The following is a 41,675-nucleotide window of genomic DNA, read 5'->3' as shown; positions in this document are numbered from 1 at the left end:
GTTCACCGTGAAGGCGGACGTGACCGACCAGGCGGGCAACCCGGCGAGCGACAAGGAAGAGGCGATCCTGGACAGCGTAGCTTCCTCAGCACCGACCGTGACCATCGTTGATGACACCAATAATGACCAAATGCTGACCAAGGCCGAGATTGGCAATGATCAGATCCAGGTTCGGGCAGAGGTCAATCATGCTGACTTGGTTGCGGGCGGCAAGGTGACGCTGACCATCAACAATGGTGGGGTGAACAGTACTGTCCAATTGACGCTCAAGGCCGATGGCACCCTGCTGGCAAGCAATGGCAAGAGCTACGGCTATCAGAACGGCACCATCAGCTGGACGGAAACGACCCCGGCCAACGGCAAGTCGCTGACGGTGACGGCGACCCAGACCGACAAGGCGGGCAACGTCTCACTGCCGGGCAGCGACAACGCGCAGATCCTGAATGAAGCGCCGGAGACGGCGAACAAGCAGGCAAACGGCCAGGAAGATGCAGCCAGCATCGCCATTCCGACCCTCAGTGGCAGCGACATTGATGGCAACGTGGTGAGTTTCACTATCAAGAGCCTGCCTGCCAACGGCATCCTCTATCTGAACGGGGTGGCGGTGACCGTGGATCAGAGCATTGCGGTGGCGGACGCCGGCAACCTCACCTTCACTCCGAATGCGAACTGGAACGGCAACACCAGCTTCAACTATGCGGCGGTAGACAACGACGGCGCCGTGGATGCGAGTCCCGCAACCGTGACCATCAAGGTGGATGCGGTCAACGATCTGCCGACGCTGACCATCTCCAACGGGGTTATCGTCTCTGAAGAGGGGTTGGCAAACGGCATTGCCGACACGGTCGGCAATCCGGATACCACCAATGCCATCAAGGCGTCCGGTACCCTCTCGGTGGGCGACATCGACAGCAGCACACTCAACATTTCCCTGAATGGACCGGCCGGGCTGACGTCCGGTGGGGCAAAGGTCCAGTGGAGCTGGGATGCGGGCAGCAAGACGCTGGTTGGCTACACAGGGGTGATTGGCGGCGCCGATTACAAGGCTGTGGTCGAGGTCAAGCTGACGGCACCCAATGCCAGTGGAAAGGGTGAGTGGACCTATGACGTGACCCTCAAAGGTCCCCTCGACCACGGGGATACGACCTCGGAAGACAAGTTGTCGTTCCAGCTGGATGTGGAGGTCTCCGATGGCAGCGGCGTCACCAAGGACAAGCTGGATGTCAGCGTTGAGGACGACTCCCCCATTGCCGACAACAGCGATGCCGTTTCCGTGGTGAAGACCGATATTCCGAACGTGCTGACCGGGCTCTTTGACCTGACCAAGTACAGTGGCAACCAGAGCACTCTGAACATGGCGGGCTTTACTATCAGCGCCCTGGGCTTCAAGTCGGCAACAGACTCCTCACTGGTAACGGCGGTGGTCAACGGTTCCAGCTCGGGGCTGGGGGTGGCCAGCGGAGCTGCGCCTTACCACAACCTCGCCAACGAGATTGACTTCCGTCACTTTGCCGACGGATCGTCCGCCTCCGAGCAGCTGATCGTCAGGCTGGATGCGGGCAAGGTTGCCTACGGCGCCAACATCAAGTTCAGCAAAATGTTTGGCGGCGAGCTGGAGAGCGGGGTCGTGGAGTTCTATCGCGGTGGTGTACTGATCAGTACCCTGGTATTCAACTCCAACGCATCGGGTGGGGAGTTCAACCAGAACTTCCAGGTGCAGCAGGGTGGCTTTGATACCATGGTGATCAAGGCGACCAACAACGGCAGCACCAATACCTCCGACAACAGCGACTTCACCGTACAGAGCATCGAGTTCCTCGGTTCCAACACGGCGCAGGCAATCGCCTATGGTTCTGGCACCGTGACCCCGCAGTGGGGGGCGGATGGCAAGGGCTCCATCGGGCTGCTAATGGACCCGGCAACCTTCGAAAATGGTCTGCGAACGGCTTCCGGTTCTGCCATCGCCATCACCGCCAGCGGCGCCAATACCCTGGTCGGGAAGGATGAGGACGGCAACCTCATCTTCAAGCTGGAGTTTACGCCGGCCACAGGCAAGTGGGAGTTCTTCCAGTATCAGCGCATGTCCAAACCTCTGGGTGATGGCGACATCGACTTCCAGGTCCGGGTGGTGGATGGTGACGGCGACGCCAGCATTGGCTCCTTTGCAACCAAGCCTCTCTTCACGCCGCTGGTTCAGGGAGTCTCCAGCGAGAGCGTAACCGAAGGGGGCAATCTGCTGCACAAAGTCACCCTGTCAGATGCGACCCAGGAAGCGACTGAATACGATTTCGCCATTCGTGGTTCGGGCAACAACCCCGCCTCCAACCAGGATTGGGGCAATGCCCAGTTCAGCAATGGTGTGACCTATAACAGCACTACCGGCAAGATCACGGTACCAGCCGGTGTGTCGGACTTCACTGTGACCATCCCGACGGTGAACGATCGCTTGGTCGAAACGAACGAGACCCTCTCGGTGACCATCGGTGGGCAGAGCGGGACCGGCACCATAGTGGACAACGATCGGGCGCCGGTGACCACGGGTGGCTACAGTGCCGGCAAGGAGGACACGCCACTGGTGCTGAAGTGGGCCCAGTTTGGTGCCAGCGATGATCAGGCCGCTTCTGACCTGAGCGTGCAGATCAACACCCTGCCGCTGAGCGGCAAGCTGGAATACCTGAACGCTGCTGGCCAGTGGATTGCAGTGAAGGTGGGGGATCTTGTCTCCTACGCCGATATCGACAGCGGCCATCTGCGCTTTGTGCCTAGTCTCAATGAATCCAGCAGCAATGCCCTCAATGGTGGCGGTACGACGACGGGCAACCAGCAAGGGGACTACGCCACTCTGGGTTACCAGATCAGCGATGGTGCCAACCTGAGTAACTCAGGCAAGCTGGTGATCGATATCACGGCGGTCGCGGACAAGCCGGTGGTCGACATCAGCCTGACCGGCAACGGCGTCCCGCTTTATACCCAGTACCCGTCGTCCGGCATCTCCACCGGGGCGTTCCAGAGCAGCAACTTCAACAAGGGCAACTTTGGCATCACCAATAGTCTGACCGACAGCACCACCAGTCAGGATCAAGTGGTGGGCGGCAACGGCAATGACTATATCGTCAGCGTGAAGGGCGGCGGCGATTACTTCGTCGGCGGTGCTGGCAATGACGTGCTGGTCGGTGGCAACTCCACCTCAGGTGACACCCTCGACGGCGGTACCGGCAACGATATCCTGGTGGCCGGATTGGGTGGCGACACCCTGTTTGGCGGCGCCGGTACCGACCTGGCCGTACTGATGGGCTCGCGTGCCAACTATGTCATCGAGCGCAGAAGTGACGGCGGTTTCAACTTCCTGGTGAAGGAGAACGGCGTCACCATCAGCAAGTCGCTCTACGACATCGAGTTGGTGCAGTTTGATGACGGCATTTACCAGTTCAACCAGACCGACGGCACCCTGACGGCGGTACAGCCGAGTGTGGTGGATTACCCGCTCGAGATCACTGCTTCCCTGACCGACCGTGATGGTAGCGAGCAGTTCGACAGCCTGGTGCTGACCGGCATGCCGACGGGGTCGACCCTCTATCAGGGCTCCACCGTGCTAGGTACCGTGGGGGCCGATGGCACGCTGACGCTGACCGGTCTGTGGAACCAGAGCGCGTTGGACGTCAAACTGACCGGTCTGACCCTGCGGGTGCCGGGCAGCAGTGCCGGCCAGTTCGACCTCAAGGTAGAAGCCATTGCCAAGGAAGTGGCGACCTATCAGACCAGCAGTGCATCGGATCAGGATTCGATCCGCATGAGCTACTTCCTTTCCACCGAAGGGGAGCCGGGAGATCAGAACCGCACCTATGGCAACGAGCACAATATCGTGGTCGGGGATCTGGATGGCAGCGTGGTACTGCCGGGCCAGAACTACAACATCGCCTTTATGGTCGACAGCTCGGGCAGTATCGGCACCAGCGCCATGAACACCATCAAGAGCCAGTTGGCACAGGTGTTTGCAACCCTCAAGACCAGTGCCGGTACTGAGGGGGCAGGCAAGGTCAATATCTTCCTGGTGGACTTCGACAGTCAGGCCAACAAGTCCATCAGCGTGGACTTGAAGGACCCCAATGTACTGACCAAGTTGCAGGCCGTGCTCGACAGCATGGACGGCAGTAACTGGAACGGTGGGGCGACCAACTACGAGGATGCGCTCAAGACTACCTCCAACTGGTTCAACAGCGACACCGCCAAGAACAACACCAACGCGAAGAACTTGGCGTACTTCATTACCGATGGGGCACCAAACACCTATTACGACTATGAACAGACCAACCCTATCGTGAATACGAAGACCAACGAACGTCTCGATTCGTTTGTCAACGTCAACAACTATGTGGCAGGGGAGGCCTTCTACGCCAACATAGGTGGTACCAACAGGGTGCTGATCGATGCTAGTGGCAGGGTTCAACAGTGGTCGCAAAACAGCAATAACAAGTGGAGCTCGACCACCATCGGGACCTTGAAGGCACAGGGGGATGGTACCTTCGAGATCTCCACCTCCTATGACAGCAACTACTGGGCATTGCACAACGCTCTGGCTGTTCTGCCACTTCTGTTGGCCAATAACGTGACGCTGGAAGCGATCGGCATCGGCAGCAACGTCTCCATCGATACCCTGAAGCTGTTCGACAGTGATCAGATTGTGCAGTCCAACGTGTCAGCCAACGATCTAGCCAACGCCATCTTGGGCACCTCGGTGAATAACCTGCCGGGCAGTGACCGGATCGACGGCGGTGCTGGCGACGACATCCTGTTCGGGGATGCCATCCACTTCGCCGGTATCAACGGTGAAGGCTACGCGGCCATCAAGCAGTATGTGGCCGGCAAGCTGGGCGCAGGCTCGGTGACCGATGCCCAGGTCCATGACTACATCACGGACCATGCCAGCGAGTTCGATCAGTCCTCCAGCAATGACAAGGCGGACGTGCTGATTGGCGGGGATGGCAACGACATCCTGTTCGGTCAGGGTGGCGATGACTTCCTGTTCGGTGGTGCCGGCAACGACATCCTGTTCGGTGGTGCCGGCAACGACACCCTGTATGGCGAGAGCGGCAACGATACCCTGTACGGTGGCAGCGGCAACGATACCCTGTTTGGTGGTATTGGCGACGATAACCTGATCGGTGGTCTGGGCAATGACATCCTGGTTGGCGGGCTTGGCAATGACATTCTCAAGGGGGATAGCGGTGCCGATACCTTCACCTGGCTGCAGGGCGATACCGCCGCAGGCAGCGTTGCCAAGGATTACGTGGTCGACTTCTCCAAGGCGGAAGGTGACAAGCTGGATCTGAGCGACCTGTTGGATCACGACGGTTCTCGTAACCAGAACGATCTGAAGAGCCTGCTGTCGGTGTTCCAGGACAATGAAGGGGTACATCTACAGGTCAAGGAGAGCAGTACTGCGTCGGTGACTCAGGAAATAGTGCTGATGAACCATACTTTCGATAGTCTGACGGGGGGGGCAGGTACTACTGCCAACCAGGTGATCGATTACATGTTGACCAACAACATGCTCGATATCGACAAGTAAGCCCAACTCGGGACAGTAAAAAAGCGGCAGAGCAATCTGCCGCTTTTTTTATCTTGGCAGGGAGGCGAAATTAGTTGCCGAGTGTGGCAAACAGGCTCTGCTCAAGGGTGCCGCGGGAGACGCAGACCGGCTTGATGGACGGGGCTGATACGCGCTCGCCTGAGGATTCCACAAAGAACAGCTCGGTGTTGCCTTTGACGTTGACGGTGGCCACGCTGCTGTTGCCGCTCTGGGTGATGATCAGGTTGATCTGCAGGTCAGGGTTGCCCAGTGCTACTTTGGAACCCATGGTGCCGCAGTCCAGCCACTCAAGTCCGTCGGCCGACTGGTTGACATTGGCGGTCATCAGGCCGGCACCGCGCTGACTGTTTTCGATGGTGAGGCCGTGGTCGGTGAACCACTTTTCGGCGCGAGCCCACACCAGATCCACCGGGATCGCCATCTCCTGGGTATTGTTGGTCGCCTTGGCGACCGGCGGGTTGTAGCGATACTCCTCACCACCGTTATTGTCGCCAGCACAACCTGCCAGCAGCAGCGCCAATGCGCACCCCATCATCTTTTTCATCTTGCTTCTCTCGTCCATTTATCAGGCCATTGGCCAACCGGTGCCTATTATCACCTGAGCGACAACCTCTGTCAGCATGCGTGCTGCATCGGTGTAAACGGAGGGGTTACCGGGGGTGCTTTACAAAATTGGTTTGCTATCATAGATTTGCTCGAAATTCCTCCATAAGCGCCCCTGTGACCAACATGCTTACCCCGGATCTGCTTCAGCAGATCATCGACCAGTTGCCAATGAGTATCTTCTGTCGTGATAGGCATGGTCGCTACCTGTTTGCCAATCGTGAATTTGCCATTGAGGCCAGGCTGGGTTCACCCGCCGAGGTGGTCGGCAAGAGTGATGCAGAGATGCCATGGGGCGATGTATTTCGTACCGAGGACGCGCAGTTGCTGACGGGGGGCGTTCCCTTGCTTCATCAACAGTTGCACTGTAATCGGGGTGGTGAGACCTGCTGGATGGAGGTGCACAAGATCCCGCTTTACACGGCTCAGGGTGAGCCATATGCCGTATTCGGAATGGTCAACGAGATTGCCCAGCGCAAGCACCTGGAACAGACGGTCAAAAAACAGCAGGTGTTGCAGCGTTTTCTGCTCGATGCCATCCCTGACCTGATCCGTTTCGATGATCACAACGGTGTGTTGCTGGAGTGCAACCAGGCGTTTCTCGACTTTATTGGTCAGGGGGCGGATGAGGTGCTGGGTCAGCAGCTGCCGTTCCGGCTGGCGGCACCCCAAGGGATGGGCCACGGCGAATGTTGTCTGCTGGATGCCAGAGGGCAGGGACGGCATATGGAGATCACCCGGGTCGATGTCCCCGATGGGGATGGTCACTCCCTCGGGATCCTGACGCTGGGGCGCGATATCACTGGCTTGCGCACCACTCAGGCACAGTTGCAGCAGGAGCAGCACTACGACAGCCTCACCGGGCTGCTCAAACTCTCCCGTTTCTTGCAGACCAGCCGCCATTTGGGGTGCCGCAGCGCCACACTGGTGCTGGTCGATCTGCACCACTTTCGTGAGGTTAACGATCGCTTCGGGATCCGGATTGCCGATCGCCTGCTGAGCCAGGTGGCCAAGCGACTACAGCAATTGGTTCCGCCGCGAACCTTGCTCTGCCGGGTGGCTGCCGATGACTTCTGTCTGTTACTCCCCGATTTCAACGAGCCGTTGCAGGAATGGAACCAGCATCTGCAGCAGCAGTTGATGGAGTACTATCAGGTGGAAGAGCATCGTATCCAGATCCCGGTGTTTCTGGGGCTGGCTCAGGGGCGGGCAAGCGATGCCGAGCGGTTGCTCAGCCATGCTGAAGCGGCGCTGGCGCAGGGCAAGCGGCAGCAGCAGTACTGCACTCTGTTTGATCCGGCGCTGCACGCCCGGCTCAAGCGGCGTCAACTGATCGCCGCCCAGTTACCGCTCGCCATCAAGTCATCCCAGCTGGTTGCCGTCTACCAACCCATTATCAGCAGCACAACCCATCTGCTTTGTGGTGCAGAATTGCTTTGCCGCTGGCCGCATCCTGAACTTGGCATGATCTCGCCGGAAGAATTTATTCCACTGGCCGAAGAGATGGGGATCATCGGCCAACTTGGTCAGCTGATGCTGGAGTTGGGGTGTGCTCAGTTGGCCCAGTGGCAAACCGATCAGCCGGATATGGTACTCTCCATCAACCTTTCGCCGTTGCAGTTTCGTGATCCGGCGCTCTGCAAGCTGGTGCAGGGCTGCATTGCACGTCATGGTCTGAATGCAGGCCAGCTGGAGCTGGAGATCACTGAAGGAGTCTTGATGGAGAATGCCGATGAGATCGAGACCAACCTGGATAACCTGATCGCCGCCGGTTTTCAACTGGCCATCGATGATTTCGGTACTGGGTATTGCTCGCTGGCCTATCTGCCAAGGCTCAAGGTCGCCACGCTCAAGCTGGATCGCAGCTTCACCCAGGGGTTGGTCAGCAACAGTGCCACCACCGCCATCGTGAGATCGGTCATCGGACTTGGTCATGAGCTGGGGATCTGCATTACTGCAGAAGGGGTGGAAACCGTCGAGCAACAGTTGTGGCTGACCCAGGCGGGGTGTGATCGGCTACAGGGTTATCTGTTCAGCCCCCCGTTGTCGCCCGAGCAGTTTGCCGCCAGTTATTTGTGACAGTCTGCAATAACAGAGAGGCCACCCGCAGGTGGCCTCTCTGTTTGTGGCAGGGATCAATCCTGGAAGTAGGTGCCCCAGCCATCGTAATCCACCCCATATTTTTCCAGGATGGGCAGCATCTTGGCGATATCGGCGACGATCGCTTCGACATTCAGCTTGCACTCGACGGTGGCATCGAAGCAGAAGATGGTGGCGCCGTCATCCAGCTCCATCTCTTCGGCATCGGTCACTTCAAAACCGGCCTTGAACAGGTCAACCGCTGCTTTTTCCAGACGGTCGAAATCCTGGCAGGCGAAGTGGTGCTCGATGTCGTAATCCGCATCGGGATTGCTGCCATCGGCCAGCAGTTCGTTGACGATCTCGGTGGTCTCATCACGCCACTCTTGCATATTCAGACTCATGTTGCCTCCAGGCGGTATCATTGCGGCAAAGCATACTCGCAGAGTGGATTCGGCTCAATGCGGCTGACCCACTGAGCCTCGAATTTCCATCATATTGGCACAGCCTGCAGGGCGTGCAGAGGCCAGCAAGTACGGCAAACAGGACTGAAATGGATAATAAATGGCCGCTTCGTTCGGTTGTTGAGCGAACGCGCTTTTTATCGTGCCATCATGGTTGACACTCTGCGCTGGAAAGGGTTTAATGCGCGCCGTTGCCCAGATAGCTCAGTCGGTAGAGCAGGGGATTGAAAATCCCCGTGTCGGCGGTTCGATTCCGTCTCTGGGCACCACAATTCCTCCTTAGTTCAGTCGGTAGAACGGCGGACTGTTAATCCGTATGTCACTGGTTCAAGTCCAGTAGGAGGAGCCAAATTCGAAAAGCCCGCTCAATCGAGCGGGCTTTTTCATTTCTAGTTGCTGTTGCATGCTGCCAAAAAGAGCGTTGCGCCACAGGTGGCACTGAACAGCAGCATTCCGGTCTGCAGCATGCTGCCAGGGCATGGCTTCTTCTCTCTTTTTCTGGCCCTGATCCACTTCGGTTTCATCACATTCCCTTATCCATTTTGTCGGCCTGAATGGCTGCACTCCTGTGCAGGCGAGCCATCTTTGTTGAATGGCGCCATGGCGTCAATCTCCCCTGCAAAACAATTAATTCAGCACCGTTGAAGAGCGGCTTGTCGGGTGATGTTTCGACCTTTAAGCCATTGTTAACATTTTGGAAAACCGGAGTGACCCTGTGGCTGGGCGGGGCTATGATGGGGTCAATGATGTTCCCATCCTGACGGAGAGACCCCAGATGAACAGCCCCTTGAGCTATGTACTGGACGGCATTCATTGCGAGCCGCACTTTTTTACCGTTCCCCTCGATCATGATGAGCCGGATGGTGACAGCATTACCCTGTTTGCCCGCACCCTCTGCCGCAAAGACAAACTCGATGAGAAGTTGCCCTGGCTGCTCTTTTTGCAGGGTGGTCCCGGTTTCGGCGCGCCGCGTCCGACGGCCAACAGTGGCTGGCTCAAGCGGGCGTTGCAGGAGTTCAGAGTGCTGCTGCTGGATCAGCGTGGCACCGGGATGTCGAGCCCCATCCATGGGCATATTCTGGCCAAAATGACACCGACCGAGCAGGCGGAGTATCTCAGCCATTTTCGCGCCGACAGCATAGTGCAAGATGCCGAGTTCATCCGGCAGGAGCTCAGCCCCAAGCATCGCTGGAGCCTGCTGGGGCAAAGCTTTGGCGGCTTTTGCTGCCTGACCTATCTCTCGTTTTTCCCTGACAGTCTGCGGGAGGTCTATATCACCGGCGGTATCGCGCCGATCGGCCGCAGTGCCGAGGAGGTTTACCGCGCCACCTATCAGCGGGTGGCCGACAAGAACCGCGCCTTCTTCGCCCGCTTCCCCCACGCTCAGGGGATTGCCAACCGGCTGGCCAACCATCTGCACCAGCACGATGTGCGACTGCCCAACGGCCAGCGCCTGACGGTGGAGCAGTTCCAGCAGCAAGGGCTGGATCTCGGCACTACGGGTGCCTTTGAGGAGCTTTATTACCTGCTGGAGGAGGCCTTTATCGGTGACAAGCTGAGCCCGGCCTTTCTCTATCAGGTGCAGAGCATGCAGCCATTCAATACCAACCCGCTGTTTGCCATCTTGCACGAAGCTATCTATGCCGAAGGGGAGGCGACTCGCTGGGCCGCCGCCCGGGTCAGGGGGGAATTCCCGGCGGTGAACTGGGCACCCGGCAAGGATTTCGCCTTCACCGGCGAGATGGTTTACCCCTGGATGTTCGAGCAGTTCCGCGAGTTGCTGCCCCTGAAAGAGGCGGCTCATCTGCTGGCCAACAAGGCTGACTGGGGGGCGCTCTATGACTCGGCACAGCTTGCCCGCAACAAGGTGCCGGTAGCCTGCGCCGTCTATCCCGAGGATATGTATGTGGAGTTTGACTACAGTCGCGAAACTCTGCGTGGCCTTGGCAACAGTCGTGCCTGGATCACCAATGAATATGAGCACAACGGTTTGCGCGCCGATGGTGAAGAGATTCTTGATCGTCTGATCGCGTTGAATCGCGACCGTTAATTGTCGTTATCGGCAATCATCGCGGGAGTCCGGACTCCCGCGATGATTGTTATGGATGGTTGTTATGAAAGCGTGACGCCCTGAACCTTGCCCCGCGCCTGCCAGACGATGAGTGGATAGCCGGCTGATTAATTTCCCCCTCTTTCACTGTTTCTGCCGATCCCTCACCATATACTTGCCAAACGACTCTGTATTGAGCCGCGGTCAAACCGATTGACCAACTCGTGCTCGTTACCATTAGAAAGTCGCTCTACCGCTCTGTATCCCGCGTATCAGATATGCCATCTCTGCATGCCCCGCAATCCGGGGTAGGGGATGGTCGTGCTTTTCAATCAAGATAAGGATGTATGATGAGAAAGTCTCTGTTGGCCTGCTCCCTGTTGCTGTGCCCTGTCGTGTTTGCTGCCACCCCCCATTGGGAATATAGCGGTGAGGCGGGGCCTACCCACTGGGCCAAGCTGACCCCTGAGTTTGGCCAGTGTGCGGGTAGCAATCAGTCGCCGGTTGACCTGAACGGATTGGTCGAGGCCAAACTGGCCCCGCTGGTACTCCACTATCAGGCGGGTGGCAACACAGTGGTCAACAATGGTCATACCGTGCAGGTCGGTTATGCCCCGGGCAGCATTTTGCAACTCGATGGCACCAGGTTTGAGCTCAAGCAGTTCCACTTCCACGCCCCGAGTGAAAACCTCATCGAGGGCAAATCCTATCCGCTGGAAGGGCATCTGGTGCACGTCAGTGACAAGGAAGAGATCGCCGTGGTGGCGGTGATGTTCGAGGCTGGCAAGGCCAATCCTGCGCTGGCGGCAGCTTGGAGTGCATTACCTGCCAAGGTGGGGGAGATCCAGGCCCTCAAGGCGCCGCTTTCTGCTGAGCAACTGCTGCCGGAAAGCCATGACTACTATCGCTTCAGCGGTTCCCTTACAACGCCTCCCTGCTCGGAAGGGGTGCGCTGGCTGGTGATGAAGCAGCCGGTTGAGGTCAGTCAGGCCCAGATCGACGCCTTCAAGGCGGTGATGCACCACCCCAACAACCGACCGGTGCAGCCCCTCAATGGGCGCGTGGTACTGCAATAACACAGCGTTGCAATAGCGCTGCAGATAGCAAAAACAACAAAGAGGGCCGCGAGGCCCTCTTTTACATGGCGAGGTATCGGTGTGCAATTAAAGCGCGGCGGCGATGCGGGCGCCAAGCGCCGCGTTGTTCAGTACCAGCTGAATGTTGGCCGCCAGTGAGTTGCCGCCGGTCAGCTCGCAGACGCGGGCCAGCAGGAAGGGGGTTGACGCCTTGCCCTTGATCCCCTGCTCATCCGCTTCACGCAGCGCTTGGGCAATGGCTGCGTCGATATCAGCTTTCGGCATGGCGTGTGCGGTCGGGATGGGGTTGGCCACCACGGCGCCGCCCGCCAGTCCCAGCTCCCACTTGAGGCGCAGCGCCTCGGCGATGGCCGCCGGGGTATCGAGGCGATAATCGACCTTGAAGCCGCTCTCGCGGGTGTAGAAGGCTGGCAGCTCCTCGGTTTGATAGCCGATCACCGGCACGCCCTGGGTCTCCAGATACTCCAGGGTCAGCCCGATATCGAGTATCGACTTGGCTCCGGCGCAGACTACGGCCACCGGCGTTTGTGCCAGCTCCTGCAGGTCGGCTGAGATATCGAAGGTCTCCTGCGCACCGCGATGTACCCCACCAATGCCACCGGTGGCAAAGACCCGGATCCCCGCCATGGCGGCGATGATCATGGTGGAGGCGACCGTGGTGGCCCCCATCCCCTTGCGCGCCAGTACGAACGGAATGTCGCGGCGGCTGCACTTGGTCACGCTGTGGCCTGCCCGGCCCAGTGCTTCCAGTGCACCAGCATCCAGACCCACCTTGAGGCGGCCGTCGATGATGGCGATGGTGGCCGGCATGGCGCCGTTATCGCGCACCACCTGCTCCACCTGACGGGCCGTCTCCACGTTCTGTGGATAGGGCATGCCGTGGGAGATGATGGTGGATTCGAGGGCAACCACCGGTTTGCCGGCGGCCAGCGCGGCAGCAACTTCCGGTTGGATATCGAGGTAAGTATTCAGCATGGGTACTCCTCCAGTATGCGGTCAACGGCGGTTTTGCAGAGACCGGAAAAAACGGTATCGGAACAATTGACGGTGAGGGCGGCACAGCCCAGGGCAAAACGGGTGGTCTGTGTGATATCGAGATCTTGCAGCCAGGCGTGGGCGAGGCCGGCCATAAAGGCATCCCCGCCACCGGTGACGTTGAGCACCGGGCTGCCCAGTATCGGCAGGTGGCCCTGCTGCTCGCCGTCGCTATAGAAGATCCCCTGCTCACCCAGACTGAGGAACAATCGCTTGACTCCGGCGCGGTGGAACCAGGCGGCTACCATGGGCCAAGAGTCTGGCCCGGCGATGGTCATGCCACACAGCTGCTCAGCCTCGCTGCGATTGGGTTTGAGGGTGTGGATCTTGCCGAGCCAGGGGCGGATCTTCTCCACCTTGGCCACCGAGACGGTATCGACAAAGATGGCGTGATCCCCCTGTCGTTCGAACAGCCAGTCGAGGGTGTGGATGGCCAGATTGGTGTCGAGCACCCAGAGCTTGGCACCCCCGAGAAAGCCGCCAAGGGGGGTCAGGCGGGCAGGGGTGAGCTGCTCTATGATAGCCATGTCGTTAATGGCGCAGCTCATTTCACCGCTCCCATCGTGAATGCTGAGGTAGCAGGAGGTCGCGTGACCATCGAGCACCAGGGTCTGGCGTACATCGACGCCGGCTCGTTGACTCACCTCTAGCAGATGGTGACCATACTGGTCGTTGCCGACGGCAGTCAGCAACCGGGTATCGCTCCCTAATCGCGCCAGATTCTCGGCGATATTGCGGCCGACACCACCGGCTGAAGTGCGCACTTTGCCCGGGTTGGAGTCACCGAGCAGCAGGTTGTCGTGGCTGGTGCCACAAATATCCATATTGGCACCGCCGATCACCACTACGTAGGGGCCTTCTCGCAGTACATAACCTCTGCCTTGCACATATCCCTGCCGGATCAGGCTGGAGATGTGGCTGGCCAGCGCGGAGCGGCTGATGCCGAGGCGATCGGCCAGATCCTGCTGGGCAATCATGGGATCCTGACGCAGCAGGGCTAGGATCTCTTGTTCACGCTCAGTCATAGACAAACATCCATTTACAAACGTTTGTCCATTATTGCTGGGAAACGTTTGCTGGCTATCGGCTTGTACAAAATTTGTCGGCTTGCGCACAAAAAATCGACATTCAAAGCTGGGTTGGCAAGCGGTTTAGCTGGGGAGGGGACTTTTAACGGGTCGGTGGCCCTGCAACGGCTTATAATGGCCGTCGCAAGATGAGGAGAGATGATGGAAAAGAGTGCATTCTGCTGCGTGGGGTTGGTCAATCCCAAGTCCCCGGAAAATGTCGGTTCCGTGATGCGGGCTGCGGGTTGTTACGGGGTGGACGAGGTCTACTACACCGGCAACCGCTTCGAGCTGGCGCGCCGCTTTGCCACTGATACCAAGCAGATGGTGGAGAAGATCCCGCTGCTCGGGGTGGATGATCTGATGGCGTTTATCCCGCAGGGATGCGTGCCCGTGGTGGTCGATCTGATCGACGGCGCTACACCGCTCCCCGACTATGTCCATCCGGAACGCGCTTTTTATATCTTCGGGCCGGAGGATGGTACGCTCGATCCTGCCCTCTATGGCGCGGTGAAAGATGTGGTTTATGTGCCGACCAGTGGCTGTATGAATCTGGCGGCCTCGGTCAATGTGATCCTCTACGACCGCTTGGCCAAGGGAATGAGGGGAGAGTAATTAGCGCAACGTTATCATTCAGTCTGCAGGACTGGCAGCCACTTTCTGTTCCAGTTCTTCGATAAAACCCTGATAGTAGTCATAGAGCTGATAGTGCTTATAGATCTCTGCCAGACCCCCGCTGCGGATCAACTCAACCATTCCCTTATCCCAGAGCTGTAACATCCGGTTGCCTTGCTGGGTATCGGCAAAAATGGGATAGGTCGGGATCCAGCGCAGGAAGACGCGATGCAGCTCGGGAGGGATAGCCTCATCCACATAGAGCACGCCGGCAGTGAGGTAAAAGCGATATCGCTCTTTACCAAGCAGTTGCAGGGCCAGCTCATCGCTGTCAATTTCATGCCACTGCATGGTGACCGCAATGTACTTGTCGAATGCCCAGCCCCGCCGCCATATCACGGTTTGCCCTTCCAGACTTTTCTCCCCTTGCCACTGGGGTTGCCATTTCTTGAGCATGAACACGGTCAGGTCATCCGCTGATGCCGGATAGCGAGATTGCTGGACGCCGGATACTTCATCGCGATATACCCCCATGGCGATATCTCCCCCTTTTTTTGCAATGACAGCGAGAGCGCGCTTATAGGGCACAATATGGGGGGTTACCTGATAGCCGTGAGGCTGGTAGATGGCTCGCACCAGATCTAGATAGAGGCCTTTGCCATCCTTTTGACAAAAACCGGGCCAATCATCGCAATAAACGTCAATAGACTCTGCCCGGCAATTCGCCGCAGTGAACAGACAACAGAGCAACAGACAGATGCGTAGCATGGTCAGAGCTGGCCTCGCTGGGGCAGAGGAAAAAACACTGATACCCTACTTTATACCATGGCATTGATGGCGACGGCGTACAGAAAAAATCCCTGATGTTCATTTTGCGACAGGGTCGAGAGTTATTTTCAATCTGATGGTTATGATGAACTCAAGATTCAATAGTACCCCAATCAGTAGAGGAGACTGCATTATGCCATCGATCAAAACTCTGCTTTGTCCTGTCGATTTTTCCCAAATGTCCCGGGCGGTACTCGACTATGCCGTATTCATGGCGCAGAGCCATGAGGCCCAGCTCAAGCTGATCCATGTCGTAGACCAACTGCACGGCTTTGACAGTTACAAAATTCTTCATATGACAGCCGTTGAGATCACTCACGAAATGGAGCGTCAGGCCAGAGCCCAACTCAAAGAGCTGATTGCCACCCTGCCTATTCCGGCAACGTTTGATATTCGCTTTGGCAGGGCAGCGGATGAAATCATTATCCAGGCCAAGGAAGACGAGGTTGAACTGATCGTTATGGGGAGTCACGGCCGCTCCGGCATCAGCCATCTGCTGGTAGGCAGCGTTGCCGAATCCGTGGTGCGTCATGCTCCGTGCCCGGTCCTGGTGGTGCGCCAATAACTCGTCCCGTTTAGTGTGAGAGCGTGACAAACAAGGCCAGCGATTGCTGGCCTTGTGTTTTATGGTGTTGTGCCCGTTAGCCGTGGGCGTAGATGACACTGCCCCCTTTTATGGTATCTATGATGGCCCTGGCTTGTTCCTTTGGCAGGGCGGGACAGCCCCAGCTGCGGCCCAGTTTGTCATATTTGCGCAGATGGTTTGGGCTGGCATAGGCGGCGCCATGCACCACGATGGCACGTTTGCGGGCATTGCAGTTTTTGCCGGGGCTGAGCCCATCCAGCCGCAGGGAGTAGCCATGCTTGCCCAAGTAGGTTTCTGCGGTACGATAGACGCCGAGGGAGCTTTGTCGGGAGTTGAGCTGGTTGGAAAAGCGCTCTGCGGCTAGTTCACCTGAGTTGCGGCCATGGCTTACCCAGGTGTGATAAAGCAGTTTGTGACGTTTCATGTCGATGACGAACAGCCTGCGCTGAGTCGAAGGCTTGCTGTAATCAATGATGGTCAGGATGGATTTTTGCTTGCTGCGTACGCTTTGATAGCTGACAAGGGCTTTTTGAAAGGTTTGTCTGTCGAGTTTGCCGGCCAGCCCAAGCTGCTGATAGAGGTTGCGCTCACTACTGGCGGCGCTATTCCCGCTCCAGCCGATGCTCACCAGCAACAGTAACACTGGCCACAGTGGCCCCCACCGTTTTCCGAGTAACTCTGTCATCCCTGCTCCCCTCTTTGCGCATCCTTGCTTGTCCAACGGGCTGAAATTACAGCTATCCGCTCGATAGTTATATGCAAGGTGCTGAAAACGCGCAATAAAAAACCGGCCGCAGAGCGGCCGGAAGAAATTCAAACAGTAGACATTGGTTTCACAGGGTATAACCGACAGTCAACCTTTTAGAAGTTGTACTGCAGGGCGACAGCAACAACGTCGTCGGTGTTCTTGCCCAGAGAGTTGGTGGACTTGCCATCAACAGAGTCAAGCAGGTTCAGCTTGTAGTCAACGTAGGCGTTGAAGTTCTCGGTAAAGTTGTACCAGGCACCGATGGATACGTACTCGGTGTAGGTGTCGTCAATGCCGTGGGCAGTATCTTTGACGTCAGTGCGCAGGTAAGCCAGAGAAGGCTTGAACTTGCCGATGGTGTACTGGGCAACGGCTTCGTAACCATCCATCTTCTCGGCGTAGCCGTTGTTGACGAACAGGTGGTTCTCACCGTGGGAATAGGTTGCCGCCAGATAGAGGTCGCCTGCAGCATATTTGGCACCGAAGCCCATCAGCTTGGCATCTTTCTCGCCGCCAAAGGCTGCGTAGCGGGCCTGTTCGGCAGTTTTGCCAGCCTGGTTGTATGCAGCGCCTAGGCTCAGACCCATATCGAAGTCATAGTTGGCAGAGAAGGCAAAGCCCTCTTTGGAACCAGTGCTGTTCCAGCTCTCACCGTTGTAGAGGTTACCGTTGAAGGACTCGGCAATGGCGCTGCGGCCAGCATTTTGCGGGGTATTGTTACCAGTGAACTGGGCACCCAGAGTCAGACCTTCGTAGTTGAAGATGTACTGAGCCAGACCGTTGGTACGGCCGGTACCGAATACTTCGGTATCTTTGCCCAGGCCATCACCACCCCATTCGGGCAGTACGTCGGTATAGTTGTTTACGGCCTTGGTGAACAGACCATCCTGACGGCCATAACTGAAGGCACCGAAGCGATCGTGCTGGATGCCGGCATAGGCGTAACGCAGTTCATCGTTGTCAGAACCGGAGGTCGGCAGGTTGTATTCGGCAAAGCCGAATGCCTTCATCTCGGGAGCGATCTTGGTCTCGCCAGCAACGTGCAGACGGAAGTAGCTCTGATCTCCTTCGGCGCTGTTGTTGTCAGTGCCGTAGTAGGCACCCTGGGCACGGCCACCGATATCCAGCTTGGTGTCGTTCTGGTTGTAAACGGTAGCAGCGTGGGCGCCACTGGCCAGCAGCAAGCTGGAGATGGCCATAGTCAGTGCAGACTTTTTCATATCCTTATTTCCTCTGATGTAAACACTTCCGAACCTGTGGTCGGTTCTATGGAAATCGGAAAGGGTCCGATAGCCACACGGTAGGCGCTTGAACCTTGACTGGGCCTGAATCTGTCGTCGTTTAATTTGGTGCTGAAGGGCGCTGTTGATACTGGATATGACGTTTTTTGACAGGTTAAAAAGAGATTAAATTCAATGAATTATTCTCTATTGGCTGTTTTGACATTAAAGCTGGCCTGACCAATAAGGTCGATGACTCAAGTTGTGAGGCGAATCACGAAGGGGGAGAAGAGTGGCGGGAGGAAAATGGGACAGGAGCACTTGCCGTGCTCCTGTCAGGCGGTCAGCTTGCTTTTTGCCACAGTGTCATCAGCAAATCCTGTTCCAGCTGTGCCGGACCTTGCTGGATAAAGGCATGGCGCTGTTCGCCGTTGGCGCGCCAGCCGAGACGGCTTGTCTCCAGAATAAAGGCGCGCATGGTCTGATCCATAGAGATAGGGAACTGGCAGCGCTCCTGGCTTACCAGCCGGAGACCGGCAAGCGAGGGCCAGCTTAAAGGGTGTTCCATACTCACCGGATTGAGGCTGACCCGCAGTTGCCACTGATGACGCGGGCCCGGCTGCAGATAGAGCAGATAGCCACCGGGGGCCAGCCAGCTGACCAGCTGTTCCGTCTTGACCTTGAGATCGTTGACCAGCAGCACCTGAGCAGAGCCCGGTTGCAACGGCGCGCGAGCGGGATCGGCAATGACAAACTGGCCGTCCGGCTGCGCTTTTTTGGCGGCAAAGATGGTGTTCTTGGCGATATCAACCCCAGCAAACTGCCAGCCGGGCAGGCGCTCTGCCAGCTCGCGGCAGTAGTAGCCTTCACCACATCCCAGATGAACCAGCTCTTGTGGGGCAAGGGGAGCGAGCAGGGAGGCCATGGCCTCGACCAGCGGCAGTTGGTGGCCGGCTTCCAGGAAATGGTGCTTGGCGCGCATCAGGGCACGGCTGTCGCTGTCTTTGGGGTTTTTCTTGCCGGGGATGAGATCCAGATAACCTTCCGGTGCCGGATCGAAGTGATGCTTGTTGTCGCAATAGCGCCCCTGGGAGGCTTCATGAAGATGGAGCGGACTGCGGCAACGGGGACATTGAAGGTGCATAGTAACTCTCTGGGCGAATGCCGGAACAGTGAAGGGCGTTCGGGATTATAGGGGAGAGGATCAAAAAAGGCTGCCGTAGCAGCCTTTTTTATCCCAAGGCCTCAGTCAGCCCTGCGGACGGGTCATCAGCGAGTGCCAAATACCACAATGGTCTTGCCGTGAGCGGAGATGAGCTCCTGCTCTTCCAGCATCTTGAGGATGCGGCCCACGGTTTCACGGGAGCAGCCGACGATCTGGCCGATCTCCTGACGGGTTATCTTGATCTGCATCCCATCCGGGTGGGTCATGGCATCTGGCTGCTTGGCCAGGTTGAGCAGAGTCTGGGCGATCCGGCCGGTCACATCCAGGAAGGCGAGGTTACCCACTTTCTGGCTGGTGTGCTGCAGGCGCTTGGCCATCTGGCCAGAGAGACGCATCAGAATGTCCGGGTTGACCTGGATCAGCTGGCGGAACTTCTTGTAAGAGATCTCGGCCACTTCGCAAGAGCCTTTGGCGCGAACCCAGGCGGAACGCTCGGGATTCTCGTTCTCCTCGAACATCCCCATCTCGCCCAGGAAGTCACCCTGGTTCAGATAGGAGAGGATCATCTCTTTGCCCTCATCGTCCTTGATCAAGACGGCCACAGTGCCCTTGACGATGTAGTAGAGGGTCTCCGCTTTTTCACCCGCATGGATCAGGGTGCTCTTCGCGGGATACTTATGAATGTGGCAGTGCGACAAGAACCATTCCAGGGTGGGATCGCTTTGCGGTTTGCCAATAACCATGAGAATTCCTCTGTAGTGTCTTTTTATGGACTTGTGCGTCCGGGCAAGCTGCCAATCTTGCCATTCCTTGTATTAGTCGCAGTAGGATAAGAGCCTTTGTCTGTGCTGACAAGGCTTTGCGCCCTTTTGCAAGAGCCCTTTGGGTAATGCCTGCTGCGCTGCTTCCGCCATTCTAGGGAAGATAGAGGTCGGAGATGTTGATTTTGATCTATTTCCATCCCAACTCCCCCTGTTCGGCAGAGATAAGCGACTGGGTTATGCTAGGGATCCATCATCACGATTAACAGGAGAGAGTGCGAGATGAAAGCCAAGGTCAGCTGGGTGGAAGGGATGAAGTTTGTGGGTGAGAGTGAATCCGGTCACAAGGTGATCCTGGATGGAGCCAACCCCGGTGAGGGGGCCAGCCCGATGGAGATGATCCTGCTGGCGGTCGGTGGCTGCAGCTCTATTGATGTGGTCTCCATCCTAGAAAAAGCGCGCCAGTCGGTGACCGCTTGTCATGTCGAGGTCAGTGGCGAACGGGTTGATAGCGTGCCCCGGGTTTTCGAGAAGATTAATCTGCACTTCGTGGTGACAGGCAAGGGATTGGCAGAGAAACAGGTGGCCAGAGCGGTCGATCTGTCGATGGAAAAATACTGTTCTGTTTCCCTGATGTTGGAAAAAGCGGTACAAATTACCCATAGTTATCAAATTGTTGAAGCTTGATAACTGACGATTGTTTCGTTGGTACCCTGGCATAAGGCCGTCACATGAGGCCTCTGCACAAGGCCATTACATAAGGCCATCACATAAGGAAAGTGCAATGAAAAAATTGATCGCTCTGCTTCCCCTGTTGGGTCTGGCGGCGTGCAGCAGCCCGCAACCTACCCAGTATCAATACAGCCAATACCAGTGTGGCGAAGAGATGCTGGCCATTACCTATGATGCCCAGGCTGACATGGTGCAGTTCCCCTATGCCGGGGTTTACCACAAACTGGCGCGTGTGGAGTCAGAGTCTGGCGCCAAATATTCTGACGGCCTGACCACCTTCTGGAATCAGGAGAAACAGGCGCTCCTCACCCAGAAAGGGGTTACGCTGCTGACCTGTACGCTTAAATAAGTGACCACAGATATCTGAAGGCGTGCAGCTTCGTGTCCCAGTCTGGCCAAGACCAGACTGGGACAAAACTGTGAGACCACAAAAAACGGCTTGCCGGGAGGCAAGCCGTTTTTCTATCCATCCCTTTTCAATAAGCCAGCATTAACTGTTAATTGGTCGGGGCGCTATGAAGCAGTTCGGCAGCGAGCTGCTGGCTGAGCGCCTGACGTTGGCTATCAGCAATGCTTACATCGCTGGTCAGCTGGATGATGCTGCTCCAGACTGCTTTCTGGGTTTTGCGATCGAGCAGCACTATGGCCAGCGAGCCTTTGCGCTGGTTGGCCGAGGCATAGACCCCGGGCGTCATGCCGAGGCGGGCGAAAATCTCGCCATCGCTCATATCCTTGCCGCCCGCGACGCCTATGGCGACCCACAGATCCGCCTCGTCGAGCGGCGCACTCTGCCACCCCTTGCCATTGAGCTCCCGGCTCACCGCCTGCTGCATCGGCTCCAGCCACCCTTCCGCCAGCTCACCGGCGAATTGATACTGCTCGGCCAGGGCGTAGCGCGGGGTTGCGCCATAGGTCCAGTTGCCAATCGGACGAACCAGCATGGTGCCGGACTCCAGCGTGGGGGCCGTCGGCCCGCTGCTGCAGCCGCCAAGCAGGGCGGCCAATACCACAGAGATAAACGCTAACCGCATTGTGAACTCCTTGGCTTAAGTGATCTTGCCGGTTTCAAGTAGTTGCTGGATGAGTGGCTTAAGGATCAACTCCATGGCAAACCCCATCTTGCCACCCGGCACGACGATGGTATTCATTCGTGACATGAATGAGCCGTCGATCATCGACAACAGATAGGGAAAATCGACCTGTTTTATGCCGCGAAACCGGATCACCAGCATACTCTCGTCCAGACTCGGGATCACCTTGGCACTGAAGGGATTGGAGGTGTCCACTGTCGGCACCCGTTGGAAGTTGATATGGGTGCGCGAGAACTGCGGGGTGATGAAGTTGATGTAATCATCCATGGAGCGGACTATGGAGTCGGTTACGGCCTCACGGGAGTGGCCGCGCTCCGAGGTATCGCGGATCAGCTTCTGGATCCACTCCAGGTTGACGATGGGCACCACGCCGATGAGAAAGTCCACGTGGCGGGCTACGTTGTGATCCTCAGTGACCACACCACCGTGCAGCCCTTCATAAAACAGCAGGTCAGTGTCGCTCGGCAGATGCTGCCAGGGGGTGAAGGTGCCGGGCATCTGGTTGAAGGGGACCGCCTCGTCAAAGCTGTGCAGATAGCGGCGATACTGGCCGGTGCCATCCTGGCCATAGCCCTGAAAAAAGCTCTCCAGCAAGCCGAAGTCATTGGCCTCGGGGCCAAAATAGCTGATGTGGCGTCCTTGTTCACGCGCCTTGCGGATTGCCACATCCATCTCGGGGCGGGTGTAGCGGTGAAAACTGTCACCTTCCACCACGGCTGCCTGATAACCCAATTGGTGGAACATGGATCGAAAGGCGATGGTGGAGGTAGAGGTACCGGCACCGGACGACCCGGTGACGGCGATAATGGGATGCTTGGCCGACATAGAATGCTCTCTTCCTTGGGAGTTTCGTTATACGGGCGTGAACCCGAGATGGTCAAGACGGCTCGTTGAAACGATCGCGTGGCACAATATTGACCGATTCATGCAACTCGCTATAGACGATCACGGCGATGCCTTGCTGTAATTGAGTCCTTACCATAGCGACTTTGGCTTCAAGCGAAACATCATGTTCGCCATATTCGGTGCCTTCTTGCAGCACAAACTGTTCGATCAGGTTGGTCAGGGTATCGGCATCCAACGCTTGCCAGGGGATTATCATGAAGGGATCTCGATGCAAAAGGGTATAACCGTCAGCTATTGTTGTGCGCAATAAAATGAGTGCAACCTCTTTTTACGCGTTTCGTGGAGTGTGAGACATGTTGTCTGAAGAGCAACGCCGGGCCCCCTCAACGATATCGGCTCACATGGATCTTGCTCGTCGCCAGGCCATCAGTCGCGGCATGGTCTGGTTCTGGTTGCTGAACTGGCTGGTTGTGCTGTTTCTGGCGATACGCTACCAGGTCTACAGCCAGGCAGGCCTGGCCAGTGACGGTACTCTGCCATGGCGCTTTCAGAGTGAGCTGGGCTTTGTCATGGTCGTGCTGCTGCTGCTGCCGGTTGCAGCCCTGCTCTGCAATCATCTGCAGGATCGAGTCTGGCTATGGTGCGCATTGGTCGTAATGCTGGTCTGGGGGGGCGTCTGGACGCTGCATATCTTCACCATTGGTGAAGTTGAGCTGCGAGGAGGGGCAAGTTATGCCAACGGGATCATGCGCCTCAATTTACTGGCTGCGCTGATCGCGTTTTATCCCGACCGACGCGTGTTGTATGCCTATCTCAGTGTACCGTTGCTATTTGGCGTTGCGCGTTTGTGGTGGCTGGAGGTGGATTTTCCGCAGCTTTATCTGCTTGAGGTGGTATGTACCATAATGGCGCTGGAGGTTGGTCGCCGGATGCTGCATCGCTGGTTTGAATTGGCCGTGATGCGTGAGCATGACAATCTGGCCCTGTTGCGGCGCCTCGATGCACTGGCCAAGCAGGATCCACTGACTGGTCTTGCCAATCGGCGCCACTTCAGTCAGGAGCTCGAACGCTGCAAAGCCCATAGTCAGTCGAGCGGCGCCCCGCTTGCCCTTATCCTCATCGATGTGGACTACTTCAAACGCTTTAACGATCACTATGGCCATCAGGCGGGGGATGTCTGCCTGCGGGAGGTGGCGCAGTTGATGATGCGTTCGGTGCGCAGTGAGGCGGATCTGGCCGCCCGTTATGGCGGCGAGGAGTTTGTGTTGCTACTGCCCGATGCCGACAGGCAGAGCGCCGCTGCGGTAGCGCGGCGGCTGCAGGATGGGCTGGCCGAATTGCAGCTTGAGCATCTGGCATCCGATGTTGCCAGTCGGGTGACCATCAGTCAGGGGATCGCGACACTGGAAGGCGGGGAGAGTGGTGAGCAGCTACTGGCGCGGACCGACCAGGCCCTCTACATGGCCAAGGCTGGGGGTCGCAATCAGTTCTGCACCGCACCCTGAGTCTGTTCGGCAATCCAGTGACTGATCCGCTCATCCAACCAGAACTTTGGCCGCCAGGGGGTGCCGTGCAGAAAACCGACATGGCCGCCGCGCTGGCTCAGCTCATAGCGCACCGTGGGCGAGAGTTGATCCGGCCGGGGAATGACCGCGTGTGACATAAAGGGATCGTCGGCGGCGTGCAGGATAAGGGTCGGGATGGGGATTTGAGCCAGCAGCGGTAGTCCCGAGCAGCTCTGGTAGTAGTGGCTGGCACTGTGAAAGCCGTGCAGCGGCGCGGTGACCAGTTCGTCAAAATCGCGCAGGGTGGCAATCTGCTCCACTTGCCGGGGCTGCCAGCGTTCACTCGCTTTCTGCTGTTGGCTGATCTTGCTGAGCAAATTGCGGCGCATGGTACGCAGCAGATAGTTCTGATAGACCTTTGAGAAACCCTGATTGACCCGTTCGGCACAGCTGGCCAGTTGCAGCGGGGCTGAGACTACCACTGCCGCTTTCAATGCCGCAGGACAGGCCCGTGCCAGCAAGTTGACCAGCATATTGCCACCCAGTGAAAAGCCGATGGCGATCAGCGGTTTGCCCGGGAAGCGTTGGCTCAGCTCGGCAATCAGCTCCTGCGCATCACCGATGGCGCCGGAGTGATAGGCATGCAGGTGGCGATTGGGCTCGCCGCTGCAGCCACGAAAGTGCATCAGCACGGCCTCTCTGCCCTCTTGCTGCAGATGGGTGAATAATCCCTTGGCATAGTGGGAGTGAATGCTCCCCTCCAGCCCGTGAAAGACCACCACCAGTGGTCGCGAATCTGTCGTGATCTCGCCGCTCCAGGCGAGATCGACAAAATCCCCGTCAGTCAGTTCGAAGCGCTCGGCCACAAATCGGGCCGGAGTCCGGCGCAGCCATTTGGGCAATATGGTCTGCAGATGAGGATTGCGGGCCCACCAGGGGGCGTGGAAGTGGCTTTCGGTCAGCATGGCGTCGTCGGTCTGGGTCGAAGATAGAGGGGCGAGAGGTGTTCAGCTCCCGCCAGTCATTGGCTTATTTCAGCAGGCGATCGTGATGTTCGGCACCGCGCAACATGGCCTGGATCAGCTCGTTGGCCTCGAACTTGGTCAGCGCCTCATGGGCGCCCACCTGATGGGCCCGCTCCACACTGATCTCGCTGGAGAGGGAGGTGTGCAGGATGATGTAGGCCCCCGCCAGTTTGCTGTCGCTCTGTACCTCGAAGGCCAGCTCGTAGCCATCGAGCCCAGGCATCTCGATATCGCTCACCAGAATATCGATGGGGGTCTGCTGGCTGGCACGTTGTTGCATCAGGGTCAGTGCGTCCTTGCCATTGGTACAGACCTCATAAGGGATATTGATGTAATCGAGGGCTGCCATCAGCTGGCGACGGGCGACCGAGGAGTCATCAACCAGCAGGATCCGCATCGGCTTGATCCGCTCCCGCTGCACATCGGTCAGCACCGGATAGAGGTGGCTCGGATCGTCCGGATAGACCCGGGAGAGGATCAGCTCCACATCCAGCAGCTGGATCAGCTGGTCATTGACCCGGGTGACACCAGTCACAAACACATTGTGGCCGAGGGCGGCGGGAGGTGACTCGATATCGCGCCAGTTGCACTCGGTGATCTTGTCGATGCCTCGCACCAGAAAGCCCACCAGGGTGCGGCGGCAATCGGTGATGATGATGAAGCAGTGGGGCATCTCCTCCTTGCTGATGGGGCGATAACCCACCGCCATCGCCATGTCGATCACCGGAATAGTGGCGCCGCGCATATTGGCGGCCCCCAGCACGGTCGGATGCGAGTGCGGCATGGCGGTCAGCTGGGTGTAAGGGACTATCTCCTTTACCTTGAGGGTGCCTATGGCAAAGGATTGCTGGGCTGAAAGGTGAAACAGCAACATGCCCTGGGATTGATTGGCTTTGCTTGTCATGGCAGATGTCCTGTTGGTCGAAAGGTTGGCAGTCACTTCAGGCCTTTAGCATAAAGGATTACGGGGGGGATGGCCCTTCCTTGTTAACGACCATCTGGCAAAAAACTGGACTCGTTCAGCCAATTTAGTTGGCGCATTCATACCTGTGTCCGGTTATTGAGCTCCATCTTCGCCAACACCCCACAGCTGGCAGGTCGCTTGCAATGTGGCCTCATCGGCATAACCCAGCTTGCTGGCCACCTGCGCGGGTTTGCTGCCGCCCTTGAGCAATCTGAGCGCCTGCAGCAGTTGCCACTGTTGTTGCAATTCACTCCCTTCCACCGGCACATCGGCTTGTTGTGCCCACAGTTGCAGAGACTCCGGCTGGCCATTGGCCAGCGCTTGCCAACAGGCTTGCAGCTTACCGTAACCCTGCTGGCTGATGGCGCACTGTTGCAGCTCATCCAGGATCACCTGCAGTCGCTGACCGTAGGCCCCTTGCCACTCTTTCGGACGTTGCCACCGTGCCAGCGAGTCGAGCAGGGCATCGAGCAGCGGAGTGGCTTGTAGCCAGCCTGCCTGCTGCGGCTGAGCCACGCGCAAAGAGACGCTCAGCTGATCGTACTCGCAACCGCTGAGGGGGCTGAAGGCCGCAAGGGCATCGGCGCAGAGCCAGAAGCTGCTGCCTGCCGGCAGCAACAGCTCATGTTGGCCCAGTCTCAGCAGCGCGGCGCCCCGGGTGATCCGCAACAGCTGCCCGACCGGAGTTCGTTTGCGGTTGCCGGCGTGCAGGCCCTGGCAGGAAAAATGGTGATACTCGATGGCGTGATGCATGTAAAAACCCTGATATGATGCTGCCTGGAGGTAACAAATATGGAAACCAGACGTAAAAAACGCTTCATTGCCGGTGCAGTCTGCCCGGCGTGCGGCAAGTTGGACAACATGATGCTGTATCTGGAGCATGGAGTCGAGAAGGTGACCTGCGTCGCCTGTGGCGATACCCAGGTACAAACGCCTGCCGAGGTCGACAAGCAGACTCGCGAGGCGGAAGAGGTGATCGGGGTGTTTCGCCCCTGATGTGGCAACGGCGGGTGGAGTGCGGGTCTCCTCGCTGACGCTGTTGCCGTTTTTTTCGTCACTCAGTGGCGCCGCACGGCATATGCGCGGCCCGCTTTTTAGGGTATTCTGAGCCCGTTTTTTTCTATCCGCAGGATCCTGACATGAAAGTAGCTCCTCTGAGCGTGGTTACGCTGGAATACACAGTCACCGACGAGCACGGTGAAGTCATCGACAGCACTGTCGGCAAAGAGCCGCTGGTCTATCTGCACGGCACCCGTTACCTGGTCTCTGGCCTGGAAGCCGAGCTGGAAGGTCGCGCGGTAGGTGAAGCCTTCGAAGTGACTCTGGCACCGAGCCAGGCCTACGGCGAATATGACGAGACACTGGTACAAGAAGTACCGGGCGAGCTGTTCGACGGCATGGAAGTCTCCGAAGGGGATACTTTTGTGGCTGAAACCGACGATGGTCACCGTCCGGTGACCGTGGTTGAAGTGTCCGAAGAGTTCGTCAAAGTGGATGGCAACCATCCGCTGGCAGGCGTAACCCTGGGCTTCAAGGTCGAGATCAAGGACGTGCGTGCCGCCACTGCCGAAGAGCTGGCCCACGGCCACGTTCACGGTGCCGGTGGTTGCGGTCACGATCACGGTCATGACCACGATCACGGCGGCTGCTGTGGTGGTCATGGTCACGACCATGATGAGGATCATGGCCAGGGCGGTTGCTGCGGCGGTGCTGGCCACGGCCACGATCATGGCCACGACCACGGTGATGACCATGGTCACGGCGGCTGCTGCGGTGGCGGCGGTTGTGGTGGCAAGGGCCATCACCACTGATCACGGCCACGCCGATGATAAAAAACCCGCGATTATCGCGGGTTTTTTATTGGCTGACAGCTGTGCCAAGCCATGTTGCCTGACCAGAGATAGTGCCGGATCAGTAGTGCGGCGGCGGGGTCTCTTCGGCCATGCTGGCAATCTGGCTGGGTTGTACGCTTTGCAGTTTGTCGATCAGCAGCTGGATCTGGTATTTGAGTCGATCGAGTTCACGGCCCTGGGTGGTTACCTCGTCGTTGAGCTGCTCTATGGTGTATTCCGCATAGGCGAGACGGGTTTCCAGGGTTTCGATGCGATCGTTAAGTTGCTGACTCATGGGCCTTCGGGTCCTTACTTGATTGTCCAGATTTCGGCCAGACCACTGGAGCTGGCACTGACAAGGTGGCTATTGTCGCGCAAAGCGACGCCGTAGACCACTGCGCTGGGCGGTTTCACCTTGGGTTGCGGCGAGACGCGCCAGCTCTGCAGCAGGGCACCATCGCTCACTTGCCACAGGGAGAGCTGACGGGAAGGGGCGCCGGTGATGAGCCACTTGCCATCGTTGGCAAAGCGGGCGCTGGTGTAGACCTCGAAGCGGTGATCATATTGCAGCTGACTCACCTCCTTGCCGGTTTTCAGGTCCCAGATGCTGGCCCGGCTGCTGTCGGCGGTGAAGGCGTAGCGGCCGCTCGGCTCCAGTCTGGCCATGATCACCCGGCCACCATGGTTGAAGCGCCAGATCACCTGCCCGCTACGGGTATCCCACAGATAAGCGCTGTAGTCGTTGCCACCGGTCAGGGCGTAGCGACCGTTGGCGGAGAGATCCACCGTATTGACCTGTTCGGTGTGCCCCAGAAACTGCAGGCGACGGCCGCTTCGGGTGTCGAGCCACTCGGCCTTGCCATCTTCCCGCCCGATCAGCACATAACGACCGTCGGCAGAGAGCGCGATGTCCCTCAGCCTGGATTCAGGAAGTGAGTAGTAGCCTTGTGATTGCCCGTCGCTCAGCCGCCAGGTTGCAAAGGTGCTGGGGGTGGCGGTGACGGCATGGCTGTTGCCTTCGGAAAAGCGGGTAATGAATACCAGGTCTTCCGCAGAGTCGGATTGCTTCCAGCGCCAGCGTTGACGGTTCTGTTCCAGATCCCAGACGATGATGCCCTGGCTGATGCTGGAGACGATGGCCTGCTTGCCATCACTGGAGAGATCTGCGGTCAGCAGACCCGTGCTGGCGAGGGTCATTTGCTGGTTGGGTTGGGAGCTCTGCTCGCAACCGGTGAGCATTAAACAGAGGCTCACCAGATAAATGGCACTTTTTATCATTTTTGCGGTCTCACGCTTTTGTTACCTGCGATCACGGCGTTAGTATAAGGCGCTTATCACGATAAACCTCTCATTTCACGATGGAACCGAGAGCGGTATTTGGAGTTTGGAGAAACTGATGAACAAATTTCTGAAGGTGTCCCTGTTGGCGGCGGCCGTTGCCGTCGGTCTGACTGCTTGCCAAAAAGACGAGAAGCCTGCTGCGGCCAATACCGCCGAAGTGAAGGCTGAAGCCAGCAAGCCGGCAGAGGCGACCAAGGCCGAAGCCAAGAGCTTTGAAGAGCAATCTGGCTACGCAATTGGCCTCTCCATGGGTCGTTACATCGCCAATACCCTGGAGCGTCAGCAGGAACTGGGCATCAAACTGGACAACGCCGTGATCCTGAAAGGGGTGACTGACGGTCTGGGCAAAGAAGCCAAGATGACTGATGAAGAGATCCAGAAGGTACTGCAGGATTACGACGCCAAGATCAACGAGCTGACCAAGGCCAAGGCCGAGAAAGACGCCGTTGAGAATCTGAAGAAGGGCGAAGAGTTCCTGGCTGCCAACGCCAAGAAAGAGGGTGTGAAGAGCACTGAATCCGGCCTGCAATACGTGGTCGAGAAGATGGGCACTGGCGCCAAGCCGAAATCTACCGATATCGTCAAGGTGCACTACACCGGTACCCTGACTGATGGCACCAAGTTCGACAGCTCCGTCGATCGCGGCGAGCCGGCTACCTTCCCGCTCAACCAGGTTATCCCGGGTTGGACCGAAGGCGTTCAGCTGATGCCGGTTGGCTCCAAGTTCAAGTTCTTCCTGCCGTCCAAGCTGGCCTATGGCGAGCACGGTGCAGGCTCCATCCCGGCGAATGCCGTACTGGTGTTTGACGTTGAGCTGCTGGCTATCGAGAAGCCGACTGCAGACGATGCCAAGAAGTAATCCCTTCTTGTAGTTAAAAACGGCTCCTTAAGGAGCCGTTTTTACTTGTGTATTCCCTGCAATCGCGGGATAACAGAGTTGTCTTGGCGTTGGGTTTGCGCGCGAAAATAAGGCAAAATAGATCGCAGAATCAAATACAAGGATGAGTCCAGTGGCTGAAAATAAATCGCGTGTCCTACTGGTGGAAGATACCCGTAGTCTGGCGGTGGTCTATGAACAGTACTTGCGCCAGGAGGGGTATGAGGTGGTGCTGGCCGATTGTGGTCAACAAGCGTTGGCGCAGTTGCTGGCAAGTCCTCCCCCCGTGGTGCTGCTGGATCTGGAGCTGCCGGATATGTCCGGTATGGATATTCTGCAAATGATCACCGAACAGCAATTGCCCAGCTCTGTGGTGGTGATCACCGCCCATGGTTCGGTGGATGTGGCGGTGGAGGCGATGCGCCTCGGTGCCTTCGATTTTCTGACCAAGCCGTTTGACAGCAAGCGGCTCTGCGCCACCGTTCGCAATGCCTTGAAACACCAGCAGTTGAGCTCGCTGGTTGCCCACTATCGGGAGAACTTCGAGCGCAGCTCCTTCTTCGGTTTTATCGGTGCCTCCATGTCGATGCAGGCGGTTTATCGCATCATCGAGAGCGCGGCGCCCAGCAAGGCGACCGTCTTTATCACTGGCGAGAGCGGCACCGGCAAAGAGGTGTGTGCCGAGGCGATTCACCAGTGCAGTCCCCGCAGCGAACAGCCCTTTATTGCCCTCAACTGCGCCGCCATTCCCCACGATTTGATGGAGAGCGAGATCTTCGGTCATGTGAAGGGCTCTTTTACCGGCGCGCAGGGGGATCGCAAGGGGGCGGCCAGTCTGGCCGATGGCGGTACCCTCTTTCTCGACGAGATCTGCGAGATGGACCTGGATCTGCAGAGCAAGCTGCTGCGCTTTATCCAGACCGGCACAGTGCAGCGGGTCGGCAGCGGCAAGCTCGAGACGGTGGATGTGCGCTTTATCTGCGCCACCAACCGGGATCCGCTGGTCGAGGTGAAAGCGGGCCGTTTTCGCGAGGATCTCTACTATCGGCTCCACGTCATTCCCCTCACCCTGCCGCCGCTGCGGGAGCGGGGCGAGGATATCCTGCTGCTGGCGCGTACCCTGCTGCAGAGCTACGCCAAGGAGGAGAACAAACGCTTCAAGGATTTCGATGTCGAGGCGGCACGAGTGCTGCTCGACTACCCCTGGCCTGGCAACGTACGCGAGCTGCAAAACGTGGTGCGCAATATCGTGGTGCTCAACGACAAGGAGTTGGTGAGCCCGGATATTCTGCCGCCACCGCTCAATGGGGTTCGTCCCCAGCTGCCGGCTGCGATTGCGGCAGCGGTGGCATCGGCTCCGGCCGCCACCGGCGTGGCCAACGGGCCAATTCGTCCGCTCTGGCTGGTGGAAAAAGAGGTGATCGAACAGGCCATCGCCAGCTGTGACGGCAATATTCCCAAGGCAGCAGCCCTGCTCGAGATCAGCCCCTCCACCATTTACCGTAAAAAACAGGGGTGGGAGGAGTCCAATCGGGCCTGAACCATCTTGCCAGCAGAAAGGGCGGCTAGCGTGCCGCCCTTTCTATTTTGGGGGATCAGAGTTTGGCGAGGCGTTTGAGGCGGGCCAGTCGCTCCCCCTCGTTGGCGCTGAACCAGCGGTCCTGCGACAGCAGAAACCAGGCGCGGGAGAAGTATTCCGCGGCCAGCGGATCGTCCAGCACCAAGGCATTCTCCCCCAGCTCCTCGAACAGATAACCATCCTCAGGTTCGCCAGCCTCGGCCATATCGGCCTTGAGCTGGTGCAGCTCTGCCTGCGCCTGCTGGTGCTGACCCTGGGCCCGGGTCAGGCGAGCCAGACTCCAGCGAGCGATAAATGCCTTGGCCGGCTGGTTATGTTGCAGATGCCAGGCCAGACACTTCTGCTGCTGGATTTTCGCCTCCTCAAAGCGACCCAGTTCGAACAGAGTCCAGCCCTGATTGTTGTAAAGGGGGGCCAGCCAGCCGCGCACCTTCTCGTCACTGCTGCGTTCCGCCAGCTCCATCGCCAGTTGATGCCAGCGGCTCTGCTCTTCCAGCGGTGCGGCGATGGCGATCATGTGGGCGGCGTCGATAGCAAGATAGGTCTCCTTCTCCTTGAGCCCCCATTGCCAGGCTTGTTCAAACAGCGGTTTGGCACTGGCTTTGTCGCCCGCCGAGTTAAAGGTGCGGCCTCGTTCCAGCAGAGCCCGGATCCGCGCTCTGGGGGTTGTGTCGGTGAGGCGAGGCGCTATCTCGTCGAGCAGCTGGTGGGCTTCGGCAAACTGGCGCTGTAGCGAATGGGTACGGGCAATTTGGGTCAGCAACTCCAGTTCGAGTTGCAGGTCGGCGGCGGCGCGCGCTTCGGGAAGAAGGGTATGAAAACGCAGGGCGCTGGCGGCGGGATCCTGATAATCCCACAGCGCCATGAAATCGGGCGGATTGTCCATCTGGCCTCCTTGCTGGTTATCCTGTCACCAAGATGCCTGCCGGCCATTATTTGTACAAGGGGCGCCCGTCACAGAGCGCCCCTTGAGTCATGTTAACGGCTGTGGCCAGTTGGTCAGTAGACCATGGCCAGGCTCATCAGCATCAGACCGAGGGCGGCAAAGGCCCCCTCCTTGATGGCGAGCCGTGGCACCAGCGCCTTGGGCAGGGCCGGAAACAGGCTCAGGGCAAAGCCAAGGCCCGGCATCAACCAGTGGAATGCCGGATCGCGCAGGGCGGGATCGGCGGCTCCATTGATGATGATCAGCAAAATAAACAGGGTGAAGGCCGGCAGGATAAACCAGCGTACCCCACCGGCGGCGACCGCCCGCAGCGGCGAAATGCGATAGAGCAGCATGGTCACAAGAAACAGAACAAAAGGGGCCAGCAGATAGAGCGGAGCGGGGTTCATAACATCTTTCCTGAAAACTGATCGTCAAAAAACCGGTTGTCCGGTGTAAGAGGCGCGGGATTTAACCACTCTTCGCAGGTAATCACCAGCAGCCCGGGCCCGGGCTGTGAAGAGGATCCCGGATAAAGGTTTGCTAGCACGTCTTAGTGCAACCAGAACCAGGCTGCTGCAAATCCCAGCCAGCTCAGCACCAGCAAGATCCAGGGAAGGGGATGCTGATGGCTTACTTCAACCAGTTCAAGCTGATCGTCTTGCTCTTCGGTTTGTGGCGCGTCCTGTGGTTGCCTGGCTTTGGCCTGCATTTTTTTCTGGCGGCTCGCTTCGCGGGCCCGCGCCTTCATCTGCTTCTTGTATTCGTCGATGCCTTTCTGGATCCCTTGCGCAATAAGCTGGGTCTGCTCTTTGGTCTGCCCCGGCTTCTGGTTGGCACGGGCAATTTTCATCGCCTCCTGCTGGGTCTCGGGGGAAATCTTGTCGTACTTGGCCATCAACTCTCTCCTCGGGCATGGTTGGCTGGGGAGTATGCCATAAAGGGGCGTATACGTGGCGCCACCTTGATAACAAGGCGTTGCAAGTGAGTGACATCTCAACGAAAAACTCTAGAAATCAATAAGAAGCTCTATGTTGGGGTGAAGATCACAATTAACGGAATTTGTGAGTCATCGATGAAAAACGGTCATCTGTTGTTTGTTATATTGGCGCCCGACCGGCTGGATAAGGTCATTAAATAACAAAACAATCAAGGTGATATGGATATGAATAATAACTTCATCAAAGGCGGCGTGGCACTGGCCGTGCTTGCTGCACTGACTGGCTGTAATACCTCGAGCAATGACACCGTTGCACCCTGCACCGAAAATGTCTGCAAACTGACCATCCTGCACACCAACGATACCCACGGCCGTTTCTGGCACAACGCCGAAAATGAGTATGGTATGGCTGCCCAGAAGACTCTGGTCGAGCAGCTGCGTAGCGAGGCCAAGGCTGCTGGCAGCGAGGTGTTGGTGCTCTCCGGTGGTGACGTGAATACCGGGGTGCCGGAGTCCGATCTGCAGGATGCCGAGCCTGACTTCGTCGGCATGAACAGCATTCGCTACGATGCGATGGCGGTGGGCAACCATGAATTCGACAACCCCCTCAGCGTGCTGGAAAAGCAGCGTAAGTGGGCTCAGTTCCCCATGCTCTCGGCCAACATCTATGACAAGGCCAGCGGTAAACACTACTTTGACCCCTACAAGGTGTTCAAGCTGGAGAGCGGCCTCAAGGTCGCCGTGCTGGGCCTGACTACCGAGGATACCGCCCAGCTGGTGGATCCCAACAACGTGCAGACCCTGGAGTTCCGTGATCCGACCAGCGAGGCGGCCAAGCTGGGCAAACAGATCCGTGACAACAAGGAGGCCAATCTGGTCTTTGCCATCACCCACATGGGCCACTATGCCGATGGTCAGCACGGTAGCAACGCGCCGGGCGATGTAGAGATGGCTCGTGCGCTGCCGGCAGGGACTCTGGATGCCATCATTGGTGGCCACTCCCAGAATCCGGTCTGTATGGAACCGGGCACCACCAACAAGTACGCCAATTTCAAACCGGGTGATAACTGCCAGCCAGATCAGCAAAACGGTACCTGGATCATGCAGGCTCACGAGTGGGGCAAGTATGTGGGCCGCGCCCAGTTTGACTACCAGAATGGCAAGCTGACCCTGACCAGCTATGACCTGATCCCGGTCAACCTGATCAAGCGCAACGCCAAGGGCGAGGCGATCGATGCCAACGGTGCCGTGACCAAGGACCCGGCCAACATGGTGTTGATCCAGGATGAGATCACCAAGGACCCCGAGCTGTATAACACCCTGCTGGGTTATCAGGAGAAAGGTCAGCAAGAGCTGAATGTCGTCATTGGCTCGGCAGATGGCTTGCTGGTTGGTGATCGCAACTCGGTTCGCAACAAGCAGACCAACCTGGGTCGTCTCATCACCACGGCGACCAGCAGCAAGCTGGGGGTCGACTTTGGTATCGTCAATTCAGGTGGTGTGCGTGACAGCATCCCGGCCGGTGATATCACCTACCGCAGCGTGCTGCTGGTGCACCCGTTTGGCAACACGGTCAACAAGGCGGCCATGAAGGGGAGTGATCTGGCGACCTATCTGGGCCAGGTGGCAACCAAGACCCGCAATACCGGTGGTTATGCCCAGTTTGGCGGTATCAACATGGCGGTGGATTGCCAAGCCAAGAGCGTCAATATCACCAGTATCGGTGGCAAGGCGTTTGATCCGGCAGCAACCTACAGCTTCGCGATCCCGAGCTTCAGCGCCTCCGGTGGTGACGGCTATCCGAAGATCGATACCATCAATGCCGGGTTGGTCGATGCTGCCGTGCTGAAAGAGTTCATCGAAATCAAGAAGACCATCAACGTGGCCGATTATCAGCCAGGCAATGAGGTGAGCTATCTGAACTCAACGTCTACCGAAGGGTGTAACTGATTCGTCAGCGGGGCGCATAGCCCCAGATGTGATCCGAAAGGGCAGCCGGTGGCTGCCCTTTGTCGTTGTTTGGGTGGCGGTTACAACTCTTCAATCATCAATGACGATAGCCACCGCCTGTATGAGGTCAGGTGAGGGGATGAAATGAAAAGAGGCAGCCCGTGGGCCGCCTCTTGCGTAGTGACAATCTAAACCTTACAGCTGCTCGATCCCGACGATATGCCAAGGGGCATTGTTCTTGGCCAGATCGCGTTCGAGGTGCCACACCTCTTTGATGTCTTCTTCGACCTGCTCCTGACGGTCCATGTAGCGGCCGCTGAAGCGCACGCTCACCTGGGCCCAGTCGCTGCCATAGTCAGCACGTACCAGCTGGGTATCGACGTACATCACTTCTGTGTGCTGGTCGCCAGTCAGTTCGGCGCGCTCGGCTTTGAGCTGCTCAAACAGCTCGGGGCTGACGTACTCGCGCACCTTTTCCAGATCGTTCTTGTTCCACGCCTCTTGCAGGGTGCGATAGTGATCGCGGGCACCGGCCAGGAAGCTGTTCATGTCAAAGCCTGGCGGCAGGCGGAACGGCACGTCGCTGTCGGCAAAGCCGGTGGCTTGCGGTGCGCTGTTGCTCTGCTCAAACTGCTGCGGGGCCGCGGATTGCGGTGGCTGATAGCCCGCATAGGCCGCCTGTTGTGGTTGTGGCGTCGCGACCTTGCCCTTGCGCAGGGTACGGATCAGGAAGACAGCACCCAGCGCCAGCAGGGCGATCAGCAGGAAGTCCATTCCTTGCAGACCTTCAAAGGCACCGCTGCCCAGCAGGTAGGCAAACAGGCCACCGGCCAGCAGGCCGCCCAGCAGGCCGCCCATCATGCCGCTCTTTTTCGGCGGAGTCTGGGCATTCAGTGTCGGATTCTTGTTGTCGACCGGTTTGGCCGCAGGCTGGGCCGGCGCAGTTTTGTAACTTTTACCAAAGGATTTGCCGCCGCCAAACTTCTTGGCTTCGGCGTGAGGTGCCCCCAGGCCAATGGCCAGGATCACGGCAAACAGGGTCAGCATCTTTTTCATTTTGACTCTTTTCACTCTCGTCTGTGGGTGGGGCATGCTCCGCTTTGGCAAGCTCAGCAAGGCGCATGGCAGGCTGCCTGTCCCTAATTGTGTCGCAGCTTGTATTCATCAATATCACCTCTGGCATGAATTATTCATGAACGAGGTTGCCGCGATGCGGCGTCAAACAAGAGGAGTAAACCGGATGAAAAGCAGAAGATTGAGTCGCAAGGAGCGCAAAATGCGAAGCAAAATCAAAATGGTCAAGGTAGAGCAGACTCTGGTTTGGCCCTTTATGATGGTATGAGCCGCCAGATAGGGCTCGCCGTAGTTGGCTTTCTTTTGTAAAATTCCCGTCCCCTTCCCGCTGCGGTTTTTATGTGTATGGCAGAGCAAGTGACGGCGAAAAAAGACGCCAAGACACAACAGCTGAAAGTTCCTCCCCACTCTTTTGAGGCCGAACAGTCCGTACTGGGCGGCCTGATGCTGGATAACGATGCCTGGGATCGGGTTGCCGAACGGGTGATCGATCAGGATTTCTACAGCCGTCCGCACCGGTTGATCTTCCAGGCCATGACCCGCCTCTCCAACGCGGGCAACCCCATTGACCTCATCACCCTGCAGGAGGAGCTGGAACGCTCCGAACAGCTCGAGGAGGCGGGCGGCTTCGCCTATCTGGTGGAGATCGCCAAGAACACCCCGAGTGCTGCCAACATCAACGCCTACGCCGAAATCGTGCGTGAGCGGGCGGTCGTACGGGAGATGATCTCGGTCGCCAACGAGATAGTCGAAGCAGGCTACGAGCCACAGGGCCGTACCTCTGGCGATCTGCTGGATCTTGCCGAGAGCAAGGTATTCAAGATTGCCGAGCAGCGCACCAGCGCTAACGAGGGGCCCCAGCCCCTGAAGCTCATCCTCGAGCAGACCGTCGACAAGATTGAAGAGCTGTTCAAGACGCCGCACAACGGGGTGACCGGGGTATCGAGCGGTTACAACGATCTCGACAAGATGACCGCCGGTTTGCAGCGTTCGGATTTGATCATCGTGGCGGCCCGTCCCTCCATGGGCAAGACCACCTTTGCCATGAACCTCTGTGAGCATGCGGCCCTCACCGCCGACAAGCCGGTGCTTATCTTCTCGCTGGAGATGCCCTCCGAGCAGATCATCATGCGTATGCTCGCCTCGGTCGGTCGCATCGATCAGACCAAGGTACGTACCGGTCAGCTCGATGACGAGGATTGGGCGCGCCTCTCCTCCACCATGGGATTGCTGCTGGAGAAGGGCAAGATGTATATCGATGACGCCTCCGGCCTCACTCCGACCGATGTGCGCTCCCGTGCCCGTCGGGTGGCACGCGAGCATGGTGGCCTCTCGATGATCATGGTGGACTACCTGCAGCTGATGCGGGTGCCGGCGCTCTCTGACAACCGTACCCTGGAGATCGGCGAGATCTCCCGCTCCCTCAAGGCCTTGGCGAAAGAGCTGCAGTGCCCTGTGGTGGCGCTCTCCCAGCTGAACCGAAGCCTGGAACAGCGGGCCGACAAGCGCCCGGTCAACTCGGATCTTCGTGAATCGGGCTCCATCGAGCAGGATGCGGACTTGATCATGTTTATCTATCGTGATGAGGTTTATCACGATGACAGCCCGGACAAGGGGATTGCCGAGATCATCATCGGCAAGCAGCGTAACGGCCCTATCGGAAGAGTGCGTCTCACCTTCCAGGGTCAGTTCTCCCGGTTCGACAACTATGCCGGTCCGGCGTTTGATGACGATTATTGATAAGTAACAATCATGGCAATCCTGTGGTCAGGATTGCCACCACCGCTCTGACCTGCTTGCCATTCACAGCAAAGCAGCCCGTCAGAGCCTGTTTTCCCGGTTCGACAATTATGCCGGTCCGGCCTTCGACGACGATAAGTGAGTGGCGGTCTTCGGCCCGATGAGGGGGAGACCATTTGTGCCCTCGTAAGGGAAAACCATGAAAGCGGCTACTGCCCAAATCAACACTGCGGCCTTGCGCCACAACCTCGCCGTGGTCAAGCGCCACGCTCCCGCTTGCAAGATCATCGCTGTGGTCAAGGCCAACGCCTATGGCCACGGACTGCTGCCGGTCGCCCGCACCCTGGTGGATGCGGATGCCTATGCGGTGGCCCGTATCGAAGAGGCGCTGATGCTGCGCTCCTGCGCCGTGGTCAAACCCATTGTGCTGCTGGAGGGCTTCTTCTCCGCCGACGATCTGCCGGTGCTGGCGGCCAACAATCTGCAGACGGCGGTTCACACCTGGGAGCAGCTCGAAGCGCTGGAGCAGGCCGAGCTGCCAGCCCCCGTGGTGGCCTGGCTCAAGCTCGACACCGGTATGCACCGGCTCGGGGTGCGGGCCGACGAGATGCCCGCCTTTATCGAGCGCCTCGGCAAGTGCAAGAACGTGGTGCAGCCGTTCAACATCATGACCCACTTCAGCCGCTCCGATGAGCTGGAGCAGCCCACTACCCGCGAGCAGATTGACCTCTTCAGCCGTCTCACGGCACCGCTGGCGGGCGAGCGTGCCATGGCCAACTCGGCGGGCATTCTGGCCTGGCCGGACTCCCACTGCGACTGGGTGCGCCCCGGCGTCATCCTCTATGGCGTGTCGCCCTTCCCCAACACGGTGGCGGCCGATTACGACCTGCAGCCGGTGATGACCTTGAAGACCCAGCTGATTGCGGTGCGGGATCACAAGGCGGGCGAGCCGGTGGGCTATGGCGCCAACTGGGTGTCAGATCGCGATACTCGCCTTGGCGTGATCGCCATCGGCTACGGTGACGGTTATCCGCGCATGGCGCCCAACGGCACATCCGTGCTGATCAACGGCCGCATCGTGCCGCTGGTGGGGCGTGTCTCCATGGATATGAGCACGGTCGATCTGGGCCCAGGCGCGACTGACAAGCCCGGCGACGAGGCGGTACTTTGGGGAGAGGGGTTGCCGGTGGAGCGGGTGGCCGACGAGATTGGCACCATCCCCTACGAACTCATCACCAAACTCACCTCCCGCGTCTTTATGGAGTACGTCTGATGTGGCAGCAGTGCCTGCTGACGTTGAAGCCCCGTTCGCGGGGCTTTCATCTGGTGACGGACGAGCTGGTGGCCAAGCTGCCGATGCTGGCGGATTACCGGGTTGGCATGGCGCACCTGCTGCTGCAACACACCTCTGCCTCGCTCACCCTCAACGAGAATTGCGACCCCAGCGTGCGCAGCGATATGGAGGCCCATCTGCACCGGCTGGCGCCGGAAGATGCCCCCTATTATCGCCACACCTATGAGGGTGCGGATGACATGCCCGCCCACATCAAATCCTCCCTGCTCGGGGTGAGCCTGCAACTGCCAGTTCGCGATGGTCAGCTGGCGCTCGGCACCTGGCAGGGGATCTGGCTTGGCGAACATCGCGTCGATGGCGGTGCCCGCAAGGTGCTGGTGACCCTGCAGGGTGAGTAATCAGGCTGCAATCAGCTGAAAGATGACGATAAAAAAGAGGGATGGCATTGAGCCATCCCTCTTTTGTTTTACTGTTTCGCGAGCTATCCGCTGGCAAGTGGCCCGGCGCTCTACGTGGCTCAGCCGACCTTGAAGGGGGTCAGTTCGGCCAGCGGGGCTGCGTCCATAAAGGCTTGCGGCTCCTGACCGTGTTTGAAGATCTTGAAGTCCTGCTCGCGGGCGCTCCAGTACTCCAGACGCTCGCTGCCGTTTTCTCCGGTGATTTGCAGCAGACTCGCTTCGCGCAGGGCCACCACGTGCTCGCTCGGGTTGATGGCGCAGAACTCGGCCAGACGCTCGTCGCGGGTCTCGCCCATGTGGCCGCTGATGCTGGCGTCCAGATAGTGCGGGTTGATCTGCAGCGGGAACAGGCCCAGTGCCGGCAGTACGGCGGCGCTGCAAACCGGCATGTCGTTGGTGGTACGGATGCTCGGGGTCGCCACGTTGCAACCGGCGCTCCAGCCCACATAGGGGACGCCCCGCTCGCGCACGGCACGCTGGATCGGCACGATCAGGCCGTTTTCATGCAGCATCTGGTTGAGGCGCCAGGTATTGCCGCCGCTGATAAAGATGGCGTCCGCCTGATTGATGGCATCAACCGGGTCATCGAAGTGGTGGATGCTGATGGCATCGACTCCCAGACTCTCCTGCAGCTCGTTGGCACGGGCATCCCAGTCGCTGCGGATCACCGCGTAGGGGATCAGCAGGATGCGCTTGACCTGTTTGCGCGCGAGCAGGCTTTGAACCCGATCCCGGGCCCAGCCGAGCAGACCCGGAAATTCGTTGGCTTTACCGTTGCTAAGCAGAAGCAGTTCCATCAAATCGTTCCTCAAAAAGTGAAAGCGGAGGAGGGAGGGCCACCGGATCCGCCGTGCGGCCGGATGGCAAGAGGAGGCATGCTACCACCATTGGCGAGGTGGTTCTGTGATCGCGAGGCCCATTCAACGGCTATGGAGGAGTTATGGATGGATAACTCAATGCCAACTGGTGGATTAATAAGCAGAGCTCAGTTCGCTGACCATCGCCAATAAAAGACCCCGCCGCAGCGGGGTCATGGCAGGGTTAGTCGAGTTTGAGATCGACCCAGACCATGCGGTGATCCGAACTGACTCCCTTGGCGATGCCGAGTTTCGCATCATAGACCAGGTGATAACCGGCCTCGAAGCTGGCAGGCCAGAAGACGCCGCTCTTGACCGCGTTGAGGTTGGCGGAGGGGATGACGTGATCCAGCTGTAGCACGCTGGAGTTGGTGATGCGTTCCGGGTTGGGGCGATTGAGGTTGCGTTTGCAGTCGGTCCCCTTGCTGACACACTCCGGACCCCCTTCGCTGACCGGGATCAGGGTGCCATTGGTGATGGCCTGATTCATCAGCGGGTTGTTTAGCAGATCCTGAATGGCGGTCAGGTCGCCGTCACCGGTGAGTGGATCGGCGTTGAGATCACCCGCGATAACAAACTTGGCGTTTTTGGCCAGCCCACCCTTGGTGCCCTTGTCATCGGTCATGTAGTTGAGCCCCTTGACGTAGTCGTTCCAGAAGGCGATCTCGGCGCGGTTGTGTTTGACGGTGTGGCGCGCCGCATTGGCAAAGATTGGCGGGGTCGGGTGGGAGATCAGG

Annotated in this window: 40 protein-coding genes and 2 tRNA genes (1 of these 42 cut by a window edge); 19 read left to right on the top strand and 23 right to left on the bottom strand. The window is 58.2% G+C overall.

Going from position 1 to position 41,675, the window contains the following annotated elements; translation table 11 throughout:
- Positions 1-19: 19 nt before the first annotated feature.
- On the top strand, positions 20-5,569 hold the full coding sequence (locus G5182_RS05585) for a type I secretion C-terminal target domain-containing protein (protein ID WP_421254243.1): 5,550 nt from the start codon (positions 20-22) through the stop codon (positions 5,567-5,569).
- 70 nt (positions 5,570-5,639) lie between these two features.
- Here G5182_RS05585 and G5182_RS05580 read toward each other — a convergent pair whose 3' ends face one another.
- Positions 5,640-6,134, bottom strand: a complete 495-nt coding sequence (locus G5182_RS05580) for a hypothetical protein (RefSeq protein ID WP_216952967.1) — start codon at positions 6,132-6,134, stop codon at positions 5,640-5,642.
- A gap of 185 nt (positions 6,135-6,319) precedes the next feature.
- Here G5182_RS05580 and G5182_RS05575 point away from each other — a divergent pair, with 185 nt between their 5' ends.
- Positions 6,320-8,272 (top strand): EAL and GGDEF domain-containing protein, encoded by a 1,953-nt coding sequence (locus G5182_RS05575; RefSeq protein ID WP_421254245.1) that lies wholly within the window; start codon positions 6,320-6,322, stop codon positions 8,270-8,272.
- A 56-nt stretch (positions 8,273-8,328) separates the two neighbouring features.
- Here G5182_RS05575 and rraB read toward each other — a convergent pair whose 3' ends face one another.
- Positions 8,329-8,664, bottom strand: a complete 336-nt coding sequence (gene rraB, locus G5182_RS05570; RefSeq protein WP_101531077.1) for a ribonuclease E inhibitor RraB — start codon at positions 8,662-8,664, stop codon at positions 8,329-8,331.
- Between the two features lie 265 nt (positions 8,665-8,929).
- Between rraB and G5182_RS05565 the strand changes: the two genes are divergently transcribed.
- The 4 genes from G5182_RS05565 (at position 8,930) to G5182_RS05550 (ending at position 11,862) form a co-directional block, all read left to right on the top strand.
- A tRNA-Phe gene (locus tag G5182_RS05565) sits at positions 8,930-9,005 on the top strand.
- Between the two features lie 4 nt (positions 9,006-9,009).
- Positions 9,010-9,085 (top strand) — tRNA-Asn (locus G5182_RS05560).
- Between the two features lie 426 nt (positions 9,086-9,511).
- Positions 9,512-10,786 (top strand): alpha/beta fold hydrolase, encoded by a 1,275-nt coding sequence (locus tag G5182_RS05555; RefSeq protein ID WP_421254242.1) that lies wholly within the window; start codon positions 9,512-9,514, stop codon positions 10,784-10,786.
- Positions 10,787-11,136: 350 nt separating this feature from the next.
- Positions 11,137-11,862: a carbonic anhydrase gene (locus G5182_RS05550; RefSeq protein ID WP_216954309.1), complete on the top strand. Its 726-nt coding sequence runs from the start codon at positions 11,137-11,139 to the stop codon at positions 11,860-11,862.
- An 87-nt stretch (positions 11,863-11,949) separates the two neighbouring features.
- Here the strand turns inward: G5182_RS05550 and G5182_RS05545 are convergent, their stop codons facing one another.
- Together G5182_RS05545 and G5182_RS05540 are read right to left on the bottom strand one after the other, a co-directional pair.
- A complete protein-coding gene (locus tag G5182_RS05545) occupies positions 11,950-12,858 on the bottom strand; it encodes a pseudouridine-5'-phosphate glycosidase (protein WP_421254241.1) in 909 nt (302 codons plus the stop codon).
- Positions 12,852-13,943: a PfkB family carbohydrate kinase gene (locus G5182_RS05540; RefSeq protein WP_227342030.1), complete on the bottom strand. Its 1,092-nt coding sequence runs from the start codon at positions 13,941-13,943 to the stop codon at positions 12,852-12,854. Before G5182_RS05540 ends, G5182_RS05545 begins: the two co-directional genes overlap by 7 nt.
- Positions 13,944-14,147: 204 nt before the next feature.
- Between G5182_RS05540 and G5182_RS05535 the strand changes: the two genes are divergently transcribed.
- Positions 14,148-14,600: an RNA methyltransferase gene (locus tag G5182_RS05535; RefSeq protein WP_216954310.1), complete on the top strand. Its 453-nt coding sequence runs from the start codon at positions 14,148-14,150 to the stop codon at positions 14,598-14,600.
- Between the two features lie 18 nt (positions 14,601-14,618).
- On the opposite strand, the gene G5182_RS05530 is transcribed toward G5182_RS05535, so the two are convergent.
- Positions 14,619-15,368 carry a substrate-binding periplasmic protein gene (locus G5182_RS05530; protein ID WP_216961110.1) on the bottom strand — a complete coding sequence of 250 codons (750 nt, stop codon included), beginning with the start codon at positions 15,366-15,368 and terminating at the stop codon, positions 14,619-14,621.
- 193 nt (positions 15,369-15,561) lie between these two features.
- Here G5182_RS05530 and G5182_RS05525 point away from each other — a divergent pair, with 193 nt between their 5' ends.
- Positions 15,562-15,993 (top strand): universal stress protein, encoded by a 432-nt coding sequence (locus G5182_RS05525; protein WP_216952973.1) that lies wholly within the window; start codon positions 15,562-15,564, stop codon positions 15,991-15,993.
- Positions 15,994-16,069: 76 nt separating this feature from the next.
- On the opposite strand, the gene G5182_RS05520 is transcribed toward G5182_RS05525, so the two are convergent.
- The 4 genes from G5182_RS05520 to crp all read right to left on the bottom strand — a co-directional run bounded on the left by G5182_RS05520 (position 16,070) and on the right by crp (position 19,890).
- The gene (locus G5182_RS05520) at positions 16,070-16,699 is read right to left on the bottom strand and encodes a murein L,D-transpeptidase catalytic domain family protein (protein WP_216952974.1); all 630 of its coding nucleotides are present in this window, start codon (positions 16,697-16,699) and stop codon (positions 16,070-16,072) included.
- Between the two features lie 176 nt (positions 16,700-16,875).
- The gene (locus tag G5182_RS05515) at positions 16,876-17,982 is read right to left on the bottom strand and encodes a porin (RefSeq protein ID WP_227342031.1); all 1,107 of its coding nucleotides are present in this window, start codon (positions 17,980-17,982) and stop codon (positions 16,876-16,878) included.
- 343 nt (positions 17,983-18,325) lie between these two features.
- Entirely contained in the window at positions 18,326-19,126 is an 801-nt protein-coding gene (locus G5182_RS05510) for a putative RNA methyltransferase (protein WP_227342032.1), read from the bottom strand.
- A 125-nt stretch (positions 19,127-19,251) separates the two neighbouring features.
- Positions 19,252-19,890, bottom strand: coding sequence for a cAMP-activated global transcriptional regulator CRP (gene crp, locus G5182_RS05505; protein ID WP_005335304.1), 639 nt, complete (start codon positions 19,888-19,890; stop codon positions 19,252-19,254).
- Positions 19,891-20,190: 300 nt separating this feature from the next.
- On the opposite strand from crp, the gene G5182_RS05500 reads away from it, so the two are divergent.
- Positions 20,191-20,595 (top strand): OsmC family protein, encoded by a 405-nt coding sequence (locus G5182_RS05500; protein WP_216952977.1) that lies wholly within the window; start codon positions 20,191-20,193, stop codon positions 20,593-20,595.
- Positions 20,596-20,692: 97 nt separating this feature from the next.
- Complete coding sequence (locus G5182_RS05495) at positions 20,693-20,989, top strand: MliC family protein (protein ID WP_216952978.1); 297 nt, start codon at positions 20,693-20,695, stop codon at positions 20,987-20,989.
- 148 nt (positions 20,990-21,137) lie between these two features.
- On the opposite strand, the gene G5182_RS05490 is transcribed toward G5182_RS05495, so the two are convergent.
- From G5182_RS05490 to G5182_RS05480, 3 genes are read right to left on the bottom strand one after another with little or no spacing between them, the layout of a single operon-like run.
- Positions 21,138-21,671 (bottom strand): DUF4136 domain-containing protein, encoded by a 534-nt coding sequence (locus tag G5182_RS05490; RefSeq protein WP_227342033.1) that lies wholly within the window; start codon positions 21,669-21,671, stop codon positions 21,138-21,140.
- 15 nt (positions 21,672-21,686) lie between these two features.
- Positions 21,687-22,556 (bottom strand): phosphoribulokinase, encoded by an 870-nt coding sequence (locus G5182_RS05485; protein ID WP_157162054.1) that lies wholly within the window; start codon positions 22,554-22,556, stop codon positions 21,687-21,689.
- A gap of 52 nt (positions 22,557-22,608) precedes the next feature.
- The gene (locus G5182_RS05480) at positions 22,609-22,833 is read right to left on the bottom strand and encodes a YheU family protein (protein WP_216952980.1); all 225 of its coding nucleotides are present in this window, start codon (positions 22,831-22,833) and stop codon (positions 22,609-22,611) included.
- Positions 22,834-22,978: 145 nt separating this feature from the next.
- Here G5182_RS05480 and G5182_RS05475 point away from each other — a divergent pair, with 145 nt between their 5' ends.
- Entirely contained in the window at positions 22,979-24,082 is a 1,104-nt protein-coding gene (locus G5182_RS05475; protein WP_421254240.1) for a membrane-associated sensor domain-containing protein, read from the top strand.
- Here G5182_RS05475 and G5182_RS05470 read toward each other — a convergent pair.
- The 3 genes from G5182_RS05470 to G5182_RS05460 form a co-directional block, all read right to left on the bottom strand.
- Entirely contained in the window at positions 24,061-25,047 is a 987-nt protein-coding gene (locus tag G5182_RS05470; protein WP_227342035.1) for a hydrolase, read from the bottom strand. The two genes, G5182_RS05475 and G5182_RS05470, sit on opposite strands and share 22 nt — an antisense overlap.
- 64 nt (positions 25,048-25,111) lie before the next feature.
- Complete coding sequence (locus G5182_RS05465) at positions 25,112-26,011, bottom strand: chemotaxis protein (RefSeq protein WP_227342036.1); 900 nt, start codon at positions 26,009-26,011, stop codon at positions 25,112-25,114.
- Positions 26,012-26,164: 153 nt separating this feature from the next.
- On the bottom strand, positions 26,165-26,824 hold the full coding sequence (locus tag G5182_RS05460; RefSeq protein WP_227342037.1) for a hypothetical protein: 660 nt from the start codon (positions 26,822-26,824) through the stop codon (positions 26,165-26,167).
- A gap of 39 nt (positions 26,825-26,863) precedes the next feature.
- Here G5182_RS05460 and G5182_RS05455 point away from each other — a divergent pair, with 39 nt between their 5' ends.
- Together G5182_RS05455 and slyD are read left to right on the top strand one after the other, a co-directional pair.
- On the top strand, positions 26,864-27,067 hold the full coding sequence (locus G5182_RS05455; protein WP_005335287.1) for a YheV family putative zinc ribbon protein: 204 nt from the start codon (positions 26,864-26,866) through the stop codon (positions 27,065-27,067).
- Positions 27,068-27,210: 143 nt separating this feature from the next.
- On the top strand, positions 27,211-27,882 hold the full coding sequence (gene slyD / locus G5182_RS05450; protein WP_005348264.1) for a peptidylprolyl isomerase: 672 nt from the start codon (positions 27,211-27,213) through the stop codon (positions 27,880-27,882).
- Positions 27,883-27,982: 100 nt separating this feature from the next.
- Here slyD and G5182_RS05445 read toward each other — a convergent pair whose 3' ends face one another.
- Positions 27,983-28,198, bottom strand: coding sequence for a SlyX family protein (locus G5182_RS05445; protein WP_005335285.1), 216 nt, complete (start codon positions 28,196-28,198; stop codon positions 27,983-27,985).
- Between the two features lie 14 nt (positions 28,199-28,212).
- Positions 28,213-29,181: a hypothetical protein gene (locus G5182_RS05440; protein WP_421254239.1), complete on the bottom strand. Its 969-nt coding sequence runs from the start codon at positions 29,179-29,181 to the stop codon at positions 28,213-28,215.
- A gap of 118 nt (positions 29,182-29,299) precedes the next feature.
- Here G5182_RS05440 and fkpA point away from each other — a divergent pair, with 118 nt between their 5' ends.
- The gene (fkpA, locus tag G5182_RS05435; protein WP_005335283.1) at positions 29,300-30,103 is read left to right on the top strand and encodes an FKBP-type peptidyl-prolyl cis-trans isomerase; all 804 of its coding nucleotides are present in this window, start codon (positions 29,300-29,302) and stop codon (positions 30,101-30,103) included.
- A 151-nt stretch (positions 30,104-30,254) separates the two neighbouring features.
- Positions 30,255-31,661, top strand: coding sequence for a sigma-54-dependent transcriptional regulator (locus G5182_RS05430; RefSeq protein WP_421254238.1), 1,407 nt, complete (start codon positions 30,255-30,257; stop codon positions 31,659-31,661).
- Positions 31,662-31,716: 55 nt separating this feature from the next.
- Here the strand turns inward: G5182_RS05430 and G5182_RS05425 are convergent, their stop codons facing one another.
- The 3 genes from G5182_RS05425 to G5182_RS05415 all read right to left on the bottom strand — a co-directional run bounded on the left by G5182_RS05425 (position 31,717) and on the right by G5182_RS05415 (position 33,523).
- The gene (locus tag G5182_RS05425; RefSeq protein WP_227342038.1) at positions 31,717-32,586 is read right to left on the bottom strand and encodes a hypothetical protein; all 870 of its coding nucleotides are present in this window, start codon (positions 32,584-32,586) and stop codon (positions 31,717-31,719) included.
- 113 nt (positions 32,587-32,699) lie between these two features.
- A complete protein-coding gene (locus tag G5182_RS05420) occupies positions 32,700-33,035 on the bottom strand; it encodes a hypothetical protein (protein ID WP_005358483.1) in 336 nt (111 codons plus the stop codon).
- A 143-nt stretch (positions 33,036-33,178) separates the two neighbouring features.
- Positions 33,179-33,523 (bottom strand): DUF2956 domain-containing protein, encoded by a 345-nt coding sequence (locus G5182_RS05415; RefSeq protein ID WP_167556727.1) that lies wholly within the window; start codon positions 33,521-33,523, stop codon positions 33,179-33,181.
- Between the two features lie 267 nt (positions 33,524-33,790).
- Between G5182_RS05415 and ushA the strand changes: the two genes are divergently transcribed.
- On the top strand, positions 33,791-35,515 hold the full coding sequence (gene ushA / locus G5182_RS05410; RefSeq protein WP_158114150.1) for a bifunctional UDP-sugar hydrolase/5'-nucleotidase UshA: 1,725 nt from the start codon (positions 33,791-33,793) through the stop codon (positions 35,513-35,515).
- Between the two features lie 195 nt (positions 35,516-35,710).
- On the opposite strand, the gene G5182_RS05405 is transcribed toward ushA, so the two are convergent.
- Positions 35,711-36,571, bottom strand: a complete 861-nt coding sequence (locus G5182_RS05405) for a Tim44 domain-containing protein (RefSeq protein WP_005335275.1) — start codon at positions 36,569-36,571, stop codon at positions 35,711-35,713.
- A 363-nt stretch (positions 36,572-36,934) separates the two neighbouring features.
- On the opposite strand from G5182_RS05405, the gene dnaB reads away from it, so the two are divergent.
- The 3 genes from dnaB (at position 36,935) to G5182_RS05390 (ending at position 40,021) form a co-directional block, all read left to right on the top strand.
- On the top strand, positions 36,935-38,329 hold the full coding sequence (gene dnaB / locus G5182_RS05400) for a replicative DNA helicase (protein ID WP_026035132.1): 1,395 nt from the start codon (positions 36,935-36,937) through the stop codon (positions 38,327-38,329).
- Positions 38,330-38,528: 199 nt separating this feature from the next.
- Complete coding sequence (gene alr, locus G5182_RS05395) at positions 38,529-39,602, top strand: alanine racemase (RefSeq protein WP_216961137.1); 1,074 nt, start codon at positions 38,529-38,531, stop codon at positions 39,600-39,602.
- Positions 39,602-40,021, top strand: a complete 420-nt coding sequence (locus G5182_RS05390) for a secondary thiamine-phosphate synthase enzyme YjbQ (RefSeq protein WP_215801818.1) — start codon at positions 39,602-39,604, stop codon at positions 40,019-40,021. Before alr ends, G5182_RS05390 begins: the two co-directional genes overlap by 1 nt.
- A gap of 119 nt (positions 40,022-40,140) precedes the next feature.
- Here G5182_RS05390 and pepE read toward each other — a convergent pair whose 3' ends face one another.
- Both pepE and G5182_RS05380 read right to left on the bottom strand, forming a co-directional pair.
- Entirely contained in the window at positions 40,141-40,878 is a 738-nt protein-coding gene (pepE, locus tag G5182_RS05385; RefSeq protein ID WP_041210546.1) for a dipeptidase PepE, read from the bottom strand.
- A gap of 244 nt (positions 40,879-41,122) precedes the next feature.
- Positions 41,123-41,675 carry the 3' portion of an endonuclease/exonuclease/phosphatase family protein gene (locus G5182_RS05380; protein ID WP_227342039.1) on the bottom strand. It continues 809 nt past the right edge of the window, so the window shows 553 of its 1,362 coding nt (coding positions 810-1,362); its start codon lies beyond the right edge, outside the window; its stop codon occupies positions 41,123-41,125.

The sequence above is a fragment of the Aeromonas sp. 600948 genome (assembly GCF_049174875.1).
Taxonomy (GTDB): domain Bacteria; phylum Pseudomonadota; class Gammaproteobacteria; order Enterobacterales; family Aeromonadaceae; genus Aeromonas; species Aeromonas veronii_A.
The sequence above is the reverse complement of the archived record's forward strand: the minus strand, read 5'-3'. Positions and strand labels throughout refer to the sequence as shown.

Coding starts and splice junctions, on each gene's coding strand:
- G5182_RS05425 (WP_227342038.1), bottom strand. CDS start 32,586: ATGGACAATCCGCCCGATTTCATGGCGCTGTGGGATTATCAGGATCCC.
- G5182_RS05465 (WP_227342036.1), bottom strand. CDS start 26,011: ATGACAAGCAAAGCCAATCAATCCCAGGGCATGTTGCTGTTTCACCTT.
- dnaB (WP_026035132.1), top strand. CDS start 36,935: ATGGCAGAGCAAGTGACGGCGAAAAAAGACGCCAAGACACAACAGCTG.
- G5182_RS05545 (WP_421254241.1), bottom strand. CDS start 12,858: ATGCTGAATACTTACCTCGATATCCAACCGGAAGTTGCTGCCGCGCTG.
- G5182_RS05455 (WP_005335287.1), top strand. CDS start 26,864: ATGGAAACCAGACGTAAAAAACGCTTCATTGCCGGTGCAGTCTGCCCG.
- G5182_RS05495 (WP_216952978.1), top strand. CDS start 20,693: ATGAAAAAATTGATCGCTCTGCTTCCCCTGTTGGGTCTGGCGGCGTGC.
- G5182_RS05520 (WP_216952974.1), bottom strand. CDS start 16,699: ATGACAGAGTTACTCGGAAAACGGTGGGGGCCACTGTGGCCAGTGTTA.
- fkpA (WP_005335283.1), top strand. CDS start 29,300: ATGAACAAATTTCTGAAGGTGTCCCTGTTGGCGGCGGCCGTTGCCGTC.
- G5182_RS05440 (WP_421254239.1), bottom strand. CDS start 29,181: ATGATAAAAAGTGCCATTTATCTGGTGAGCCTCTGTTTAATGCTCACC.
- G5182_RS05540 (WP_227342030.1), bottom strand. CDS start 13,943: ATGACTGAGCGTGAACAAGAGATCCTAGCCCTGCTGCGTCAGGATCCC.
- G5182_RS05470 (WP_227342035.1), bottom strand. CDS start 25,047: ATGCTGACCGAAAGCCACTTCCACGCCCCCTGGTGGGCCCGCAATCCT.
- G5182_RS05550 (WP_216954309.1), top strand. CDS start 11,137: ATGAGAAAGTCTCTGTTGGCCTGCTCCCTGTTGCTGTGCCCTGTCGTG.
- crp (WP_005335304.1), bottom strand. CDS start 19,890: ATGGTTATTGGCAAACCGCAAAGCGATCCCACCCTGGAATGGTTCTTG.
- G5182_RS05460 (WP_227342037.1), bottom strand. CDS start 26,824: ATGCATCACGCCATCGAGTATCACCATTTTTCCTGCCAGGGCCTGCAC.
- G5182_RS05575 (WP_421254245.1), top strand. CDS start 6,320: ATGCTTACCCCGGATCTGCTTCAGCAGATCATCGACCAGTTGCCAATG.
- G5182_RS05405 (WP_005335275.1), bottom strand. CDS start 36,571: ATGAAAAAGATGCTGACCCTGTTTGCCGTGATCCTGGCCATTGGCCTG.
- ushA (WP_158114150.1), top strand. CDS start 33,791: ATGAATAATAACTTCATCAAAGGCGGCGTGGCACTGGCCGTGCTTGCT.
- G5182_RS05485 (WP_157162054.1), bottom strand. CDS start 22,556: ATGTCGGCCAAGCATCCCATTATCGCCGTCACCGGGTCGTCCGGTGCC.
- G5182_RS05580 (WP_216952967.1), bottom strand. CDS start 6,134: ATGAAAAAGATGATGGGGTGCGCATTGGCGCTGCTGCTGGCAGGTTGT.
- G5182_RS05535 (WP_216954310.1), top strand. CDS start 14,148: ATGGAAAAGAGTGCATTCTGCTGCGTGGGGTTGGTCAATCCCAAGTCC.
- G5182_RS05515 (WP_227342031.1), bottom strand. CDS start 17,982: ATGAAAAAGTCTGCACTGACTATGGCCATCTCCAGCTTGCTGCTGGCC.
- G5182_RS05445 (WP_005335285.1), bottom strand. CDS start 28,198: ATGAGTCAGCAACTTAACGATCGCATCGAAACCCTGGAAACCCGTCTC.
- G5182_RS05480 (WP_216952980.1), bottom strand. CDS start 22,833: ATGATAATCCCCTGGCAAGCGTTGGATGCCGATACCCTGACCAACCTG.
- G5182_RS05530 (WP_216961110.1), bottom strand. CDS start 15,368: ATGCTACGCATCTGTCTGTTGCTCTGTTGTCTGTTCACTGCGGCGAAT.
- G5182_RS05420 (WP_005358483.1), bottom strand. CDS start 33,035: ATGAACCCCGCTCCGCTCTATCTGCTGGCCCCTTTTGTTCTGTTTCTT.
- G5182_RS05555 (WP_421254242.1), top strand. CDS start 9,512: ATGAACAGCCCCTTGAGCTATGTACTGGACGGCATTCATTGCGAGCCG.
- pepE (WP_041210546.1), bottom strand. CDS start 40,878: ATGGAACTGCTTCTGCTTAGCAACGGTAAAGCCAACGAATTTCCGGGT.
- G5182_RS05390 (WP_215801818.1), top strand. CDS start 39,602: ATGTGGCAGCAGTGCCTGCTGACGTTGAAGCCCCGTTCGCGGGGCTTT.
- rraB (WP_101531077.1), bottom strand. CDS start 8,664: ATGCAAGAGTGGCGTGATGAGACCACCGAGATCGTCAACGAACTGCTG.
- alr (WP_216961137.1), top strand. CDS start 38,529: ATGAAAGCGGCTACTGCCCAAATCAACACTGCGGCCTTGCGCCACAAC.
- G5182_RS05500 (WP_216952977.1), top strand. CDS start 20,191: ATGAAAGCCAAGGTCAGCTGGGTGGAAGGGATGAAGTTTGTGGGTGAG.
- G5182_RS05525 (WP_216952973.1), top strand. CDS start 15,562: ATGCCATCGATCAAAACTCTGCTTTGTCCTGTCGATTTTTCCCAAATG.
- G5182_RS05510 (WP_227342032.1), bottom strand. CDS start 19,126: ATGCACCTTCAATGTCCCCGTTGCCGCAGTCCGCTCCATCTTCATGAA.
- G5182_RS05490 (WP_227342033.1), bottom strand. CDS start 21,671: ATGCGGTTAGCGTTTATCTCTGTGGTATTGGCCGCCCTGCTTGGCGGC.
- slyD (WP_005348264.1), top strand. CDS start 27,211: ATGAAAGTAGCTCCTCTGAGCGTGGTTACGCTGGAATACACAGTCACC.
- G5182_RS05415 (WP_167556727.1), bottom strand. CDS start 33,523: ATGGCCAAGTACGACAAGATTTCCCCCGAGACCCAGCAGGAGGCGATG.
- G5182_RS05475 (WP_421254240.1), top strand. CDS start 22,979: ATGGATCTTGCTCGTCGCCAGGCCATCAGTCGCGGCATGGTCTGGTTC.